The organism is Streptomyces sp. NPDC056061 (assembly GCF_042266885.1).
Taxonomy (GTDB): Bacteria; Actinomycetota; Actinomycetes; order Streptomycetales; family Streptomycetaceae; genus Streptomyces.
This window is the reverse complement of the sequence record NZ_JBHJWQ010000039.1, coordinates 5,028-55,444: the sequence shown is the minus strand read 5'-3', so window position 1 is coordinate 55,444 and position 50,417 is coordinate 5,028. Positions and strand designations below refer to the sequence as shown.

Here is a 50,417-nt window from a genome sequence, read left to right as displayed (position 1 = left end):
CCCGCCGCCCGCCGCCCGCCGCCCGCCGCCCGCCGCCCGCCGCCCGCCGCCCGCCGCCCGCCGCCACTGTTGACGCGATCCATGAAACAAGTCAATAGTATTTGTATCTTTGACTCTTTTGATTCGACGCCCCGTCAGATCCGGTGCGCACAAGGGGTTCGGGGCGGCGAGGAGGACCGAGAGGGACCGGACCCGCACGGGCCCGGCACACGGACAGGAGGGCGCACCATGGGCCGGTACAGCCGTCTGCACGAGATCCGCCGGATGGATCCCGTACGCGATTGCGCCGAGATCCTCCGGCTGATCTCTCAGTACGAGTTCCCCTGGGACTACCGGCAGGGTGTGGGCGTGGCGTTCCTCCGCGACTACGGCGTCCCCCGGATCTCCGTACTTCTCGATCGCACCCAGGAGTTCGAGCGCTCCGGCCAGAAGCGGTACGACGACACGGTGCTCCTCGGGTACGAGATGGTGGCGGACGGCTTCGACTCGGAGCGGGGACGGGCCGCGGCCCGTCATCTCAACCGGATCCACGGGAAGTACCGCATCCCGAACGAGGACTTCCTCTACGTCCTCGCGACCACGGTCGTCGGCCCGAAGCGCTGGATCGACCGGTTCGGCTGGCGTCCGCTGTGCACGCAGGAGGTCCGGGCGCTGGTGGAGGTGGGCCGGAGGACGGCGGCGATGATGGGCATCGAGGGGGCTCCCGACACCTACGAGGAGTTCGAGCGGCTCCTCGACGCGTACGAGGCCCGGATGTTCGCGTACGACCCTGCCAACCGACGGGTCGCTAACGCCACGTTCCGGATCATGGCGAACTGGTATCCGCGTCCGCTGCGTCCGCTGGTGGCGCGGTTCTCGCTCGCCGTGCTGGACGAGCCCCTGCTCGGGGCGCTCGGCTTCCGGCCGCAGCCGCGCTGGGCACGGCGGTCTGCCGCGGGGGCCCTGCGGCTGCGCGCGCGGTGCGTACGCAGCCTGCCGGCCCGGCCGGACTGGCTGCCCTCGCGCCCGCAGCCCCGTTCGTACCCGTTCGGCTGGCGGCTCGACGACCTCGGTCCGCACTGGGCGCGCGGCCGCCCCCTGGAGCCCCTGCCCGACGAGCGGGAGGGGCACCACGCCCCCGGCGCCCGCTGACCCGGGCACCGGGGGCGTGCCGGGGGTCTGTCAGCATGTGGCTCGGGGAGGCGGGGCGAGCGTCCTGACCGGCGACCGTCGGCCGTTCCCCCTCAGGTACCCCTCTCCCTGTCACCGGAGGCTGCCGTGACCCGGCTCCATGTACGTACCGGCATCGACCCCGACGAGCCGGACGTGCCCGTCGTGACGCTCGTCGTCGACCCCGGGGGATCGCCGGGCGAACGCGCCGTCGCCCGGCTCGGCAACTGCTGCTACGAGGGCGACGGCGTGTTCTTCCTGTCGCAGACCGATGGCTGGGGCGAGCACACCCTCGCCCACGACCGCCTGGTGGTCGACATCGCCGTGTACCCGGTCGTGCTGGAACGGAACGGGGTGGACACCGCGGCCTTCCCCGGCCGCTCGGCGGTCGATCCGGAGGCGGCGCTGGTGCTGCGGGCGGAGACGACGGTGGACCCGGAGGTGTTCGCGCGGGCGGATTCCGCGACCGTCGTGTTCGTCGCGGGCCCGGACCAGGAGCTCGACGACGTGCTCGGCCGCGACGACGACTGGCCGATGCTTCTCGCATCGCCGCCCGCACCGTGAGCGGGCTCGTCGGCGGACGACCCGGCCGGTCCGCCCCTCGCCCGCCTGCCGGGCCCGGGGACGGAGCACCGTGTGATCGGCGGGTTCCGGCTGCGGTCGGGGCCGAAAGGGGCTACTCCCCCGCCGCGAGCAGCGGCACCAGATAGCGACGTGCGAACTCCCGCAACTGCGCGTCGTCGTCGAGCTCGAAACAGCTGACGGGATTGAGCAGGAAGGAGACCGTGATCCGCACCATCAGCTCGGCGACCGGCGTCGGATCGCTCACCGGCCGGCCCTCCGCGCGCCGGGCGTGACGGAGCCGGTCGGCAAGGTACTCACGGATGGCGAGGAGGGCGGGGCCGCTCTCCAGCGTCAGGAAGGGAAGCATCGTCTCGGGTTCGAGTCGCAGCAGGCCGCCGATGAGCGGGTGTTCGCGAATGTGCCCGAGGACTGTCGCGAAACCCTCGACGAGCCGATCCTCCGTCGTGGGCAGTGCAGCCACCGCGTCGTCCACTTCCACGACGAAGCGCCGGTATTCCCGCAACAGACAGGCCGAGACCAGGCTGTCCTTGTTGCCGATCCGCCGGTACACGGTGACCCGTGAGACCTTGGCGCGCTTGGCGACGTCGTCCACGGTCGACCGGCGCAGGCCGAAGGTCATGAACTGTTCGCGTGCGGCGTCGAGGATCTGCTCGTTCAGCGCGTCCGCCGCCGGTGTCTCGCTGAGCGCCCGGGCCAGCAGCGTCTCGTTCGTGCCCCGTGCCGCCATCGGCCCTCCCGTCGCGCCGGTTCCGTCACACCCTAGGGGCCGGCCGCTGCACGGCGCCCCGCTCGCAGGCCCGCAGGACACGACCTACGCGTAGTCGTACACCGTCACCGCTATGCCGCGGCCGGCCAGGCGCTTCTCTATCAGCGGCTCGATCCTGTCCCATGTGCCGCCCGCCAGTCCGCAACCGATCCGCGGCATGTGGACGGAGGCTCCCAGCGCCTCGGCCCGGTCGGCCACGGCCGCCAGGGCCGTGTCGATCGCCTCGTAGCGCACCGGTACTCCCTTGCTGCCCCTGCGCATCCCGCGCTGGCCCACCATGTTCGCCACCCAGACGTGCGGGCTCACCTGCACGAACTGCGTCGCCCCCAGGGCGAAGTCGTTGCCCGCGCGCTCCCGGTGCCAGCGGCGGTAGGCCGCCTCCGGTTCGGGCCAGCGACGCGAGACTGCCAACACGAACCCCTTGCCCCAGCCGCCCAGGTCGTTGCAGACGTGCGCGATCACCTTCACGCCCTTGCCCTGCGGGGCGGTGGCGTCCCCCTGCACATACGTGATTTCCGGCATGCCACCAGCCTAGGGGGTGTCCCGTGATCCCCCGGCGGGCCCCCACCGGCGGTGCGGCCCGGTATCACCGGTGCCCGCCGTCGCCCCCGCCCGCCACCGGCGGAACGGAACGGGCGGGACCGTGCCCGGATGCCGCCGAGCACTTTCACCACAGTGGTGAGACAGCAATACTGTTGTGTCCGAGGGGTGCAGCCGCGGCAGTTCGCCGCTGGGCCGGAACGCAAGGAGCAGACATGGCGACCGGGGCCGAGGACGCGACGACGCTCACCGTGGACGAACTGGCGGCCCGCGCCGGTGTCACCGTGCGCACCGTGCGCTTCTACAGCACCCGCGGCCTGCTGCCGCCCCCGGCGATCGGTCCGCGACGGGTCGGGCACTACGGGCCGGAGCACCTGTCCCGGCTCGCGCTCATCGAGGAGCTCCAGCACCAGGGCATGACGCTGGCGGCGATCGAACGCTACCTGGAACAACTGCCGCCGGACCTCAGCGCGCAGGACCTGGCGATCCACCGGGCGCTGGTGGCGTCCTGGGCGCCGGACGCGACGGAGGACACCACCCGGGCGGAGCTGGAACGGCGGGCGGGCCGGGCCCTTGCCGAACAGGACATCGCGCGGCTGGCGGCGCTGGGGGTGCTGGAACGCGCGGAGCCGGTCGAGGGCAGCTACCGGGTGGACCCGGGGCTGCTGCGGCTCGGGGTCGAGTTGCTCGGTGTGCCGATCGCGCACGAGACGATCCTGGCCGCACGGACGGTGCTGCTGGAGCACTCCCGGTCCGCCGCGCAGGAGCTCACCCGGCTGTTCCGGGACGAGGTGTGGGGCCCGTACCGCGAGCGGGAGCCGGACCCGGAACACGTGGCGGCGATGAAGTCACTGTCGGCCCACATGCAGCCGATGGTGCTCCAGGCACTGGTGACCGCGTTCCAGCGGTCGTTGCGGCACGAGCTGCGGGCCGCGTTCACCGAGGAGTGAACGCGGCCCGCACGCCGGCCTACGGCCTCAGTCGTGGAACGTCTCGCCCCGCTCGGCCTTCTCCACGAGCAGCGCGGGCGGCAGGAACCGGTCGCCGTACCGTTCGGCGAGTTCCCGGGCACGGGCCACGAAGCCGGGCAGGCCGCCCTCGTAGCCGTTGATGTACTGGAGCACGCCGCCGGTCCACGGCGGGAAGCCGATGCCCATGATGGAGCCGATGTTGGCGTCGGCGACGGAGGTGAGGACGTTCTCCTCCAGGCAGCGGACGCTGTCCAGTGCCTCGGAGAACAGCATCCGCTCCTTCATGTCGGCGAACGGGACCCCGGATTCCGGCTCGCTGTCCCGGCCGCGCGCGGCCCCGCCGCCGGTGCTGCCGAAGTGCTCGCGCAGACCGGGCCACAGACGGGTGCGCCTGCCCTCCTCGTCGTACTCGTAGAAGCCCCCGCCGCCGCTGCGCCCGGTACGGCCGAACTCGTCGACCATCCGGTCGATGACCGCGTCCGCCGGGTGTTCGGGCCAGGTGCCCCCGGCCGCCTCGACGGCCCGCCTCGTCTCGTTGCGGATCTTGCGGGGCAGGGTGAGGGTCAGCTCGTCCATCAGGGACAGCACCTTGGCCGGGTATCCGGCCTGGGCCGCGGCCTGCTCGATCGAGGCCGGCTCGACGCCCTCGCCGACCATGGCGACGCCCTCGTTGATGAACTGGCCGATGACGCGCGAGGTGAAGAAGCCGCGGGAGTCGTTGACGACGACCGGGGTCTTCCTGATCCGCCGCACCAGGTCGAAGGCACGGGCCAGCGCCTCGTCGCCGGTCCGCTCGCCCTTGATGATCTCGACCAGCGGCATCTTGTCCACCGGTGAGAAGAAGTGCAGGCCGATGAAGTCGGCGGGGCGCGAGACGCCCTCGGCGAGGACGGTGATGGGCAGAGTGGAGGTGTTGGAGCACAGCAGGGCGTCCGGGGCGACGACGTCCTGGATCTCCTGGAACACCTTGTGCTTGAGCGCGGTGTCCTCGAAGACGGCCTCGATGACGGCGTCGCAGCCGGCCAGGTCGGCGACGTCGGCGGTCGGGGTGATGCGGCCCAGCAGCTCCTCGCGGCGGGCCTCGGTGGTACGGCCCCGGGACAGCGCCTTGTCGAGGAGCTTCTCGCTGTACGCCTTGCCCTTGGCGGCGGCCTCGGCGGAGACGTCCTTGAGGACGACGTCGATACCCGCGCGGGCGCAGGAGTACGCGATGCCCGCGCCCATCATCCCGGCACCGAGCACGGCGACCCTGCGGACCGGGCGCTCCTCGATGCCGCGGGGGCGGCCGGCGCCGGAGTTGACGGCCTGGAGGTCGAAGAAGAAGGCCTGGATCATGTTCTTCGCCACCTGGCCGGTGACCAGCTCGGTGAAGTAGCGGGCCTCGATGGTCAGCGCGGTCTCGAAGTCGACCTGCGAGCCCTCGACGGCGGCGGCCAGGATGTTGCGCGGGGCAGGCATCGGGGCGCCGGCGATCTGCTTCTTCAGACTGGCCGGGAACGCGGGGAGGTTCGCGGCGAACTTCGGGTTGGAGGGGGTGCCGCCGGGGATCCTGTACCCCTTGACGTCCCAGGGCTGCCAGGACTCCGGGTGGGCGTCGATGAAGGCGCGGGCCTTGTCGAGCATCTCCTCGCGGGTCGCGGCCACCTCGTGGACCAGGCCGTTCTCCAGGGCACGCCGGGGGGTGTACTGGGTGCCCTGGAGCAGGACCTTCAGCAGCGCGTCGGCGATGCCCATCAGGCGTACGGTGCGCGTGACACCACCGCCCGCGGGCAGCAGGCCGAGGGTGACCTCGGGCAGACCGATCCGGGACCCGGGGGCGTCGAGGGCGATGCGGTGGTGGGAGGCGAGCGCGATCTCGTAACCGCCGCCGAGCGCCGCGCCGTTGATGGCGGCGACGACGGGCTTGCCGAGGGTCTCGATGCGGCGCAGCGAGTTCTTGATGGCGTTGCCGGTCTCGAATGCCTGCTGGGCGTTCTCGGGACCGACCCTGATCATGTCCTTGAGGTCTCCACCGGCGAAGAAGGTCTTCTTCGCGGAGGTGTAGACGATGCCGCGGATGGAGTCCTTCTCGGCCTCCGCCCGGTCGGCGACGGCGGCGATGGAGTCCTTGAACGCCTGGTTCATGGTGTTGGCGGACTGGTCCGGGTCGTCCAGCACCAGGGTGACGATGCCGGTGTTGTCCTGTTCCCAGCGGATGGTCGTGCTCTCGGTCATTGCTCTTCTTCTCCGTAAGAGAGGGGCCGGCGGTGGGCGGCGTGGGTCGAGGAGCGGGGCGGGGTGCGTGGATCGCGTGCCGGTGGCGGAGCCGCGGTGCGCGACGACGACGCCGGGCGCGTGCTCCGGCCCCGCGATGCCACGCCACCTGTTGCGGGCCCCTCACGGGTGGCCGGGGGACGGTCAGAGACGCTCGACGACGGTGGCGATGCCCATGCCGCCGCCGACGCAGAGGGTGGCGAGGCCGTACCGGAGGTCGCGGCGCTCCAGCTCGTCGATGAGGGTGCCGAGGATCATCGCGCCGGTGGCACCGAGCGGGTGGCCCATCGCGATGGCGCCGCCGTTGACGTTGATCTTGTCGAGGGAGAGGCCCATGTCCCTGGCGAAGCGGAGCACGACGCCCGCGAACGCCTCGTTGATCTCGACGAGGTCGATGTCGCCGATGGCGAGTCCGGCCTTGGCGAGCGCCTTGCGGGTGGCGGGCGCGGGGCCGGTCAGCATGATGGTCGGCTCGGACCCGGAGACGGCGGCGGAGACGATCCGGGCGCGGGGCGTGAGCCCGTGGCGTTCGCCGACCTCCTTGTTGCCGATGGCGACGAGCGCCGCGCCATCCACGATGCCGGAGGAGTTGCCCGCGTGGTGGACGTGGTCGATCTTCTCGACCCAGTGGTACTTCTGCAGCGCGACGGCGTCGAAGCCCCCCATCTCGCCGATCGTGGCGAAGGACGGCTTGAGCGCGGCGAGCGTGTCGGCGGTGGTGCCGGGACGCATGTGCTCGTCGTGGTCCAGGACGACGAGGCCGTTGCGGTCCTTGACGGGGACGACGGAGCGGGCGAAGCGGCCTTCCTTCCACGCCTCGGCGGCGCGTTCCTGGGAGAGCGCGGCGAATTCGTCGACGTCGCGGCGGGAGAAGCCCTCGATGGTGGCGATCAGGTCGGCGCCGATGCCCTGCGGGGCGAAGCCGGTCTGGAAGCTGGTCATCGGGTCCATCGCCCAGGCGCCGCCGTCGGACCCCATCGGGACGCGGGACATCGACTCGACGCCGCCCGCGAGGACCAGGTCCTCCCAGCCCGAGCGGACCTTGGCGGCGGCGAGGTTGACGGCCTCCAGGCCCGAGGCGCAGAAGCGGTTCTCCTGGACCCCTGCGACGGTGTCCGGGAGGCCGGCGGCGATGGCGGCGATGCGGGCGATGTCGGAGCCCTGGTCGCCGAGCGGGCTGACCACACCGAGGACGATGTCGTCGATGGCCGCCGGGTCCAGGCCGGGGAAGCGGCTGCGGATCTCGTGGATGAGGCCGACGACGAGGTCGATCGGCTTGGTGCCGTGCAGGGACCCATTGGCCTTGCCGCGGCCGCGCGGGGTGCGGATCGCGTCGTAGACGAACGCTTCGGTGCTCAAGTCAGCAGCCTTTCGGGGTGATGGTTCGAGGGGATCAGGCGAGCAGCGACCGGCCGATGATCTCCTTCATGATCTCGGTGGTACCGCCGTAGATGGTCTGGATGCGGCCGTCGGTGAACGCCTTCGCGACCGGGTACTCCGACATGTACCCGTATCCGCCGTGGAGTTGGAGGCAGCGGTCGGCCACGCGCTTCTGGAGTTCGGTGGCCCACCACTTGGCCATCGAGGCGTGCACGGCATCGAGGGTGCCGTCGGAGTGGTCGACGATGCAGCGGTCCAGGAAGGTGCGGGTGACGGCGCACTCGGTGGCCATCTCGGCGATCTCGAACCGGATGTGCTGGAGCTTGGCGAGCGGCTTGCCGAATGCCTCGCGCTCCTTGACGTACCGCGTGGTGATCTCCAGCAGGTGCTCGGCGGCGGCGATCCCGGCGACAGCTATGCCCATCCGTTCCTGCGCCAGATTGGTCATCAGATGGATGAAGGCGCCGTCGCGCTCACCGAGCAGGTTCTCCTTGGGAACGCGGACGTCGTGGAAGAAGAGTTCGGCGGTGTCCTGGGACTTCTGCCCGATCTTGTCGAGGTTGCGGCCGCGCTCGAAGCCCTCGGCGCCGCGTTCGACGACGATCAGCGAGAGGCCCTTGGCCCCGCCCTCCGGGGTGGTCTTCGCGACCACGACCACCAGGTCGGCCAGGATGCCGTTGGAGATGAACGTCTTCGATCCGTTGAGCAGCCAGTGGTCGCCCCGGTCCTCGGCGGTGGTGCGAATGGCCTGGAGGTCGGATCCGGCGCCGGGTTCGGTCATGGCGATGGCGGTGATGGTCTCGCCGCTGCAGAACCCGGGCAGCCAGCGCCGCTTCTGTTCGTCGGTGGCGAGTCCGGTGAGGTAGGGGCCGATGATGTCGTTGTGCAGTCCGAGCGCGAGTCCGGGGGTGCCGGCCCGGGTGAACTCCTCGGCGAGCACGGCGCTGTAGCGGAAGTCCGTGTTGCCGCCGCCCCCGTACTCCTCGGGCACGGCGAGGCCGAGGAGTCCCTGCCGTCCGGCCGCCAGCCATGCCTCGCGGGAGACGATGCCGTCCCGCTCCCACTGCTCGTAATACGGCAGGACCTCCTTGTCGAGGAAGGTGCGGACGGTCGCGCGGAACGCGTCGTGTTCTTCGGTGAAGATCTGCCGCTGCACTGCGGGCCTCCTGGGGCCGGTGGTCGACGGTGGGGGTTCGGTCGGGCGGGTTCGGCTCCGACGGGTGGGGCGGCCCGTCACGACGGGCGGGTGTCCGCGTCCCGCACCAGCCCGGCGACGCCCCAGTCGGCGGCAACGGCCTCGGTGTCCGCGCCGGGCAGCGCGGGCCCGCTGCGCACGGCGACGGGGGTGGCGGAGAACCGGGGCGCGGGGGCGGGCTGGGTGAGCCCACCGTGCTCGACGAAGGTGGAACGGGCGGCGAGGTGGGGGTGCGCGGGGGCCTCGCGGAGCGAGAGGACGGGCGCCACGCAGGCGTCGGTGCCTTCGAAGACCTCGGTCCACTCGGCGCGGGTGCGGGTCCGGAATCGTGCGGCGACGTGTGCGCGCAGTTCGTCCCAGCGGGCGACGTCCCAGCGGTCCGGGGCCCGGTCGTCGATACCGAGGAGGGCGCTGAACTCGTCGTAGAACTGCTGCTCCAGCGGGCCGACCGCCATGTACTGCCCGTCGGCGGTCTCGTACGTGCCGTAGAACGGGCAGCCGCCGTCCAGGAGGTTGGAGCCCCGCCGGTCCTGCCAGCCGCCCGACGCCAGCATCGCGTGGATCATCGTCGCCAGGTGGGCGGCGCCGTCCACGATCGCCGCGTCCACGACCTGTCCGCGGCCGCCGGGCACGCGGGCGTGTTGGAGGGCGGCGAGGACGCCGACGACGAGGTAGAGCGAGCCGCCCGCGTAGTCGCCGACCAGGTTGGCCGGGACGGTGGGCGGCTCACCGGGCCCGCCGATCGTGGAGAGGGTGCCGGTGAGGGCGATGTAGGCGATGTCGTGACCGGCGCGTTCGGCGAGCGGTCCGTCCTGGCCCCAGCCGGTCATCCGCCCGTAGACGAGTCGCGGGTTGCGGGCCAGCGCGGTGTCCGGGCCGACCCCCAGGCGCTCCGCGACCCCCGGCCGGTACCCCTCGATCAGGATGTCGGCCCGCTCGGCGAGGTCGAGCACCGTGCCCGGTCCGTCCTCGGCCTTGAGATCGACGACCACGGACCGCTTGTTGCGGTTGGTGAGGTCGTACGCCGGGTCGATGCCGAGCCCAGCACCGCCCGGGCGGTCGACCCGGACGACGTCGGCGCCGAGGTCCGCCAGGAGCATCGCGGCGAACGGCCCGGGGCCGATGCCCGCCAGCTCCAGCACCCGCACGCCCGCCAGCGGGCCCTGCGGTCCGTGCTCCGTCGTTGCCATCGAGCCCCCAGCGGTATGACACAACTGATGTAACAGTGCCGATGCTAAGAATGTGCCGCGCCGCGCACAAGCCTTTGGACCGGGCAGGCGCTCGACCCCGCACCGGGATCGTCCCCCACGAAGCGGTTTTGGCCGCACACCGCCACGTGTGCCCCGCCCGGACGGCATGCCGGCACCCGGCCACCCCTGACGGAGGGCCGGACGGAGGGCGGGACTGTGCTGATTCCGCAACGGATCGGGACCGTCGACGACGTCCCCCGCACCGCGGCGGGCGGACGGCTTCGGAAGGCGGCCGGCACCGGCCACGAACCGGCACGGGGCCGCCGGGGAGGGTCGGGCCGCGCACGCCCGACCGCGGGCGGCAACACCTGGAAGAGCGTCGGCCGGGCCCGCCCGGCGCCCCGGACCGGCACGAGCGGTCGCGGCGGCGGGCCGGACACCCGCAGGGCCGGGTCAGAGTGCCCAGGCCACCAGGGTGCAGACCATCGAGACGGCCCAGACCGCGCCCGCGAGCACACCGAGGGTCATCCCCACCGCGACCCGGCGCTGGGCGAGGTAGACGGTTCCCGGTCGTGTGTACGTTCGATGCTCGGTCATGCGCACCAGTCTGCCTGTCATGATCGACGAACGACATCCGTACGCATACTCAATCGGCCCACGGTCGGGGGCGCCTACGGCGCGGGCGACGTGTCCACCGGTGGGGTCGTCGCGTCCCGCAGGACCCGTCGGCAGAGCGCGTCGGCCCTGCGGGTCGTCTCCGGCTGACGGAAGTCGCGGGCCAGCAGCAGGGTGTGGGCGCAGGCGTTGTCCAGGCCGATCCGGTGCCCGACCGAGACGAAGACGGGTTTGACCCCGTCCTGGGTGCGCAGGGCCCGGCCGACCTCCTCCTCGCCGTCGAGGAGCGGCGACCGGTCCCCCCGGCGGGGCCCCGGCTGTTCGTAGGTGAAGACGAACGGATTCTTGGCGACGCCGAACACCGGGAGTCCGGTCAGCACCCCGAGGTGGCTGGCCAGTCCGAAGCGGCGCGGGTGCGCCAGCCCGTATCCGTCGCAGATCACCACTCCGGGGTCCACCGGGAGGGATTCCAGCGCCGCCAGCACGGTCGGGATCTCCCGGAAGGCGAGGAGGCCGGGAACGTACGGGAAGGCGACCGTGCCGACGGCGGTGGCCTCGGCGACCACCTCGGACGTCGCACCGTCGAGGACCACCGCCGCCGCCACGACGACATCCCGCTCGTCGTCGTAGGCGACGTCGACCCCGGTCACCCGCCCGGTTCCCGGCGGCGGGCCCGGTTCGTCGAGCACCACCCGGGAGCGCAGGGCGTCCTGTACGGCTCGGGCCTCAACCTCGTCGGCGGGCACCTGGAAGCTTGTCATAGTGCTGCGAGTCTATGACTGGCCCGCGAAGGCCGTCGGCCTGCCGGCGGCGACAGGCCGACGACGCACCGAAGCCCCGGCGGCCGGGGCGACTTGAGAAAGTCCTGCCGAGTCCTGCCGGAGCTTCGATGCGTCCATGACGGGAGGGCGTCGGCGCATCGCCCCGCCACGTCCCACGCGCGCGCATCAGTCACCGGGTCCGTGAAAGGCCCCGGGTGAATCCCTACAGAATTTCGATGGCGGTGACCTTCGGCACGTTCGAATACTTGATATTGCTCTGCCGGGGAATCTTCACCACATCACCGTTGGCATCGTAGTACTTCACATCATTGTTCCCCGTCGAGATCTGGTCGATCCACCACCCGCCGAAGTCGGTCTTCCCGCGGTTCGCATAGCAGTCCACGCTGTCACGCCCGCTGCCGTTGTGCGACCAGATCTTCAGGAAACCCGCGTCGGGGTCGCAGGTGACGTGGTCGATGGCGGACGCCGTTCCGGCCGGCCCCGCCATGGTGAACGCGACGGCCATGGCGAGCGCCGCCGCCAAGGTGTGCGCGACGCTCCTCGTCCTTGAGATCATCATTTTCCCCTCGATTCGAAATACCGCACCGGAATGCGCTTCGCCCATACGGACGCATCAGCACTGGACGTGAATCCTACGGATCCACCCATCCGCTCCCGAGGGCCCCGCAGGGAAGTCACCTGAACGAGGTTGCCCGGGCAGGTAAACCTGAAATCGATGCATTCATGAACTGCAATTGCAGACAAAAACACTCGGATTTCATAAGCCGAACTTCCAGCCCCGATCGTTCATGCGGAGCCACCGGTCCACTGACGGTCCCTCGGCGATGCGGGCGGCGCGGATCGACGGCGTCCCGGCGGCCCGGGGTCCAAGAGCTGTCCCGCGCAGGCCGGCGCCCCATGCCGATGCCGGATCCACCGGCTCGGACGGAGCGGCATCGCCCCCCGGGGCGGCCGTGCCCGTCCCGTAGCCTGGCGATCATGTTCGTACTGGAATTGACCTACACCGCCCCCGTCGAACGCGTCGACGCACTGCTGCAGGCCCATGTCGCGTGGCTGGACCGGCAGTACGCCGCCGGGGTGTTCATCGCGTCAGGGCGCAAGAACCCGCGCGACGGCGGAGTGATCCTCGCGGTCGGCGACGACCGGGACCGTATCGAGGAGATCACGGCACAGGACCCGTTCACGGTGGAGGACGTGTGCGCCTACCGGATCACGGAGTTCATCGCGACGAAGACCGCGGAGGAACTCGCCCCGTACCGCCAGCAGTTGCCGTAGCGGGACGCATGCGGCGACCGGACCTGCCGGTCCGGTCGCCGCATGCGTTCACCGCAGGTTCCACGCTTCCGTTCGTGCCACGCGTCCGGTCTCGCCCGCCGCCCAGCAACCGCCGTCCGGGGTGCAGGCGACGGTGTCGAACGACCCCCTGTCGACCGTGTGCCAGGTACGGCCGCCGTCCCGGCTGAGGTCCGTTCCGGTCGGGCCGACCGCCAGCGCGCCCGACCGGTCGTGCGGCAGCCAGGCGACGCCCGAGCGGTATCCCGCCGGCGGGACGGACGAGCCGCGCCAGCTGCGGCCCCCGTCACCGGTCACGGCCGCGGAGTCCGGCGACGGCAGACCGGCGCGGTAGTCGCCGCCGACCGCGATGCCGTGACGGCGGTCGCGGAACGCCAGGGCGAAGACGCCGCGTGCCGGGTCGCCCGCCGGGATCGACGACTCGGCCGCACTCCAGCTCAGCCCCCGGTCCGCGGAATGCAGCACCCGCGCGGTGGCGGCGCCCCCGGTCGCCAGCCAGACGTCGCCGGGCCCGGAGGCGACCAGGCACTGCCCGCCGGCGGCGAACGACGCCTCGCCGTCCCGGGCCTCCGGCATCCCCGCGGAGGGCAGCACCCGCCAGTTCCGGCCGCCGTCGTCGGTCGAGAGGATGCGGTACTTCCCATCGACCGGATCGCTCATCGCCAGCCCGTGCCGGCGGTCGAAGAAGGCGAGGCAGTCGTAGAAGGCGCGGGCGTCGGTGTTCCGGAAGGACTCGGTCCAGGTCACTCCCCCGTCGTCGGTGCGCAGCACCCTGGACGCCTCGCCCTCGCCGATGGCGAGTGCCACCGCGTGCCGGGAGTCGAACGCCTCGATGTCGCGGAACTCCAGCCCCTCCCGCACCGCGCCGACCGGTGACACGTCGCGCCAGCGATGCCCGCCGTCGGTGGTGCGCAGCACCGTGCCCCGGGTGCCCGCGACCCACGCGGTGCGACGGTCGACTGCGGCCAGACCTCGGAATCGGGCGTCGGTTCCGGTGTCGGTGAGCGTCCAGACGGGGCGCTCGCCCTGGCGGTGGCGGTCCGGCGGTACCGCGTCGGCCGGTGCGGCCAGTGCTGCGGTCAATGCCGCCGCGCAGAGCCCCCATGACATCAGTCGTCTCATCGTTCCCCTGGCCCTCATGGCGCCGGAAGCTAGCCGATGGGCCCGCGCCTCGTCCAGGGTTCCCTGCCGCGGAAAACGGTGGCCACCCGGTGCGGTGGCGTGCGGTGACCGAACTCACGCGGCCCGGCTGTGCACGCAAGGGGGAATTCCGTCGTCTTGCCCGGTGCCCGGATCCCATCGCCCGGCCGAGAAGGGGAGCAGGTCGTGTCCACCGTCATCGAGCAGTCCGTGCAGGCCCGCATGGTCGCGTCCGCACCACGGATGGAGACCCTTCCGGCCACGTTGCAGTACGACCGCAGCGATCCGTTCGCCGTGCGCATGGCGTTCCCGGCGAAGGCGACGCTGGAGGGCACCGATGTGTCCTGGGAGTTCTCCCGCGAGCTGCTCGCGGCGGGAGTGGACGGGGCCGCCGGTGTCGGGGACGTGCGCATCCGGCCGTACGGGTACGACCGCACGGTCCTGGAGTTCCACGCCTTCGAGGGGGTCGCGATGGTCCATGTGCGGACGGCGGAGCTGCGGCTGTTCCTCGAACGCGCGCAGGAACTCGTCCCGGTCGGCGACGAGCACCGGTTCCTGGACCTCGACCGGAGTCTGTCCGATCTGTTCGGCGACGGCTGACCGGCCCGCTCGCCGGTGCCCGTCCGGTCCACCCGGCGGGGGCCGCCGGCCCTCTGAGCGGCTCACCGGGACGGCGGGGCCGGGTCGGCACGTGGCCGGAGACGGGTTCGCGCTTTCAGCGGTGGAGTAACGCCCATGTCTTGCAGCCGCCGGAGGGGGTCAGCGCCGGGGCCAGCCCCCAGTCCCCGCCGTGGGTGGCGACGGCGGCAGCGAGCAACCACATGCTCTCGCTGCGGCGTTCGCGACATCTCTCGGACCTCTCGGCCGAGCCGTGGGTCGGATGCCGGTCGTAGAGGACGACACGCAGAGCGTCGAACTGCCAGTGGACCCGCAGCAGCATCTCCCGGTCCGGCGTGAACCGGTAGGCGGAGGCGACAAGTTCGGAGGCGGCGAGGACGGCGGGCTCCCGGAGTTCGGCGAGGCCGTGACGGTCGAGGAGGTCGCCCACGGTTCCGCGGGCGAGACCGGCACAGAAGGCGCCGCCGGGCAGTGCGAACGAGTAACTGAGGTTGTCCACCACCGGCGGTCGGGGTCCGGCCGATTCCGGAGCCGGAGCCAATTCCGGAGCCGATTCCGGAGCCGGAAGGCAACGCAGTACGCCCTTCATCAAGATGCTCACATTTCCGGTCATCGTAGCGATGATCACACAACGGCGCAGTCGCCCCGTGTGAAATTTGTACTACTGACCGTAGCGCAGCACGGAGCACAGTGCTACCACTTGCCCGGTTCCGGTAATTTCGTTCGATCCTCCCCGCGGAAGGACCTCCGTCATGCCACCCAGAACCACCCCGACCGCCCGTCAGCAACGCCTCGGCTCCGAACTGCGCAAGCTGCGCCAGCAGTCGGGGATGACGGTCCGGCAGGCCGCCGCGCTGCTCGGTGTCGACCGCACCCGCATCCCGCACATCGAATCGGGACGGTTCGGCATCAGCGCCGAACGGGTCCGCACCCTCGCCTTCAACTACGGCTGCCCGGACACCGGCCTGGTCGAACAGCTCGCCGCGATGGCCCGGGAACGGACCGGAGGCTGGTGGGAGGAACATCGCGGGCTGCTGCCCCCGGGCCTGCTCGACATCGCGGAACTCGAACACCACGCGGACGAGTTGATCACCTCGACCATCACGCACATCCCGGGCCTGCTGCAGACCGACGCACATGCGCGGGCGGTCTTCGACATGGCGAATCCGCGGCTGCCAGGACCCGACCGGCGAGCCAGACTCGCCCTGCGGATGCGCCGCCAGGAGGTGCTGCGGCGGAGCCGGCCGCCGCGGTACGAGGCGGTGATCCACGAGGCGGCCCTGCGCATGCGGTTCGGCGGCCCGAAGGTGGCCGCGGAGCAGCTGGACCACATCGTCGACCAGTCCGCGCGGGACCGGATCACGGTCCGGGTCGTCCCGTTCGCCGCCGGCGGCTTCCCCGGCTCCGGGCAGTCGTTCACCTACGCGGGCGCCGCCGTACCTCAGCTCGACACCGTGCAGCTCGATTCCGCGCACGGCTCGACACTGCTCGACTCCGACATGCAACTGCGCAGATACCAGGGGCTGCTGGAGCAACTGAGGGCACTCGCGCTCCCGGTGCGCGAGTCGTACGACGTCATCCGATCCATGGCCCACGACCTCCGAGAGGACCAGTCATGACCGACATCCACTGGGACGACGCCTTCTGCAGCGAGGGCGCCAATTGCTTCCGCTTCGGACTCGACGAGGAGGGCCGGGCCTACATCGGCTCCACCGCCGACGCCTCCGTCCACGTCAGCGACTCCGTGGAGGCGCTGCGGGCCCTGATCTCGGCGGTGAAGTCCGGCGCGGCGGACCATCTGCTCTGACCGTCCGGACCACCCGTCCCCCGCCCCCGTTCGCGTGCACTCCGAGTACGCCGACACCTCCGAGCGTCCGCAGACGGGGGCCCTTCCCGGCCCCGGCCGGAAGCCCGAACACTCGATCAATCCGGACAGAAGATGTCTGGTATCGCGATTAGCTTCGCCCGCATGGATCGCAACACGGACCACGACATCGTCATCACCGGGGCCCGCGCGAACAACCTGCGCGATGTCTCCCTCACCCTTCCCAAGGGGCGGATCACCGTCTTCACCGGAGTGTCCGGATCGGGCAAGTCCTCGATCGTCTTCGACACCGTCGCCGTCGAGTCCCAGCGGCAGCTGAACGAGACCTTCACCTCCTTCGTCCGGAACCGGTTGCCGAAGTACGAACGGCCCCGCGTCGACTCCGTCGACGACCTCTCCGTGGCGATCGTGGTGGACCAGAAACCGCTCGGCGGCAACGCCAGGTCCACCGTCGGCACCATGACCGACATCTGGTCGGTGATCCGGGTGCTGTTCTCCCGCCACGGAACGCCGAGCGCCGGCCCGGCCACCGCGTATTCGTTCAACGATCCCGCCGGCATGTGTCCGGAGTGCGACGGCGTGGGGCGTACGGTCCGCCTGGACCTCGACCGGGCCCTGGACGTCACCAAGTCGCTCAACGACGGCGCACTGCTGCTGCCGGGGCTCTCCGTGGGCAGTTGGGAGTGGCAGCTCTACGCCGGATCGGGACGCTTCGACAACGACAAGCCGCTCGCGGATTTCACCGAGGAGGAGCTCCGGCTGCTGCTGCACGGCGGGGGTTTCACGGTACGGCTCGACCTGAAGTCGACCTCTGCGGACATGCGGTTCGAGGGGATCGTCGAACGGTTCACCCGGCTCCACCTGAACCGCGACACGGAGGGACTTTCCGAGCGGCGCCGCGAATCCACCCGGCGATTCACCACCGAGTCGGTGTGCGCCTCCTGCGACGGCGCCAGGCTGAACCCGGCGGCGCTCGCCACCCGGATCGACGGACTCTCCATCGCCGACTACGCGCGGATGGAGGTCGGCGACCTGGTGAAGGTCCTTGCCGCGATCGACGATCCGGTGGCCGGCCCGGTGGCTTCGGCCGCCCGCGAGCGGCTGGAACGCCTGGTGGGCATCGGTCTCGGCTACCTCAGCCTGGACCGGGAGACCACCACGCTGTCGGGCGGCGAGGGACAGCGGCTCAAGTTGGTCCGGCAACTGGGCAGTTCGCTGACCGGTCTGACGTTCGTCCTCGACGAGCCGAGCGTGGGCCTGCATCCGCGCGACGTCGGCAGGCTGAACGATCTGCTGGTGCGGCTGCGCGACCGCGGCAACACCGTCCTCGTCGTCGAGCACGACCCGGATGTGATGGCCGTCGCGGACCACGTCGTCGACATGGGCCCGGGTTCGGGCGCCGACGGCGGACGCGTCGTCTTCGAGGGGCCGGTGGAGCGACTGCGCCGGGCGGACACCGTGACCGGTCGGTGCCTGCGCCGCCGCACCGGGCTCAAGGAGTCCGTCCGGACCCCCACCGGGTGGATGCCGGTGACGGCCGCGTCCCTGCACAACCTCAAGGACGTGTACACGGCGTTTCCCGAAGGCGTCCTGACGGTGGTGACGGGAGTGGCCGGATCCGGCAAGTCGACGCTGGTCTCCGAGGTGTTCACCCGGGCCCACCCGGAGGCGGTCGTCGTCGACCAAGGGGCGATCACCGCCTCGTCCCGGTCCACCCCGGCCTCGTACCTCGGCGCGCTGGACCCCATCCGCAAGGCGTTCGCCCGGGAGAACCAGGTGGATGCGGGCCTGTTCAGCTTCAACTCATCCGGCGCGTGCGGGAATTGTGCGGGGCGCGGCTCCGTCTCCACCGACCTCGCATTCATGGATCCGGTGACCACCACCTGCCGGGTCTGCGAGGGACGACGCTTCCACGGCGACGTGCTGCGGCACCGGGTCGGCGGCGCCTCCATCGCCGATGTCCTGGAGATGACGGCGGCCCGGGCGGCTCAGCTCTTCGACGACCCGGTCCTGCTGCGCAGGCTGCGCACGCTCGACGACGTCGGCCTGACGTACCTGCCGCTCGGCCGACCGCTCAGCACGCTCTCCGGGGGCGAGCGGCAGCGCATCAAACTCGCCACCCGGCTGCACCGGACCGGCGATGTGTACGTCCTGGACGAGCCGACGACCGGGCTGCACATGGCGGACACCGCCGCACTCGTCGACCTGCTGGACCGGCTCGTCGACACCGGCAACAGCGTGATCTGCGTGGAGCACAACCTTGATGTGCTCAAACGCGCGGACTGGGTGATCGACCTCGGCCCGGAGGGCGGCCGGAACGGCGGAGAGGTCGTCTTCGAGGGCACTCCGGCGGCGCTGCTCGGCCATCGCTCCTCGTTCACCGCCGAACATCTCCGCCGCGACCTGCGCGACTGACGTCGCCCGGCCGACGGCGCGGGGCGGTCCGCCGGGGGCCGGAGTTGGCGACAGGCTTACTGCCGCTTTAACCTACGGTCTCGTAACCTACGCCTTCGTAGGTAACTCTCCCGTCCCCAGGAGTCCCCCGTGACGATCACCGCTCCCCACCTCGGCAGTTCCCAGGCGTGGACCGACGCTCAGCTGTTGTACGCCCTGGAAGAGGTGGTGGAGAACGAACTCAATCGGCATCTCAAGGTCGCCAAGGACTGGATGCCGCACGAGTACGTGCCCTTCTCCGACGGCCGGAACTTCCCGGGCGTCTTCGAGGACGGCGAGGAGTGGCGGGCCGATCAGTCCAAGGTCACCGACATCGGCAAGATCGCGTTGGTCGTGAATCTGCTGACGGAGGACAACCTCCCCAGCTACCACCACGAGATCGCCTCGCTCTTCGGCCGTGACGGGGCCTGGGGCACCTGGGTGCACCGCTGGACGGCCGAGGAGGGCCGGCACGGCATCGTGATGCGCGACTACCTGCTCACCTCGCGCGCCGTCGACCCGGACAAGCTGGAGCAGTTCCGGATGGCACACATGGCGGAGGGCTTCGAGTCCGACAACCGCCACTCGATGCTGCACTCCGTGGCGTACGTCGCCTTCCAGGAGCTGGCCACCCGTGTCTCGCACCGCAACACCGGCCACCAGTCCGGTGACCCGGTCTGCGACCGGATGCTCGCCCGCATCGCGACGGACGAGAACCTGCACATGGTCTTCTACCGCAACCTGCTCGGTGCGGCCTTCGAACTCGCTCCCGACCTGACGATGCAGGCCGTGAGGGACGTCGTCGTCAACTTCCGGATGCCCGGTCACGGGATGCCCGGCTTCGAGCGGGCCGCCGCGCAGATGGCGATCGGCGAGATCTACAACATGCGCATCCACCACGACGACGTGATCCAGCCGGTGCTGCGTTTCCTGAAGGTGCTGCACATCGACGGCCTGGGCCCCGACGGACTGCGGGCCCAGGAGGAACTGGGTCTGTACATGAGCGGCCTGCACAGCGAGGCGTCGAAGTTCGACGAGAAGCTCGCCGCCCGCAAGGCCCGGATGGCCGCGCGCGCCCGGGCCTGACGCGCGTCCGTCCGACGGATCGGACAGTGCGCCGCCCGCTCTCCCGCTCGCCGCCCGGGTGCGGTCCGATCCCCCGACGGACCGCACCCGGGCGGGGCGGATGCGGTCAGGCCCGCCTGCGTTCGTCTCTGCGCAGCCGCTCCCGCTCCTTCTCGGAGAGCCCGCCCCACACGCCGAACCGCTCGTCGTTGGCGAGGGCGTACTCCAGGCAGGCCACGCGTCCCTCGCAGGCGTTGCAGAGCTGCTTGGCCTCACGCGTGGAACTGCCGGGGGCCGGAAAGAAGAACTCGGGTCCCGCCTGCGCGCACAGCGCCGTCTCCTGCCAGGCGAGTGCGGGGTCGGCCGCGGTGTTGATCAGCATGGCGCCCACGGTGCCCGGTCGCGATAAACAACCGATCAACGCCTCATCAATGCGGCGCGCCGATGTCCGGGCCCTTATTTGTCCCGGGGTTTGCTTTCCGGTGCCCATCTGCTCCGATGCCGCGGGACGGATCGTACGCCGGTCGGGGTGCCCGCCGGCCCCGCCGGTGTGCGATGTGGCCGATTCCCGCCCGTCGCCCCGACCTCCGTACGGGGCGACGGACCTGGTTCAGCTTCGCACGCCCAGCGCCGGGAGCACCGTCTCGGCGATCCGGTACGCCTCCTCCAGCAGCGGGTTGCCGGAGAGGATGAAGGTGTCGACGCCCAGTTCCTCGAACTCCCCGGCCATCAGCCGCTTCACGATCGACCAGTACTCGGCGCTCAGCGCGTACCGCTCGTCGTGCCCCACGTGGAGTCCGTATTCGCTCAGGGACGCGGTGGAGCCGTTGACGACGTTGAATCGGAGCCGGCCTCCGAAGAGGTTGTCGAAGCTGAGGGCCATCTTGGCGAGCAGGGTGGGCGAAACGAGACCGGGGTGGACGGCCGGCAGTGGCTTGAACCGGGTGCCGGTGGAGGCGGCGAGCGCGCTGCCGAGCGGCCAGACGTCGTACAGGTCGGTGGCGAGCAGCGCGCCGCTGTAGCCGAGGCGCTCGACGGTGCCCGTGAGTTGGGCGAGGTAGCCGAGGTCGACGGGTCGTCGTCCCTCGGGTTCCCGGGGATAGGCGCCTTCGCGCGGAATGATGTACCAGAGGACTTCGGTCGCCATGGCGTCAGACCGCCCTGTCCGCACGGGCGTCCGCGAGGGCGTGGGCGACGGTGACCGGCCGGTCGATGGAGCCGATGCGGTGGAAGATGTCGGCCGCCTGCTGCTGCTCTGCGACGAACGCCTCGCTGACGGGTTCGATCCGCCAGGGCAGGGCGCGCAGTGCGGTCTCCCAGTCGTCCGCCGACCCGCCGAGATCGGCGGCGGCGATCTCGGCCGCCCGTCGGGGATGCGGATCTCCACCGTGCCGCGGGAGCCGGGGCCCGCACTGCCGCCGTCGGCCCGGGAGGTGCCGCAGGCGGTGAGGGCGATCAGGGCGGTGGCCGTGAGGAGGGCGGGGGCGAGCGTTGTGCGCAGGGTGCGGGTGGGAGGCATGGTGTCGGGGGTCCTCGTGGCTCAGGGGGTGACGGGGTGGTGCCCGTGCCGGGTGGCGGCGAGTGCGGTGGCGCGACGCAGTGGTTCGGGGTCGGCCCAGGCCGTGACGTCGACGGGTTCCCTCCGATCTCGCCCGCCGCCTCGGGCTCCCGGTCTCCACCGCGCACCGGCTGGCCCGCACCCTGCTCGGCGCGGGCTTCCTGGAGCAGGACGCCCACACCTCGCGCTACCGGCTCGGTCCGGCGGTGACCGAACTGGGCCGGATCTCGTACCACCGGCGCGGGCTGCACCTGGCCGCGCCGGAGCTCGCCGATCTCGCAGAGCGCACCGGCGCCACCGCGGACCTGCCGCTGCGCAGCGGTCCGCACGCGGTGATCGTGGCCGGTGGTTCGGTCACCCCGAGAACGGGGCTGCGCAGGCCGCTGCACTCCACCGCGCTCGGCAAGGTGCTGCTGGCCTGGGCACGGCCGGGCGAGGGCGGGCCCGCCTCCCTCCCCCCGCTGCCCGCGTTCACCGACCGGACGATCGTCGACCCGGGCGCGCCGGCGGACGAGTTGGCGAGGGTCCGGGCCGCGGCGTACGCGCTGAACGACGGCGAGTCGGCGTACGGGGTACGGACGCTGGCGGTCCCGGTGCTGGACGGGGCCGGGTACGCGCGGTTCGCGCTCGCCGTACGGGCCACGCCGTCGCTGATCCCGGACGCGCGCATCGAGTGGTTCCTGGCGCAGGCCCGGTCCTGCGCGCGGGCACTGGAGGTGCTGCTGCTGTCCCCCGCGGAGCGCCGCCCGCCCGCCGACTGAGCACGGTCGTCGTCGGGGGCGGCTGGCGGGGACCTGGGCCGGGGTGCTGTCGGTGCCGCGTGGCACGATATGAAGCGCTCGGGGCGGGTGCCGGGCAGGACGACGGCCCGGGCCGCGCGGACAGAGGAACGTGGATGACAGACGCCGGAGCGGACCGGGACGCGGCCCCCACGGGGAAGGCCGCCCGGGAACTGCTGGGACGGGCCGACCGGTTGCTGGAATCGGCTCGTGCCGTGCTGGCCGATCATGCCCGCGCCGTCGACGCCGTGCGCACGGCACTGATGCCGCTGCTCGACGCCCTCGTGCGCCACGAGCTGTCGGCCATCCCGGTGTCCCGGCTGCGGGACGTGACCGAGGGCAGGCTGCGGCTCGGCGCCGTGGAACAGGCGGGCTTCACGACCGTCGGCCAGGTGCACGGGGCGAACCGGTACGAACTCCGCCAGATCCCCGGCGTCGGCACGCAGACCGCCGACCAGGCGCTGGCCGCGGCCGGTCAGATCGCGCACGCCGTCCGGGACACGGTCGCGGTGCGGATAGACGTGGACGCCCCGGACGACTCCACGACCGCGCTGCTCACCGCGCTGCACCGGCTGGTGGAGGCCGGACCCGACGTGCGCCGGGCGGTGGACGCGGCCGGTGCACTGATCACCCGGCTGGAACCCCTGCTGACGGCCGCCGGCCCCGCGCGGGGCCGGATGCGCCTGCTGTTCGCCCGGCGGCAGGCCCGTACCGGGGCGCTGGAGGCCGTCGCCTCGGTGCGGGAGACCGTCGACGAGGCGACGGCGCGCGGACTCGCCCTGCTGTTCGGGCAGGTGTCGGCGGATCTGCTGCGGGAGGCGGATTCGGACGTCGCGACGTGGGTCGACTTCGAACTGCGGTCCGCCGAGTACTACAGCCTGCTCGCGGAGCTGTCCGGCACCGGGCCGGACCGGGACGCGGCCGAGGGGTTCATCCCGTCGGGAATCGCCGACCGGGTGCGCGATCTGCGGCTCGACGACGCGCGGCTGCGGGTGTCGTTGCGCGGCTACCAGTCGTTCGGGGCCCGGTTCGCGCTCGCGCAGAAGCGGGTGATCCTCGGCGACGAGATGGGGCTCGGCAAGACCGTCCAGGCCATCGCCGCGCTCGCGCACCTCGCGGAGCGCGGCGAGACGCACTTCCTGGTGGTCTGCCCGGCGAGCGTGCTGATCAACTGGGCCCGCGAGGTGCGGGCCCGCTCCACCCTGCGGGCGCTACCGGTGCACGGCCCCGAGCGGCAGGGTGCCTTCGCCGAGTGGCGGGAATCCGGCGGGGTCGCGGTCACCACGTACGACGCCCTGCACACCCTGCCGGCCGCCCGGGACTGCGGGCTGAGGCCCGGCATGCTGGTGGTCGACGAGGCCCACTACGTCAAGAATCCGCAGACCCGTCGCGCCCAGGCGGTGTCCGGCTGGACGCAGTGCACCGAGCGGGTGCTGTTCCTGACCGGTACGCCGATGGAGAACCGCGTCGAGGAATTCCGCAGCCTCGTCCGTCACCTCCAGCCGGAACTGGCCCCCTCGGTCCGCACCACCCACGGGGCCGCCGGTTCGCACGCGTTCCGCAGGGCTGTCGCCCCGGCCTATCTGCGGCGCAACCAGGAGGACGTGCTGACCGAGCTCCCGGCCCTGGTGCAGGTCGACGAGTGGGAGGAGTTCAGCGAGGACGACCTCGACGCCTACCGCGAGGCCGTCGCCTCCGGGCAGTTCATGCGGATGCGCCGGGCCGCGTACGCCCGCCCGGCCGCGTCCGCGAAGCTGAACCGCCTGCGCGAGCTGGTCGCCGAGGCGGCGGAGAACGGCCTCAAGGTGGTGGTCTTCTCGTACTTCCGCGAGGTGTTGAGCACGGTCGGGCAGGCCCTGGGTCCCGACGTGTTCGGCCCCGTCGCGGGGAGCGTCCCGGCGGCCCGGCGCCAGGAGGTCGTCGACGGTTTCGCCGCCACCGACGGCCACGCCGTCCTGCTGAGCCAGATCCAGGCCGGCGGTGTCGGGCTCAACATGCAGGCTGCGTCCGTCGTCATCATCTGCGAGCCGCAGATCAAGCCGACGATGGAGCACCAGGCGGTGGCCCGTGCCCACCGGATGGGGCAGATACGGACCGTCCGGGTGCACCGGCTCCTGGCGACCGACAGCGTCGACGAGCGGATGCTGGACATCCTGGCCCGCAAGGAGCGGCTGTTCGACCTGTACGCGCGACGCAGCGATGTCGCCGAGACGACGCCGGACGCCGTGGACGTGTCGGACGGGGCGCTCGCCCGGCGCATCGTCGAGGAGGAGCAGCTGCGCCTCTCGGCGGACACGGCCGGGACGGTTGACACACCCGGAGCACCCGCGGCGACCGGGACGGATGACACACCCGAAGCACCCGCGGCAACCGGGACGACCGTAGCCGTCGATACCTCCGATGCCGCCGGAACCGTGCCGGAGGGCTGATCCGGTCAGGAGCCGTGTGCCGCGCCGTCATGGGCGGCGGTGCCCGTGGCGGCCGGGGCGGGGGCCTCCTTTCCGGAAGCTCCCTTGCCGGAACCCTCCTTGCCGGGTGGGGTTTTGCCCGGTGCGGCCGTCGCGTGGGCCGCCGGGTCGTGCGGGTCATAACCCGGTACCGTGCCGTCCGGCTTGGCCACCAGCAGCAGACCGGCCATCCCCATGTCGGAATGGCTCTGCACATGGCAGTGGTACATCCACGCGCCCGCCCCCACGTGCTCACCGGCGACGACCTGGAAGCCGAAGGAGTCCGCCGGGCCGACGATCTTCGTGTCGATCACGCGGCTCGGATCGTCCGGCCCTGCGAGCAGGCCGGTCCGGTTGTCCGCCCAGCGATGACCGTGGATGTGGAACGTGTGGTAGTACTCGCCGTGAGTGATCATCACGACTTCGAGCCGGTCGCCGACGGTGGCATGGAAGTCGGGTGCCCGGTGCGCCGGCGCGTTGTTGACCGTCATGTCGTTGAAGACGATCGTGATCGTCCGGTCCGGCAGGATGTCGCCCCTGCGCCGGACGATCAGGGGACCGTACAGGCCCTTGCGGATGCCACCGGTGCCGTGGTCCGTGCCGACGACGTGGTCGTGGTAGTGCCAGTAGCCCGCGCTGCCGGGCTGCCAGGTGCCGTCCTTCCGCCTGCCGGGGGCATGGGTGCGCCAGGTGTAGGTCCGGGTGGCACCCGGTTCGACCATGCTCCGGTTCAGCCGGGTGCCGTCGCTCGCGATGTCGTAGTCGACGCCGTGTGCGTGCAGGCCGACCGGCACGTCCATGGTGTTCTCGAACTCGATGTGCAGGGTGTCGCCCTCGTTGAGCTCGATGAGCGGACCGGGGATCGACGCCTTGCCCTTCTCCGGCCCGTACCCCATCCGGCCGTCCGCCAGCTTCTCGGCGTACAGCTTGAGGTGCCGGACCAGCCCTCCGGCCGGGGCGGTCCTCGGCGGGAGCTCCGCCGAACTGGCTTCGATCGCACCGAGCGACAACGATGTCACCCCGGTTGCGGCAGCCACTCCGCCGCCCACCAGGAACCTCCGGTTGAAACTCCTTCTGTCCATGACGAACTCCCTACTGCGCCGAGGAATGTACGGAGACGGTGGCGAGCGTTCCGGCACGCCGGGGCGGTCCCGGAGGGGTCTCGGGGCGCGGGGGGGACCACCCGACCGAGGATTCGACCCGGTCGCGAGGACCGCGGAGACTACGGAGATTACGGCGCGAACGGCAGCTTCAGGGGCTTGCGGGGTTGGCGGGGCGCGGCTGCCGCCCGGACGGCCCACACCGTAGCGGGCACCTCTCCGTTTATCCACACCATGGACAAAGTTCGTTTCATCGCTGTCATAGCTATTGGCGAGTCGGGAAAAGGGGTCTAGCTTCATCCGCTGTTGCAGCGACCACAGAGGGTGGGTGACCACATGCAGCACGCACCACATCACAGGTCCGGATCGCGACGCGGACTTGCGGCGGCCCTGGCGGCCGGCGCATTGACGGCTTCTCTGCTCGGCGGCAACGCGGCCGACGCCAGCTCCCGTCCGGGAGCGCCGCACGGATCGGCGACAACGTTGTCCCTTCCGTCGCCGCCGGGTGGCGCCGACGTGAAGGTGCTGGTGTTCCACGCCTCCGCCGGCGAGGAGTCCCCGACCGTCGACGCCGGAATCGCGGCGATCGAGCGGATCGGTCTCACCGGGCCGGAGAGCGGCAGGTTCCGGACCGTCGCCACCGACGACCCGGCCGTCTTCACCAACGGCAAACGGCTCGGCACGTTCAACGCCGTGGTCTTCCTGACCGGGGGCGGCGATGTGCTCGATCCCGAGCAGGAGGCCGGGCTGGAGGCGTACATGGAGGCCGGCGGCGGATTCCTGGGCATCCACGACGCGGCGCGCACCGAGCCGTACTCGGACTGGTTCACCGGCCTGGTCGGGGCCCGCCCGGCGGCCGACAGCCCGGCCTCCGTGCAGCGCGCGACGGTCGAGATCGGCGACCGGCTGCACCCGGCGACCAAGAACCTGCCACTGGAGTGGAAGCGCCCGGACAGGTGGCTGAACTGGACGAAGAACCCGTCCGGCGACGTGCACACGGTGGCGCGCGTCCGGGAGCTCACCTACAAGCCGGGCGCGAGTGCCAACGGCTGGGACCATCCGGTCTCCTGGTGCCGGGACTACGACGGCGGGCGCTCCTTCTACACGGCGATGGGCGGCACGGTCGACAGCTTCTCCGAGACCGACTTCCGCGACCATCTGCGCGGCGCGCTGCACTGGACGACCCGCATCTCGCAGGCCGACTGCAAGGCCACCATCACCTCCCACTACCGGGCCGAGCGGGTCACCCGGCCCAACCGGCCGGGCCTGAACGACCAGATCGGTGAACCGCACGGCCTGGTCGTGGCCCCGGACGGCCGGGTGCTGTACATCGGGCGCGGCGGTACGGACAGCAGCGTCCCGGTCGTCACCGACTGGAACGACCCGGACGTCGGCAAGGGCAAGGGGCAGATCCACGTCTACGACCCGGAGACGAAGAAGGTCACGCTCGCCGGGGAACTGACGGTCTTCGGCAACAAGGGCGGCGGCGACGAACTGATCAAGGTCGAGGAGGGGCTGCTCGGGATCGAGTTGGACCCGGACTTCGAGCGGAACGGCTGGGTGTACCTGCACTACACGCCGCACGCGAAGATCGACCGCGACAAACAGATGGCCGTCCGTCAGGTCTCCCGCTTCACCCTCGACCCGTCCACGAACGAGCTCGACCTCTCCTCCGAGAAGGTGCTGCTGCACTGGCCGGTCCAGATCCACAGCTGCTGCCACGCGGGCGGCGGCATGGCCTGGGACTCCGGGGGCAACCTCTACATCGCGACCGGGGACAACAACTCCTCCGGATTCAGCGGCGGTTACTCCGGGAACAACCCGCAGCCGAACCACAAGGGCGTATCGTTCGCCGATGCCCGGCGCACCGCGGGAAACACGAACAACCTCAACGGGAAGATCCTGCGGATCCACCCCGAGGACGACGGGACGTACACGCTCCCCGAGGGCAATCTCTTCACCGGGAAGGAACCCGACGAGGGCGGCGGCAGGACGCGCGGCGAGATCTATGTGATGGGGGTGCGCAACCCGGCCCGGATCTCGGTCGACAAGGCGACCGACACGCTCTACGCGGGGTGGGTCGGCCCCGACGCGGGCGCGCCGTCCACCACGTGGGGACCGGCCAAGTACGACACGTTCGCCGCGATCACGAGGGCGGGCAACCACGGCTGGCCGTACTGCATGGGCAACAAGCAGCCCTACCGGGACCGCAACCTGCCGGATCCGGCCCGGCCGCTCGGCTGGTACGACTGCGACCACCCCAGGAACGAGTCCCCGAACAACGACGGCCTGGTGAACCTGCCGCCCGTCACGTCCAACACCATCTGGTACTCGCCGCAGGGCGGCGGGGTGGACTACCCGCGCGACGCGAACGGCGTCCCGAGCTACGAGCCGGAGGAGCAGGAGGAACTGCTGCCCTGGCTCAGGGGCGGCGGCCAGGCCACGATGAACGGGCCGGTGTACCGGTACGACGCGGCGAGCACGAGCGCCGACAAGTGGCCCGCCTATTGGGACGGCAAGTGGTTCGTCGGCGACTTCTACGACGACACCCAGCCGCGGCACGCCGTGCTGACGGATCCGAGGACCGTCGGCGAGGGAGGGCTGCCCACGCACGCCGAGTCCCTGCGGAAGATCGTCCCGGTCGGGGCGGACGGCATCCGCAACCTGATGGACTGGAAGTTCGCCCCGGACGGTTCGCTGTACGTCCTGGACTACGGGCGCGGTTTCTTCACCTCCGACTCCAAGTCCGCGTTGTGGCGGGTGACCTATCAGGGCGGCGGGCCGACCCCGGCCGCCGGGGACCTGGCGAGGAAGGCGGCTGTGCGATGAGACACCGTTCGATCTTCTCGCGGCGGCGCTCGCGGCCGGTGCGGCTGTGGCTCGCGCTGCTCGGTGCGTTCCTGATGGTGCTGGGGCTGACCTCGACGGCCGCGTACGGCCGCACCGCGGACGCGTCCGCCGACGCTGCCGAGCAGGTCCTCACCTGGACGGCGGGCGACCCCATCGACCGCTACCTGTCCGCCCCGAGGACGGCGGTGGCCGGCAGGACCACCATCGTCTTCGAGAACAGCGAGGCCACCGGCAACACGACGGGGATGCCGCACACGCTGACCTTCAGCGTCTCGGACCCCGAGTTCAACGACGACGTGACACTGAACATCCTGGCCAACCCGGGCGACGACCAGGGCGGCAGGCACACCGTCGAGGTCACGCTCTCCCCCGGCCGGTACTTCTACCACTGCACCATGCCCGGACACGAGGCGATGCAGGGCATCCTCACCGTGGCCGAGGACGGCGGCGGCGAGGACACGTCCGCCCCGATCACCTCGGCCAAGGTCGACGGGGACAGGAACGCCGACGGCGCGTACATCGGTCAGGCCACGGTCACCGTCTCGGCGACCGACGACGGCTCGGGCGTCGACACCGTCGAGTACGCCACCGGGCCGGACGGCGCCTGGCAGCCGTACACCGCGGCGGTCGTGGTGAACGAGGTCGGGGCGCACACCGTCCGCTACCGCGCCACCGACAAGGCGGGCAACACGGCCGCCGAGAAGTCCGTCGAGTTCGCGGTCGCCGCACCGCCGACGGACGACACCGCGCCGCCGGAGACCTCGGCGACCGTGTCGGGCGAGAAGGACGACCAGGGGCGGTACCTGGGCATGGCGACGGTCACCGTGACCGCCTCCGACACCGGGTCCGGCGTCAACACCATCGAGTACGCCACCGGGGCGGACGGCGCCTGGCAGCCGTACACCGCCCCCGTGATGGTGCACGAGACGGGCACCATCACGGTGCGCTACCGGGCCACCGACCGGGCGGGCAACACGGCCGCCGAGAAGTCCGTGGAGTTCACCGTCGTCGAACCGCCGACCCGGGACAGGACACCTCCGCGGACCACGGCGAAGGTCGAGGGCGACAAGAACTCCGACAACGCCTACATCACCAGCGCCCGGGTGACCGTCACCGCGACCGACACCGAGTCCGGGGTGGACCGGGTCGAGTACTCGCTGGACGGGGGCCCGTACCTCGCCTACACCGCCACCGTGATCGTCGACCGCGTCGGGCACCACACCCTCGACCACCGGGCGACGGACAGGGCGGGCAACACCTCCGAGGCGGAGCGGGTGTCGTTCACCATCGCACGGAGCGGCGGTGTCCCGGCGCCGAACTGCCCGGAGTTCGACGAACGGCTCACCGTCGTCGTCGGCACGGTCGACAGCGGCGTGCCCAACCGCGTCACCGGCAACCGCTGCACCGTCAACGAGCTGATCGAGGACGAGAAGGACTGGTCGTCGCACGCGCTGTTCCTCAAGCACGTCGACGGGGTCCTCGACAGGCTGCTGGCGGCGGGGGTGATCGACGCCCGCGAACGTCGGGCCATCAACCGGGCGGCCAAGGAGTCCGGCATCGGTACGCCGGGCCGGGTCGACGGATACACGAAGCTCTTCGACGGCACCCCCGCGTCGTTCGCCAAGTGGCAACAGGTCGGCGGCGGGGCGTTCGGACTGAACGCCGACGGCACCCTCACCAGCTCCAGCACGGTGGACGGCATGGGAATGCTGTGGTTCCCGGGACGGCAGTACGGCGACTTCTCGCTGAAACTCCAGTGGCGGGACGACGCCCCCGGCACGGGCAACGCCAACAGCGGGGTGTTCGTCCGCTTCCCGGACGTCCACGACAACCCGGAGGAGCCGCGCCCGGAATGGGTCGCCATCACGTACGGCCATGAGGTGCAGATCCTGGACCGGCCGGACGGCGACATCTACAAGACGGGTTCGGTCTACGGCTTCGACCGGGTGGGACTCGCGGGCGCCGGGGTCACCCCGAAGGGCACCTGGAACGACTACGAGATCAGGGTGGTGGACCAGCACTATTCGGTCCACCGCAACGGTGTCCTGATCAACGAGTTCGACAACGACCGCGGGCAACTGTTCGAACCGCCGCGGGCGGGCGATCCGGGCACCGACGGACGCCGGTACGCCTCCGGCTACATCGGGCTCCAGGTCCACAGCGCCTCGGACGTGATCTCGTACCGCGACATCCGGATCAAGGAGCTGTAGGGCTCCCGGGCCCGAACCGGCCGGTACCCGCCGGGCGCGGCGCGTCCGTCCCCGGGTACCGCGTCCGGTCCGGGCCGGTCGCGGTCGCGTGCCGGGGCGTGCGTCCGCGGCCACCGGTGCTCCGGTGGCGCCGCCACCGGAGCACCGTGCAGACCGCGGGGTGCCGGGCGTTGTGCGGTGCGGCGGGCGCCGGGCCGGAGGGGCTCACGCGACACCGTCCTCCTCGCGCCGGGCCCGGCTCGGCTGGACCCGTTTCGGCTCTCCGGGCATCTTGGGGTATTCCGGCGGGTACGGCAGGTCGCCGAGGCCGCGGTCCCGCTCGTCCCGGTCGGCCAGTTCCAGCAGTCCGTCGAGCCGAAAGGCGTGCTCGTCCATGTCCGCGTGGACGTCGCCGAGCTCCGCGTAGCGCTTCGGCATGGTCCGGATGTCGAAGTCGCGTGGTTCGGCGTCGTCGATCTCGTCCCAGCGCAGCGGCGCGGAGACCGGGGCGTGCGGAAACGGGCGCACGGAGTACGCGGAGGCGATCGTGCGGTCGCGGGCGGTCTGGTTGAAGTCGACGAAGATCCGCTCCCCACGCTCCTCCTTCCACCAGGCGGTGGTCACCCGGTCCGGCATCCGCCGTTCCAGCTCGCGCCCTGCGGCGATGGCGGCGCGCCGGACCTCGGTGAAGGTCCGGCGCGGCTCGATGGGGACGAAGACGTGGATGCCCCGGCCGCCGGAGGTCTTGGGCCAGCCGCGCAGGCCGTGGTCGTCGAGGACGGACCGCAGTTCATGGGCGGCCCGCACCGCGTCGGCGTAGTCGGTCCCGGGCTGCGGGTCGAGGTCGATGCGCAGTTCGTCCGGGTGTTCGGTGTCGGCGCCGCGGACCGGCCAGGGGTGGAAGGTGAGCGTGCCGAGGTTGGCGGCCCAGAGGACGGCGGCCGGTTCGGTCGGACAGATCTCGTCGGCGGTGCGGCCGCTGGGAAAGGCGATCCGGGCGGTGGGGATCCAGTCGGGAAGGTTCTTCGGGGCCCGCTTCTGGTAGAAGAACTCGCCCTCGACACCGTCCACGAAGCGCTGAAGCGTGGTCGGCCGGTCGCGCAGGGCGCGGGTGATCCCGGGGCCCACGGCGAGGAAGTACTCGGCAACGTCCCGCTTCGTGTATCCCGGTTCCGGGAAGTAGATCTTGTCCGGACTGGACAGCCGCACGGCCCGTCCACCGGCCTCCAGCTCCACCGCTCTGCCCGCTGCGCCCATGACGGTCACGGTAGGCCGGGCTCACCAATGCCGCATATCGGGAGAAGTGTGCCGCCCCTCGGGTGAGAATCGGGGCATGGACCTGCCGGTGATGCCCCCCGTGAAGCCGATGCTCGCGAAATCCGTCGCGAAGATCCCGCCGGGTATGCAGTACGAGGCGAAGTGGGACGGCTTCCGGGCGATCGTGCACCGCGACGGCGACGAGGTGGTGATCGGCAGCCGCACCGGGAAGCCGCTCACCCGCTACTTTCCCGAGCTGGTCACGGCGGTCCGGGAGAATCTGCCGCCGCGCTGCGTGGTCGACGGCGAGATCGTGGTCGCGTACGGGGACCGGCTGGACTTCGACCGGCTCGGCGAGCGCATCCACCCGGCCGACTCGCGGGTGCGACTGCTCGCCGAACGAACCCCGGCCAGCCTGATCGTCTTCGACATCCTGGCGGTGGGCGACGAGTCGCTGCTCCCGCTGCGCCAGTCCGAGCGGCGGACCGTGCTGGAGGCCGCCCTCTCCGCCGCCTCGCCCCCCGTGCACCTGGCCCCGGTGACCACGGACCCCGCGGTCGCCGAGGAGTGGTTCCGGCGGTACGAGGGCGCGGGTCTCGACGGGGTGGTGGCCAAACCGCTCGACCTGCCGTACCGCCCCGACACGCGGGTGATGTACAAGATCAAGCACGAGCGGACCGCCGACTGCGTGGTGGCGGGGTACCGCTTCCACCGCAGCGGTCCGGTGGTCGGCTCGTTGCTGCTCGGCCTGTACGACGCCGGGGGCGTGCTCCAGCACGTGGGGGTCTGTGCGGCCTTCTCGATGAAACGCCGTGAGGAACTTGTCGCGGAGCTGGAACCGTCGCGCGTCGACTCCGCCGAGCACCCCTGGGCGGCGTGGTCGGACGCCGAGGCCCACGAACGCGCCCGGCTGCCCGGTGCGCCGAGCCGCTGGTCGGGGAAGAAGGACATGTCCTGGGTTCCGCTGCGTCCGGAGCGGGTCTGCGAGGTGGCCTACGACCACATGGAGGGCGACCGCTTCCGCCACACCACCCGGTTCCGCCGGTGGCGGCCGGACCGCACCCCGGACAGCTGCACCTACGCGCAGTTGGAGGAAGTGGTGCGGTACGACCTGGCCGACGTGCTGTCAGGCGGCTGACGCCGAACCGGAGGGGGTGGCGCACGGGTCCTCGCTCCCGCTCGGATCCGGTGACGGGGACCCGGTCGGCTCCGCCGTGCCGGTCGGGTCAGGGGAGGCGGAATCCGTCGGGCAGCCGGTGCCCGGACCGGGCTCCGAGGCACCGGGGTCGGGGGTCGTGCCGGGGTCCGGGGATGCGGACCCGCTGCCGGTGGGGTCGGGCGAACCGCCCGGGCCGGTGGGGTCCGGGGAGCCGGTCGGATGCGGTGGACCGGTCGGCGAGCCGGACGGCCCCGGCGACGCCGACGGCGAGGGGCCGGGCGAGCCGCTGGGCTGCGGGCCGATGACGATGTCGCCGCCCGGGGTGCCGGGACCGCCGACCGGGCGGGTCGGCCTGTTGGGTCCGCCCGCGCCGGGACTCCTGGGGACGACGCCCTTGCCGTCGGCCACCGGGTGCACACCCTTGCGGTAGAACCCCAGCCAGGACAGCACCGTGCGCAGGTAGGTGTCCGAGTGGTTGTACGCGAGGACCGCCCGGTCCAGGTCGGCCTTCACGGTCAGATCGCGGTGGCCGGCGCAGAGGTAGTGCCCGGCGGCGAGGGCGGCGTCGTACACGTTGTCCGGGTCTCGGCGGCCGTCGCCGTTGCCGTCCTGGCCCCAGTGGGCCCAGGTGGACGGGATGAACTGCATCGGACCCACCGCCCGGTCGTACGTCCGGTCCCCGTCGTACACGCCGTCGTCGGTGTCCGGGATCCGGGCGAAGCCCGCGCCGTCGAGCACCGGTCCGAGGATCGGGGCGAGTGTCGTGCCGCGGACGTCGACCCGTCCCCCGGCGGCGTGCCCCGACTCGACCTTGCCGATCGCCGCCAGCAACTGCCAGGGCAGCCGGCATCCGGGATCGGTGCGGCCCAGCGCGCTCTGCGCCGCGCGGTAGGCGGCGAGCACCGTGGTGGGGATGCCCGCCTCGGCCCAGGTCCGGGCGGCGGCCGGGCTCTGCCTCGCACCCGGTTTCGGCGGCGTCGGCGGGCTCGGCGGTGGCAGCTCGGTGTGGTAGGAGTCGTCGTTGGGCACCTGCGACCACACGACCTCGTCGGACTCCCGACGCTCCTTCGGGGCCGGTTCGTGGTGGGCCGCGACAGGTGCCTGGGACGCGGTGAGCGCGGCCATCGCGGCCACCGCGGCCGCGGTGCCGCCGATCCTGCGACGCGTGGTGCCGGTGAACCTCATACGTGCTCCCCTCATCCCTCGGATCACTGGTCCCGGCTGGTCCCGCCGGGCCTCCCGGCTCACCGGGCGAACGTGTCGATGGCGGAGATCCGCCAGGTGCCGTCGCGGCGAACGGCGTCCACGGCGAACATGGCCGCCGCGTAGCTCGTCTCGTCCGACGTGCCGGTACGGGTGTTGCTCTGGTCGGCGTAGATGAGCAGCCGGGCGCGGTCGCCGTCGAGGAGCTCGACGCCGCTGTCGGTGACGGTCGTGGTCAGGACGAGTTTCTGCTTCTGCCCCTGGGCCCGGACCTGGGCGAGCATGTCCCGGTGCTGCTGAACGGCCTTGCCGACCAGGTGGGTCCTGGCCGCCTGCTCGGACTTGGCGGTGGCGGCGTAGTTGTACGAGAAGACCGCGCCGACCGCCTCCGAGATCTGGCCCTTCACCTCGCTGGTGCGGCCGATGTCGGTGAGTGCGGCGTTGTGCCGGGCCGGTTCGTCGCGCAGGCTCGCCGCCGAGCCGAAGGCCAGGGCGGCGAAGGCGCCGAGCAGTACCGTGAGGACGCAGAGGACGGCGGGAAGGCCGACGGGCAGGCGGAGGCGGGTCCGCTCCTTCTTCTTCCGCTCCTCCTCGTCCGGTTCCTCCTTCTCGCCGGCCGCGTCCCGCGTTCCCGACGCGGACGCGGCGGCGTGGTCCGAGTCGGCGGCTTCCTCGGTCGCCTCGACGGGCGCGACGGGCGCCGAGCCGGGCTCGGCACCGGATGCGTCCGGCTCCGCGGGCCCGCGCGGCGGGGCGGTGGCGACGCCGCGCTCCGCGGCGACGGCGGCCAGGCGCCGGCGGCGGTTGACGAGGTGACGGGTCGTCGACATGTCCGGTGGTCCTCTCGGTGACGGGGTGGGAAGCCGGTGGCATCAGCCGGCGGTGTTGCCGACCGGTGCCTGACCGAGGGCGCTGAGCTTCCACCCCTCGGACGTGCGGGTGAGCTGCCCGAGCATCCGGCTCTCCTTCACCGCGGGACCGGACTTCGGCGCGGTGACGGTGATGCGCAGTGCCACCATCACCGATGCCCTGCCGGCCCGTTCGTCGAGTTCGGTGACCGCACCCGAGAGCACCTTGGCGGTGCTCGCGGTCCTCGCCTCCTGGATCTGCTTCTCGAACCCGCTCCGCCCGTCGACGAGTTGCTTGTGCAGTTCGCCGGTGGTGGAGTCCTCCCAGTTGTCCAGCCCCTGTTGCAGCTTCCGGTGGTCGAGGGTGTTCATGTTCTGTACCGCCTGCTCGCCCGCCGCCAGCGCGTCGTCCCGGGTCTGCGCGTAGGACGCCGATGCGTCGTGCGCCGCCCCGTACCAGGACCAGCCGCCCCAGACCGCGGCGGCGGCCGCCGCGACGGTGAGTGCGATCGCCACCGCCACCAGTGGGTTGTGCCTCGTCCGTACCCGTGCCATTGCTGTCTCTCCCCTGCCGGCCGAACCGGTCCGAGCGGTGGATCCCGCGGTGTCCGTGTCGGTCACTGTGTGGTGGTGGTCATCTGGCGGCGATGTCGACGATCTTCCAGTGCCCGCCCCGCAGTTCGGCGGTGACGGAAAGCTGGGCGGCTGCCGTGGTGGCCGCCCCGCCCCGCCGCTCGTAGACCTGGTCCAGGAAAACCAGCAGGTGGGCGCTGGTGCCGGAGAGCCGGGTGACCCCGGCGCGCACGACGTGCGTGGTGAGCGTCAGCTTCTGGTCCCCGGCCTGCTTCTCGACCTGGCCGAACAGCGCCGCGTACTGCTGGAGCGCCTGCCCCCCGAGCAGTTGCTTCGCCGACTCCTTGGTCGCCGCGGTGTCCTGCGGCCCGTACGTGAAGATCTTGCCGAGCGCGTTGCTGACGTCGCCCACGACACCGTTGGTCGCCGGGGTGTCGGTCAGCGCGAGGTTGGCGGTGGCCGGTGTGTCCCTCAACTGCCGTCCCGCGACGAAGAGTCCGGCCCCCGCCGCCACCAGCGCGATCGTCAGCAGCACCACGGCGCCCGTGAGGACGCGGTGCCGGACGGTCCGGGCCGCGTCCCCGGCCCCCGTGTCCGCCGTCGTCGACCGCTCCGGGGCGTCCGTTCCCGTCGCCCCGCCCCCCGCCCCGCCCGTGCCCGGTCCGTCCGGCGCCGCTTCGCCCCGCTCCTCCTCCCGGCGCGGGTCCGTCGCCTCCTCGGCCGGGGTTCCGGTCCGTTCGCCGGTGCTCACCATCGCCGTCCTCCCCCGTTCCTCATGCGGCACCGACCGGGATCGCGGTGAGCGCCTTGATCTTCCAGCCGTCCCCGGTCCGGGCGAGCGTGGCCTCGAAGCGCTTGCGTTCGGTGCCCGACCGGCCGGTGCGCTCGGTGATCCGGACGTCCACGGTCGCGATCATCTCGGCGGTGCCGGCCCGGTCGTCGAGCGCGGTGAGCGCCGCGTCCGTGACGGTGCCGCGCGCCGTGCTGCCCGCCCTGCGAAGGTCCTCGGCGTCCTTCTTCCTGGTGCGTGCGAGCTGGTCGTGCAGGGGTCCGGTGGACACGTCGAGCCACTGCCGCAGCCCCGCGTCCACGCTCGTGGCGTCCTTGCCGTCCAGACTGTTCAGCCGGGCCAGATGGTGCCGGCCCGCCGCGAGCGCGGCATCGCGGCTCCTGGCATACGCGAGTGTGTCGTCGCCGCGCGCCTGTGCGTACGACCAGCCGCCGAGCGCACAGATCAGTGCGGCGACGAGGACGGCCGCCCAGCCGACCGGGCCGCGGGTGCGCGCGCTCATCGGCCGGCCCCCAGTCCGAGCAGCCCGGCCATGCCGCGCGGGGCGGGTGCCGGGTCGCCCGCGGCGCCGAGCGCGCCGGGGAGCGTGCCGCCGGTGTCGGTACCGAGGCGCAGCGACCCGGGTTCGGCGGGCGCGGGCACCGGCCCGCCCTTCGGCGCGTTCGCGCTGCCGCGCACGTTGATGCCGGTGCCGGGCGACGAGGCGCAACGCGCCCCGGTGTTGACCGCGGGGCCCGCCGACGTGTCGAGTCCGTTGCGGTAGGTGGTGCCGCCGTATCCGGCGGTGCAGGGCAGTGGTTCGAAGAAGGTGACGGACATGCCGAACCGGGCGCCGTCCTCGTCCACCGCGCTGGCGCCGGCCGCCGCCACCGCGGGGAGTTTCACCAGGAGTTCCTCCATGCCGCGCTGCCGGGTCACGGCGACCTCCGCGGTGGTCAGCAGGTTCGCGACGACGACGCCGAACTCGGGGTCGAGGTCGCGCAGCAGGCCGCTGATCTGGTCGGTGGCGTCGGGTGCCGCGGCGATCAGCTTGCGCAGGTCCGTGTCCGACCCCTTGAGCTGGGCCGCCAGCTCCTCGGCCCCGGAGGCGAAGCCCTTGAGTGCCTCGCCCTGTTCGGCCTGGGTGCGCAGCACGATCTGACCGTCGGCCATCAGTCTGGTGTTGGTGGGCAGGGCGTCGTCGGCGGCCCGCACGAAGTCGGTGCCGGTGTCCAGGAGCACCTGGAGGTCCTCTCCTCTTCCGGTGAACGCGGTGCCGAACTCGTCGACCACGGTCCGCAGCGATTCCGGGTCGACCGACTTGGCGAGGTCGTCGACGCTGGTGAGGACGTTGGTCACGGGGGCCGGGACGGTGGTGTCGGTCTGGTCGATGACCGAACCGTTCGCCAGATAGGGGCCGTCGGTGCGGTTCGGCCGCAGGTCGACGTACTGCTCACCGACCGCGGACAGGCTGGCCACGACGGCCTTCAGGCCGTCCGGGATGGGCGGCGCGGACTTGTTGATGCGCAGTTCGGCCTCGACGCCGTCGTCGGTGAGTTCGATGGGCCCCACCCGGCCGACGGAGACGCCCCGATAGGTGACGTCGGAGTGGGTGAACAGGCCGCCGGTCCTGGGCAGCTGGACCTTGACGGTGTAGTAGTCGCGCAGGCCCACGTAGTGTCCGAGGTCGGCGTACCGGACTCCCAGGTAGCCGAGCACCAGCACCGCGATGACCAGGAACGCGATGTTCTTCAGCCTGATGGCGAGGGTGATCACCGGTTGCTCCCCTCCGAGGGCGACGGTCGCTCCGAGGACGACGGCCCGTCCGTCGGCGGGGCCGGGGGCGTGCCCGGTGCGTTTCCCGGGGTCGTGGCGTGCGGTGTCCGGGAGGCCGTCGCCGGGGTCGTGATCGCGGGGAGCGGCAGCGGCAGTCCCGGGTCGGCCGACGGCACGGACACGGCTCTCGACGCGGGCGCGGTCGTCGCGTCGGGGTCGAAGGCCGGGATGATCTGCGTGCCGGGTGCCGCCGTCATGTCCAGGTACACGTTGAGGTAGTCGCCCTTCACGCCGCGCAGCACCTCGTCCGTGAACGGGTAGGTGAGCAGCACCTGGAGGGAGTCGGGCAGGTCGTTCCCGGAGTCGGCGAGCGCCTTGAGCGTGGGGGCGATGGCCTTCAGGTCGGCGATGGTGTCGGCCTTGCTCCGGTCGATGGTGTCGACGGCGACGGTGGACAGGGTGTCGAGGGCGCGCAGCATGGTCAGCAGCGAACCGCGTTGTTTCTCCAGGACCTTCATGCCGGGGCTGAGATCGGTGAGGACCTTGCCCACCTGCTGCTTGCGGGAGGCGAGTGTGGCCGAAAGCCGGTTGACCCCGTCGAGTGCCTCGGTGATGTCCTTGCGGTGTCCGTCGAGGTCGGTGACGAGGGTGTCGACCCGGCCGAGCATCGACCGGATCTCGGGTTCGTTCCCGGCCATCGCCTTGTTGAGTTCGGTGGTGATGGTCTTCAGCTGGTTGATGCCGCCGCCGTTGAGGAGCATCGACAGGGCCCCGAAGACCTCTTCGACCTCGGGGTTGCGATTGGTGCGGGTGAGCGGGATCCGGTCGCCGTCGGCGAGGGTCCCCCGGGCGGTGCCGCGTGCGGGTGGCGAGAGCTGGATGTACTTCTCGCCGAGCAGGCTGGACTGTTCCAGGTGGGCGTAGGCGTTCGCGGGCAGGTCGACGTCGCCGTCGACCTTCATGGTGACCCTGGCCTGCCAGCTGTCCGGGGCGAGGGTGATCCTGGTGACGCGGCCCACGGCGACGTCGTTGACCTTCACCGACGACTGGGGGGCGAGGCTGAGGACGTCCCCGAAGTCGGCGGTGATCTCGTAGGGGTGGTCGCCGAGGTCCGCGCCGCCGGGCAGCGGCAGCTCCTCGATGCCGGAGAACTGCGGGGCCGCACAGCCGGTGAGGACGAGGGCGCAGCAGGCGCCGAGCGCGGCCAGGGTGGTGGCACCGGTGGTCGCGGACGTCACGGGTCTGCGGGGTTTCCTGCTCATCGGCCCGTCCCCTTCCTTCCGTTGCCCTTGGCCGCTTCGGCCTTCTCGGGTGTGCCGTAGACCGTGCCCACCTCGGGGAACGGCAGCGCGGGCAGGGCCCGTCGGCGTTCGGCGTCCACCGGGGCGAGTCCCTGGAGTCCGGCGGACGGGAGGATGGGGCCGCCCATGCTCAGTTCGTTGAGGTCGGTGCGGCCGTTGAGCGTGCGGTTCCTCGGGTCGTAGGCGTTCAGCACGTTGCCCGCCGAGAGCGGGAGCGTGTCGAGGGATTCGGCGAGGGAGGCCCGCTGGTCGACGAGAGTCTGCGTGAGCGGGACCAGTGCGTCCACGTTCTTCTTGAGCGCGGAGCGGTTGTGCTGGATGAAGGTCTTGACCTGGCCGAGTGCGGTGCCCAGTTCCTTGAGTGCGGCGCCGAGGTTCTTCTTGTCGTCGGCGAGGAAGCCGGTAACGGAGTTCAGTTGTTGTTCCGCGGCCCGTACGTTGCCGTCGTTGTCCTTCAGCATGGTGGTGAACGTCTGGAGGTAGGACAGCGTGTCGAAGAGGTCGCCGCTGCTCTTGTCGAGGGTCTTCGTCGCCTTGCCGAACTGCTCGATGGAGTCCCCGATGTCCTTGCCGTTCCCCTTGAGGTTCTTCGCCCCGGTGTCGAGGAGCCCGGCGAAGGCGCCCTGCGCGTTGGCGCCGTCCGGGCCGAGCGCGCCGGCGAGTTCGGTGATGGACGCGTAGAGCTGGTCGACCTCCACCGGGGTGGCGTTGTCCGCGGCCGGGAGCTCGGCGCCGTCGGCGAGGACGGCTCCACCGGTGTAGGCCGGGGCGAGCTGGACGTACCTGTCGGCGACCAGGCTGGGGGCGACGACGACGGCGTGTGCGTCCTCGGGGACCTTGACGCCCTTGTCGACGCGCAGGACGACCCCGACCACCTTGCCGCGCGGCTTCACCGATTCGACGGTGCCGACCTTCACGCCGAGGATGCGCAGGTCGGATCCCGCGTAGATGCCGGTCGCCCGGTCGAAGTAGGCGGTGACGGTGGTGGTGCCCTCGTCGTCCAGGGCCATCACGCCGGTCGTGGCGGCGACGGCCACGACGGCGAGGCCGGCCCCGATGCCGACGATGCGTGTCAGTCTCATCTCAGTGGCCGCCTTTTTGCTTGGGAGGCATGCATCCGGTGGCCGGTGGGGTGTCGGCGGGCAGGTAGTTCCTCGGGACGACGCCGCAGACGTAGTTGTCGATCCAGCGGCCGTTGCCGAGTGTGTTGCCGACGAGCCGGTTGTAGGAACCGGCGAGCGAGAGCACCTTGTCGAGGCTCTTGCGGTTCTTGTTCAGGACCGCGGTGACCCGGCCCAGCGCGTCGAGGGTCGGCTTCAGCTGCTTGTCGTTGTCGGCGACGAGACCGGTGAGCTGGGTGCCCAGGTCGCGGGTGCCGGTGAGCAGCAGGTGGATGGAGTCGCGGCGGGCCCGGATCTCGCCGAGGAGCAGGTTGCCGTCCTCCAGCAGGGTCTCGAAGCTGCTCTTCTTGTTCGCCAGGGTCCGGGTCAGCTGCTTGCTGCCCTTGAGGAGAGTGGCGAGCTGCGCATCGCGCTCGGAGACGGTCCGGGAGAGCGCGGAGAGCCCCTTCGCGGCGCTTTTCACGTTCGGCGGGGAGTCCTTGAAGGTGGCGGAGATCGTCTCGAAGCTCTCGGCGAGCCGTGCGGTGTCGATCTCCCCGATGGTCTCGCCCAGTCCGTCGAACGCCTGGGTGACGTCGTAGGGGGACGTGGTGCGGTCGGCCGTGATGCGTGCGTGCGGGTCCTGCGGCCCGGTGCCCAGCGGGTCGACCGCGAGGTACTTCTCGCCCAGGAGCGTCTTGATGGCGATGCCCGCGGTGCTGGAGTTGCCGATCCAGGCGTCCTTCACCCGGAAGCTGACCTTGACCTTGGCGCCGTCGAGGGCGACCCCGGTGACCTGGCCCACCTTCACCCCGGCGATCCGGACCTCGTCGCCCTCGGTGAGCCCGGCGGACTCGGTGAAGTCCGCGCTGTAGGTGGTGCCGCCGCCGATGAAGGGAAGCGAATCGGCCCGGTAGGCGGCGAATCCGAGGAGGCCGAGGACGATCAGGCCGACGATGCCGACGGCGACGGGATTGCGTTCCCGTACGGGGGTGATCCTCATGACAGGCACCTCGGCTGGGTGATCGCGATGCCGGTGGGCGGGGGGCTGCCGTCGCTGGTCGTCACGCCGTGGACCTTCGCCTCGCAGAGATACAGGTTGAGCCACGAGCCGTACGAGGTGATGCGGCTGATGGCCGCCATCTTGGCGGGTGTCTTCCGCAGGAAGTTCTCGATCTTCGGGGAATTGTCGGCCAGCCGGTCGGAGAGGCGGCCGAGCTGCTCGATGTCGTCCTTGAGCGGTTTGCGTCCGTCGTCGAGGAGGCCGGCGGTGACGGTGGTCAGGGCGCCCATCGCGGTGACCGCCTGCCCGAGCGGCTTGCGGTCCGCGGAGAAGCCGGTGACGAGCTTCTGCAGGGTGACGACCAGGTCGTTGAAGCCCGCCTCCCGGTCGTTGACGGTCTTCAGGACGGTGTTGAGGTTCTTGATCACCTCACCGATCACCTTGTCCTTCGCGGCGACGGTGCCGGTCAGCGAGCCGACGTGCTGGAGGATGCTGTCGACGGTGCCGCCCTCGCCCTGGAGCACCTGGACGATGGACCCGGCCAGCTTGTTGACGTCCGGCGGGGAGAGCCCCTCGAACAGCGGCTGGAAGCCGTTGAAGAGCTGGGTGAGGTCGAGCGCCGGTGTGGTGCGGGAGACCGGGATGGTGGCACCCACGGCGAAGGTCTCGCCGACCGGTCCGGCTCCCCGGTCCAGGTCGATGTACCGCTGGCCGACCATGTTGAGGTACTTGATCGACGCGGTCACCGATGCCGGGAGGCTGTGTCCCCTCCGGACGGTGAACCCGACCTCCGCGAGCCGCCGGTCGGCGACCTCGATGGATTCGACCTGCCCGACCTTGACCCCGGCGATCCGGATGCTGTCGCCGACGACGAGTCCGGTGACGTCGGTGAACCGCGCCTTGTAGGAACGGGTCTCTCCGACACCGGTGTTGGCGATGGACAGGGCCAGCACGGTGGTGGCCAGGGTCGTCACCAGGATGAAGACGATCGATTTCGCGAGCGGCCCCGCGAGCGAGCGGCGCTTCACTTGAGCTTCACCTCCGCGCCGCGGAAGGCCGGGCCGATGAGCACACTGCTCCACTCGGGCAGGCTCTGCGGCTGGACCTTCAGCGAGGGAGCGACCAGCTCGTTGACGAGCCGGCTCTCCTGGGGGGAGTTGGGCATGCCGAGCGACGCGTCGGCCGCCGGGACCTCCTGGGGCGCGCGGGGCGCGGAGCCGGCCGGTGTGCTCCGGTCCGTCGCGCGGACGTCGGCGGTCGGCACGGTGTTGCCGACATAGGGCAGCGAGTAGCAGTGCGGTCCGCCGGTCGCGTTGTACACCGGGGTGTCCCTGCCCGCCACGTACCTGCCCCTGGAGGGCACGGTCCTCAGCGTGACGTGCAGTCCCGGCCGGTCCGTGCCCTTGCCGAGCGCCTTGTCCATGGCCGGGACGAAGGCGGCGATGGTGCGCAGGGTGCAGGGGAATTCGGAGGAGTACGTGGCGAGGGTCTCCAGGGTCGGCCGGCTCGTCGCGGAGAGCCTGATGAGGTTGTCCTTGTTCTTCCGCAGGAAGGCGGTGACGTCCTGGGCCGAGGCGGTCGTCGATCCGTAGAGGTCGGCGAGTCCGGCCTGCTGTTCGGCGAGGGTGCCGCTGGTGGTGGTGAGGTCGGTGAGGGCGTCGAGGATGTCCGGGGCCGCGTCGGCGTACACGGCGCTGACCCTGACGAGCTCCTTGATGTCCGCGTTGAGCTTGGGCAGTTGGGGGTTGAGCTCCTTCAGGTGCGCGTCGAGCGTGACGAGGGTCTCGCCGAGTTTCTCGCCGCGGCCCTGGAGCGCCTGGGAGACGGCGGTGAGGGTGGCGGAGAGCTTCTGCGGCTGGACGGCGGTGAGCAGGGGCAGGACGTTGTCGAGAACCTGCTCCAGTTCGATGGCGTTGCTGGAACGGTCCTGCGGGATCTCGTCGCCCGCCTTCAGGGATCGGGCCGAGGGGACCTCTGGCGGCACGAGGGCCACGAAACGCTCGCCGAAGAGGGTGGTGGGCAGCATCTGGGCGGTGACGTCCGCCGGGATGCTCCCGAGCTTGTCGGGCCGGATGGCGAGGGTCAGACGGGCTCCGCCGTCGTCCGCCTCGATGGCCCGGACCTGTCCGACGACGACACCGCGCAGCTTCACGTCGGCGTTGTCGTGCATCTCGTTGCCGACGGTTCCGGTGCGCACGATCACGGTGGCGTCGTGGGTGAAGTCCTTGTTGTACACCGCGACCGAGGTCCCCACGAGCGCGACGGGCACGAGCAGGAAGCCGACTCCCGCGAGCCGGCGGCGGATCGTCCGTGTCTGCGTCATCCGGCCACCTTCACGGTCGTCGTGGCGCCCCAGATGGCGAGCGAGAGGAAGAAGTCGGTGACGCTGATCAGCACGATGGCGTTGCGCACCGAGCGGCCCACGGCGATGCCGACCCCGGCGGGCCCGCCCTCGGCACGGAAGCCGTAGTAGCAGTGGGCGAGGATCACCATCACGCTGAAGACGAGCACCTTGAGCACGGACAGCAGGACGTCGTCCGGCGAGAGGAAGAGATTGAAGTAGTGGTCGTAGGTGCCCTCGGACTGTCCGTTGAACAGGACGGTGACGTAGCGGGACGCCACGTAGGAGGAGAGCAGCCCGATCGCGTAGAGCGGGACGATCGCGACCACTCCGGCGATGACCCGGGTCGTGACGAGGTACGGCATGGACCGCACCCCCATCGCCTCCAGCGCGTCCACCTCCTCGTTGATCCGCATCGCTCCGAGCTGGGCGGTGAACCCGGCGCCGACGGTGGCGGAGAGTGCGAGTCCGGCGACCAGCGGGGCGATCTCGCGGGTGTTGAAGTAGGCGGAGATGAAGCCGGTGAAGGCGGAGGTGCCGATCTGGTTGAGGGCGGCGTAGCCCTGGAGGCCGACGACCGTGCCCGTGAAGAGGGTCATCGCGATCATCACGCCGATGGTTCCGCCGACGACCCCGAGCCCCCCGCTGCCGAAGGCGACTTCGGCGAGGAGCCGCTGCACCTCCTTGAGGTAGCGTCGCAGGGTGCGCGGGATCCAGATCAACGCGCGCATGTAGAAAACGAGTTGGTCGCCGGAGCGATCCAGCCAGCCGAGCATGGACATCATCTCTCAGCTCCCCTTCGCGGGGACGATCTGGAGATAGATCGCCGTGAGGATCATGTTCACGAAGAACAGCAGCATGAACGTGATGACGACGGCCTGGTTCACCGCGTCGCCGACGCCCTTGGGGCCGCCGCGCGGGTTCAGTCCGCGGTGGGCGGCGACGATGCCCGCGATGAAGCCGAAGATCAGTGCCTTGACCTCGCTGATGTAGAGGTCGGGCAGCTGGGCGAGGGCGGAGAAGCTGGCCAGGTACGCGCCGGGAGTGCCGTGCTGCATGATCACGTTGAAGAAGTAGCCGCCGAGGGTGCCGACGACGGAGACCAGTCCGTTGAGCAGGACCGCGACGAACATGGTGGCCAGCACCCTCGGTACCACGAGGCGCTGGACGGGCGAGACGCCCATGACCTCCATCGCGTCGAGCTCCTCGCGGATCTTCCGCGATCCGAGGTCGGCACAGATCGCGGAGCCGCCCGCGCCGGAGATGAGCAGGGCCACGATGAGCGGGCTCGCCTGCTGGATGACTGCGAGGACGCTGGCGCCGCCGGTGAACGACTGGGCGCCGAGCTGCTGGGTGAGCGAGCCGACCTGGAGGGCGATGACCGCGCCGAACGGGATGGAGACGAGGGCGGCGGGCAGGATGGTGACGCTGGCGATGAACCAGAACTGCTCGATGAACTCCCGTACCTGGAAGGGCCGTCGGAAGACCGCACGGGTCACGGACAGGGCGAGTGCGAACAGTTTCCCGGTCTCGCGCAGCGGCGCGAGCAGCCGGGTCGGCTCGCGGCGCGCCCCGGCCCCCTTCGTCGGCGTCGCGTCGGTGGCGGCCGGTTCGGGGGGCCGCACCGGAATCTCTGCGGTCACGGTCGCGCACCGCCGGTGGCCGGGGTGTAGCTGTTCATGATGGCGGTCCGGGCGGCCTCCGGCAGCTGCCCCATCATGCCCAGGACGCGCTCGCGGCGGCGCAGGGCGGCCTGACGGAGCGGCATGCCGGCCGAGGGTTCCAGCTGCGGTACGACGGTGCGCGGCCCGGTGACGAGGGTGCGCCCGGCCCCTGCCGCCGTCAGCTGCTCGGCGGCGAGGGTGGCGGCGTCCTTCTCCTCGGACATGCCGATGGGGCCCTCCCGGCGTCCCGCGAGGAATTGGGCGACGACCGGCTCGTCGCTGGTGAGCAGCACCTCGCGCGGGCCGAACGTGACGAGGTTGCGGCAGAACAGCATTCCCATGTTGTCGGGGACCGTGGCGGCGATGTCGAGGTTGTGGGTGACGATCAGCATCGTCGCGTCGATCTGCGCGTTCAGGTCGATGAGGAGCTGGGAGAGATAGGCGGTGCGGACCGGGTCCAGCCCGGAGTCCGGCTCGTCGCAGAGGATGATCTGCGGGTCCAGCACGAGGGCGCGGGCCAGACCGGCGCGCTTGCGCATGCCGCCGGAGATCTCGCCGGGCAGTTTCCCCTCGGAACCCAGCAGGCCGACGATGTCGATCCGTTCCATGACGATGCGCCGGATCTCGGATTCCTTCTTGCGGGTGTGCTCGCGCAGCGGGAAGGCGATGTTGTCGAACAGCGACATCGAGCCGAAGAGGGCGCCGTCCTGGAACATGAGCCCGAACAGCTTGCGGGTCTCCATGATGTCCCGCTCGGGGCTGTTCACCATGTCGACGCCGTCGATCAGGACACGTCCGTGCTCCGGCTTCAGAAGTCCGATGATGGACTTGAGGAAGACGGTCTTTCCGGTGCCGGACGGGCCGAGCATGACGCTCACCTCGCCCGCGGGAAGTGTGAGAGACACATCCTGCCAAATGTTCTGCTTGCCGAAAGACTTGGTAAGGCCTTCGACGACTACTTCGATTCCCATCCCACCTCCTGCATGCACTCACGAAGTGACAGAAGTGCACCGAAGGGCGCACGTTAAGTTCACCGGGACCGCCGGGACAACCCCTTGAACAGCCATTTCCACAAGATCCGGATTGTTTGTCACGCGATGACAAACTCCCGTGCGGATCTTGTCGGGACATGCGCACTCGCAGCGGCCGGCACGGGCCGAATCCAGGTACTCCGCAGGACCTCGGCAGCGGGTCCGGAACGGCACCACCGCACCTCGCGGAGTCCGGACCGACGGCGCTCCGGGCAGCGAAATCCCCGCGTACAGGTCATGACGAGGACTCCTTTCCCGAAGAGGGGCAACCGCCGGACAGAGCTGCCGGGTTGCTTGCGAGGGCGACGTTACGGCCGGGTAATCTGGCCGGGCAATACCGGTTCTCCAAGTTTTCACGGGCACCCGGCGTCCCCCGGCTTTCTGCGCACCGAATGAGCAGGAACGCGGGAGAAATTATCTCCGTATGACAAGGAGCGAGGCCCGGAAGAACAGCGCGCCGACACCGTGCGCCTTGTCCACCGGACCGCCCGGACCGGCGGAAACGAACAAACGACAGCACCCCCTCCGTATCGGCCGGTCTTCTCGGAGATGGCCGGTTCCGTCGTCGAATGTTGCGCACCCGGTGACAAGCCGTCCGCGCGGCGCGCTCATCACGGGACGAGAAGCCGGTTTCGACGGAACAATCTCAATCGGCGGGATTGTGCTGCTGTGTTTCCCGCCAGTAACCTCACGGCGCGGTGAACGGGGAGTCCGTTCCGGCATTGCTCCCCCCTGCTCCGGTACCCGTGCCGCACGCCGATGACCTGTGCACCCGAAACGCGTGCGACCGCGACGACGCCCGCTCCGGTGCGTCACGGAGAGCTCCGCCGCGTCGCAGAAGGCTCCGGCGCGTCACAGGAAGACCGAGCACATCCGCCCGCCTGCCGCCCGATGGCGGCTGCTTGAAAAGGGGACGACATGAGATCCGGTTCGAAACGGGCACGCCTGGGGCTGCTGGCCTCGTTCACCGCGCTCGCCGCCTTCACGTCCGTGGGTTCGGCCACCGCCGCCACCCAGCTCAACGGCAACTGGTCGCCGTTCGGCCGGTGTCCGGTGGACAATCCCGCCATGCTCGCCGCCGACGGGAGCGACAACACCGCGGTCTGCGTCTCCTCGCACTCGGCGAGCGGCTCCATCAAGCTCGGCAACAGCGTCGTCCCGGTGGGTGCCAGCGACCTCCAGGTCGGCGTGATCACACATCCCGGCGGCGGGTCGACGGTGGTCTCGCCCGCCGGTGGCGCCCTGGTGGCCGACTCCGCGCAGATCCCCGGCGGGCTGCTCGGGCTGATGTGTCCCAACGACATTCCGGTGATCACCGGAATCTGCAACCAGATCACGAACGCTTCCCTGAACCGGGTCACCGCCACCATCGAGTCGGTCGACAACCCCAGCGACTTCCAGCTGATGGCGGGCGTCACCACGGGGAAGCCGATCATCACGCTGCCGGTACGGATTCATCTGGAGAACCCGTTCCTCGGCAACACGTGCTACATCGGCTCCGCCTCGGACCCGATCCTGCTCCGCCCCCGGAACCTGACCCGGCCCACCGCCGGGACCCAGCAGTTCGACGGCGACGGCACCCCCAACCCGGCCGGTGTCATGGGCCGCATCAGCCTCCTCGGCGCCGATCAGACCGACACCGCGTACACGGTCCCGGGGGCCACCGGCTGCGGCCTGGGCCTGCTCAACTGGGCGGTGAACCTGAAGACCGGGCTCCCGTCCGCCTCGGGCAACAACAACGTGGTCCTGAACGACGCCCAGACCTATGTGGCGACGATCAACAACCCGAGCGACGTCGCCCCCGACGCGGGCAAGCTGATGTCCCAGTACTGGCACTCGGCGGCCCGGTAGCCGCCGCGCGTGACCGGCAGTCGAGGGGGCCGTCCGGCCGGACGGCCCCCTCGATCCGTTCCGGGACGCCCCCACAGTCGTCCCGGGTCCGCCGCCGGCCGCGGACCGCGGCCGGCACGCGCGCACGGCGCCGGTCAGCGGACGGGCGGCTCCTGGCCGGGCAGCGTCGGCATGGTCGGCGGACAGAAGGTGCTGCTGTCCGAGGGGACGCAGGTCATCCCCTGGTTCATCGCGATGACGTTCCCCGGGCCGGAGATGGCCGCCGTGAACAGGTTGTCCAGGTCCTCGCCGCCGGTCCCGCAGCCGGAGAACGCGGGGATGTCGACCGTCCCGTTCATGGGGCCTCCGCCGAAGACGTTGACGTACTTCGGGAAGTCGCCGTTCAGCACCACCTTGAACGGCTTCTCGGTGCGGCAGTCGGGGCCCACGTCCAACGGGGTCCCGTTGACCTTCACGTCATGCATCCGCAGCGACTGGGTGAACGAGGCCGTGGCGAAGTACTTCTTCTCGGCACCCATGCCGATGTTGCCGGTCGAGATCGTGAGCGGCCCGTTCTCGAACTCCACCTTCGCGGACACCGGTTGGAACCCGAACGTCAGGAAGGTGGAATCGGCGTCCGGCAGATCGAGGTTCCCCAGTGAGTCGAGCCGCAGGTAGTAGCCGCCCTTCGCGTTCGCCGCGCGCTGCCCCCGGTGCACGTTCGCCAGCACACTGATCAGTCCGGGATTCTTGGCCGGGTCGTTGACGATCAACGCGCCGTTCAGCTTGTACACATTGGCGAGTCCGACCGCGTAGGCGCAGCCGAACGTTCCGCCGCCGGGGATGTCGACCTCCAGGACCGGGTCCCCGTCCGGCGGCTTCGGCGCGTCGCCCCAGTCGGCCGTTCCCTCGGGCGGCTCGACCGGACACGGGTCCTCGCCCGCCGCCAGGGCCTTCCCGGGCTCCACGGCGATTCCGTCACCGGTCTTCGCGGCCGGGTCGGCGGGCCCGTCGGTGCCCGCGGTCCGCGACGGCCGGGGATCGGGGGCGTCGTGCGAGACGGGCACGGTCGCGAGTTCCCGGTCGGTGTCCGCGCCCGGTTCGCAGGTGACCCGCATGCCGGAGTCCGGTGCGGCCTCCCGTCCTCCGTCCGTGACGGCGCGCAGTTCGACGGTGAGACGGCCCGCGGTGAAGGTGGCGTCGCCCTCGGCCGGCAGTGTCACCGAGGGAACGGCCCCCGTGTGCACCAGGCTCATGTCCCCGTCGGCGGGCACCTCGGAGTTCGGGGCGGCCAGATTCGTCCACCGCGCGGTGGCCGAGCGATCCTTCTGCCCGACCTCCACGTCGAGCGTCGCCGTGCTCGCGACCACCTCCGTGCCGGTCGGCACCAGCGCCTCCACGTCCGCCCGCGAAAGCCGCACGTCGACCGTCACCGGACCGGATTCCAGCGGTGTCCCGGCGGTTCCCGATTCCGGGAAGTCCGTGGTGACCCCGACCGTGACCCGGCCGGTCCGGCCCGGCAGGGCGCAGTCGTAGTCCACGGCCACCGCGGCGCCCCCCTCCTCGGCCGCGGACCCGGACCCGGACAGCAGTCCTGCAAGGAGCGTGACGGTGGCGACCGATGCCAGGCGCACCGAGCGCCTGCCGTCGGTGACCATGGGCTTCACATTCATTCTGGCGCCGTCCTCCCCGATGCGGGGTGTCGAGTTGACCGTTGCTGTGCCGTCGCGGGCGCCGGTCCGATGGGCCCGCGACCGTCGTGCCGGGGAGGCCGTGAACGGCCGCTCGGGTTGGGGGGGGGGCCCCGGGCCCCCCCCCCCCCCCCCCCCCGGTGGTGAG

43 protein-coding genes and 3 pseudogenes are annotated in these 50,417 nt (G+C 71.1%); 15 read left to right on the top strand and 31 right to left on the bottom strand.

Annotated elements, in window-relative coordinates:
• Positions 1-228 precede the first annotated feature (228 nt).
• Complete coding sequence (locus ACFC79_RS34045) at positions 229-1,131, top strand: oxygenase MpaB family protein (RefSeq protein ID WP_376248501.1); 903 nt, start codon at positions 229-231, stop codon at positions 1,129-1,131.
• A gap of 126 nt (positions 1,132-1,257) precedes the next feature.
• On the top strand, positions 1,258-1,713 hold the full coding sequence (locus ACFC79_RS34040; RefSeq protein WP_376248499.1) for a hypothetical protein: 456 nt from the start codon (positions 1,258-1,260) through the stop codon (positions 1,711-1,713).
• Positions 1,714-1,825: 112 nt separating this feature from the next.
• On the opposite strand, the gene ACFC79_RS34035 is transcribed toward ACFC79_RS34040, so the two are convergent.
• Both ACFC79_RS34035 and ACFC79_RS34030 read right to left on the bottom strand, forming a co-directional pair.
• Complete coding sequence (locus ACFC79_RS34035) at positions 1,826-2,461, bottom strand: TetR/AcrR family transcriptional regulator (RefSeq protein ID WP_376248496.1); 636 nt, start codon at positions 2,459-2,461, stop codon at positions 1,826-1,828.
• Positions 2,462-2,545: 84 nt separating this feature from the next.
• The gene (locus ACFC79_RS34030; protein ID WP_376248494.1) at positions 2,546-3,022 is read right to left on the bottom strand and encodes a macro domain-containing protein; all 477 of its coding nucleotides are present in this window, start codon (positions 3,020-3,022) and stop codon (positions 2,546-2,548) included.
• A 233-nt stretch (positions 3,023-3,255) separates the two neighbouring features.
• Between ACFC79_RS34030 and ACFC79_RS34025 the strand changes: the two genes are divergently transcribed.
• Positions 3,256-3,990: a MerR family transcriptional regulator gene (locus ACFC79_RS34025; RefSeq protein ID WP_376248491.1), complete on the top strand. Its 735-nt coding sequence runs from the start codon at positions 3,256-3,258 to the stop codon at positions 3,988-3,990.
• Positions 3,991-4,017: 27 nt separating this feature from the next.
• Here ACFC79_RS34025 and ACFC79_RS34020 read toward each other — a convergent pair whose 3' ends face one another.
• The 7 genes from ACFC79_RS34020 to ACFC79_RS33990 all read right to left on the bottom strand — a co-directional run bounded on the left by ACFC79_RS34020 (position 4,018) and on the right by ACFC79_RS33990 (position 11,982).
• A complete protein-coding gene (locus tag ACFC79_RS34020) occupies positions 4,018-6,225 on the bottom strand; it encodes a 3-hydroxyacyl-CoA dehydrogenase NAD-binding domain-containing protein (protein WP_376248489.1) in 2,208 nt (735 codons plus the stop codon).
• Between the two features lie 183 nt (positions 6,226-6,408).
• On the bottom strand, positions 6,409-7,623 hold the full coding sequence (locus ACFC79_RS34015; protein ID WP_376248487.1) for an acetyl-CoA C-acetyltransferase: 1,215 nt from the start codon (positions 7,621-7,623) through the stop codon (positions 6,409-6,411).
• A 34-nt stretch (positions 7,624-7,657) separates the two neighbouring features.
• Complete coding sequence (locus ACFC79_RS34010; protein ID WP_376248484.1) at positions 7,658-8,800, bottom strand: acyl-CoA dehydrogenase family protein; 1,143 nt, start codon at positions 8,798-8,800, stop codon at positions 7,658-7,660.
• A 77-nt stretch (positions 8,801-8,877) separates the two neighbouring features.
• The gene (locus tag ACFC79_RS34005; RefSeq protein ID WP_376248482.1) at positions 8,878-10,029 is read right to left on the bottom strand and encodes a CaiB/BaiF CoA transferase family protein; all 1,152 of its coding nucleotides are present in this window, start codon (positions 10,027-10,029) and stop codon (positions 8,878-8,880) included.
• Between the two features lie 453 nt (positions 10,030-10,482).
• A complete protein-coding gene (gene mmpA / locus ACFC79_RS34000; RefSeq protein WP_376248480.1) occupies positions 10,483-10,626 on the bottom strand; it encodes a morphogenic membrane protein MmpA in 144 nt (47 codons plus the stop codon).
• A 74-nt stretch (positions 10,627-10,700) separates the two neighbouring features.
• Positions 10,701-11,405 carry an endonuclease V gene (locus ACFC79_RS33995; protein WP_376248477.1) on the bottom strand — a complete coding sequence of 235 codons (705 nt, stop codon included), beginning with the start codon at positions 11,403-11,405 and terminating at the stop codon, positions 10,701-10,703.
• A 223-nt stretch (positions 11,406-11,628) separates the two neighbouring features.
• On the bottom strand, positions 11,629-11,982 hold the full coding sequence (locus tag ACFC79_RS33990) for a beta/gamma crystallin domain-containing protein (RefSeq protein WP_376248505.1): 354 nt from the start codon (positions 11,980-11,982) through the stop codon (positions 11,629-11,631).
• A 422-nt stretch (positions 11,983-12,404) separates the two neighbouring features.
• Here ACFC79_RS33990 and ACFC79_RS33985 point away from each other — a divergent pair, with 422 nt between their 5' ends.
• Positions 12,405-12,701 carry a YciI family protein gene (locus ACFC79_RS33985; RefSeq protein WP_376248474.1) on the top strand — a complete coding sequence of 99 codons (297 nt, stop codon included), beginning with the start codon at positions 12,405-12,407 and terminating at the stop codon, positions 12,699-12,701.
• Between the two features lie 48 nt (positions 12,702-12,749).
• Here ACFC79_RS33985 and ACFC79_RS33980 read toward each other — a convergent pair whose 3' ends face one another.
• Entirely contained in the window at positions 12,750-13,829 is a 1,080-nt protein-coding gene (locus ACFC79_RS33980; protein WP_376248471.1) for a WD40/YVTN/BNR-like repeat-containing protein, read from the bottom strand.
• A 216-nt stretch (positions 13,830-14,045) separates the two neighbouring features.
• Between ACFC79_RS33980 and ACFC79_RS33975 the strand changes: the two genes are divergently transcribed.
• A complete protein-coding gene (locus ACFC79_RS33975) occupies positions 14,046-14,459 on the top strand; it encodes an SsgA family sporulation/cell division regulator (RefSeq protein WP_376248468.1) in 414 nt (137 codons plus the stop codon).
• Positions 14,460-14,574: 115 nt separating this feature from the next.
• On the opposite strand, the gene ACFC79_RS33970 is transcribed toward ACFC79_RS33975, so the two are convergent.
• A complete protein-coding gene (locus tag ACFC79_RS33970; RefSeq protein ID WP_376248466.1) occupies positions 14,575-14,979 on the bottom strand; it encodes an ATP-binding protein in 405 nt (134 codons plus the stop codon).
• 250 nt (positions 14,980-15,229) lie between these two features.
• Between ACFC79_RS33970 and ACFC79_RS33965 the strand changes: the two genes are divergently transcribed.
• The 4 genes from ACFC79_RS33965 (at position 15,230) to ACFC79_RS33950 (ending at position 19,821) form a co-directional block, all read left to right on the top strand.
• Positions 15,230-16,096, top strand: a complete 867-nt coding sequence (locus ACFC79_RS33965) for a helix-turn-helix domain-containing protein (RefSeq protein WP_376248463.1) — start codon at positions 15,230-15,232, stop codon at positions 16,094-16,096.
• The gene (locus tag ACFC79_RS33960) at positions 16,093-16,284 is read left to right on the top strand and encodes a hypothetical protein (protein WP_376248461.1); all 192 of its coding nucleotides are present in this window, start codon (positions 16,093-16,095) and stop codon (positions 16,282-16,284) included. The genes ACFC79_RS33965 and ACFC79_RS33960 overlap by 4 nt, the downstream gene beginning before the upstream one ends.
• A gap of 162 nt (positions 16,285-16,446) precedes the next feature.
• The gene (locus ACFC79_RS33955) at positions 16,447-18,717 is read left to right on the top strand and encodes an ATP-binding cassette domain-containing protein (protein ID WP_376248458.1); all 2,271 of its coding nucleotides are present in this window, start codon (positions 16,447-16,449) and stop codon (positions 18,715-18,717) included.
• A gap of 129 nt (positions 18,718-18,846) precedes the next feature.
• Positions 18,847-19,821, top strand: coding sequence for an acyl-ACP desaturase (locus ACFC79_RS33950; protein ID WP_376248455.1), 975 nt, complete (start codon positions 18,847-18,849; stop codon positions 19,819-19,821).
• 106 nt (positions 19,822-19,927) lie between these two features.
• Here the strand turns inward: ACFC79_RS33950 and ACFC79_RS33945 are convergent, their stop codons facing one another.
• From ACFC79_RS33945 to ACFC79_RS33935, 3 genes and pseudogenes are all read right to left on the bottom strand, one after another.
• Positions 19,928-20,182 (bottom strand): WhiB family transcriptional regulator, encoded by a 255-nt coding sequence (locus ACFC79_RS33945; RefSeq protein WP_376248452.1) that lies wholly within the window; start codon positions 20,180-20,182, stop codon positions 19,928-19,930.
• A 336-nt stretch (positions 20,183-20,518) separates the two neighbouring features.
• Positions 20,519-20,947, bottom strand: a pseudogene (locus tag ACFC79_RS33940) (LLM class flavin-dependent oxidoreductase); the annotation flags it as partial.
• A gap of 4 nt (positions 20,948-20,951) precedes the next feature.
• Positions 20,952-21,176 (bottom strand): annotated as a pseudogene (locus tag ACFC79_RS33935) (sulfonate ABC transporter substrate-binding protein); the annotation flags it as partial.
• Positions 21,177-21,441: 265 nt separating this feature from the next.
• Here ACFC79_RS33935 and ACFC79_RS33930 point away from each other — a divergent pair.
• Both ACFC79_RS33930 and ACFC79_RS33925 read left to right on the top strand, forming a co-directional pair.
• A pseudogene (locus ACFC79_RS33930) lies at positions 21,442-22,119 on the top strand (IclR family transcriptional regulator); the annotation flags it as partial.
• A gap of 134 nt (positions 22,120-22,253) precedes the next feature.
• A complete protein-coding gene (locus ACFC79_RS33925) occupies positions 22,254-24,566 on the top strand; it encodes a DEAD/DEAH box helicase (protein ID WP_376248450.1) in 2,313 nt (770 codons plus the stop codon).
• Positions 24,567-24,571: 5 nt separating this feature from the next.
• On the opposite strand, the gene ACFC79_RS33920 is transcribed toward ACFC79_RS33925, so the two are convergent.
• Positions 24,572-25,666, bottom strand: a complete 1,095-nt coding sequence (locus tag ACFC79_RS33920; protein WP_376248447.1) for a multicopper oxidase domain-containing protein — start codon at positions 25,664-25,666, stop codon at positions 24,572-24,574.
• Between the two features lie 354 nt (positions 25,667-26,020).
• On the opposite strand from ACFC79_RS33920, the gene ACFC79_RS33915 reads away from it, so the two are divergent.
• Together ACFC79_RS33915 and ACFC79_RS33910 are read left to right on the top strand one after the other, a co-directional pair.
• Positions 26,021-28,513, top strand: a complete 2,493-nt coding sequence (locus ACFC79_RS33915; protein WP_376248444.1) for a ThuA domain-containing protein — start codon at positions 26,021-26,023, stop codon at positions 28,511-28,513.
• Complete coding sequence (locus tag ACFC79_RS33910) at positions 28,510-30,744, top strand: OmpL47-type beta-barrel domain-containing protein (protein WP_376248442.1); 2,235 nt, start codon at positions 28,510-28,512, stop codon at positions 30,742-30,744. The genes ACFC79_RS33915 and ACFC79_RS33910 overlap by 4 nt, the downstream gene beginning before the upstream one ends.
• A 204-nt stretch (positions 30,745-30,948) precedes the next feature.
• Here the strand turns inward: ACFC79_RS33910 and ligD are convergent, their stop codons facing one another.
• A complete protein-coding gene (gene ligD / locus ACFC79_RS33905; RefSeq protein WP_376248504.1) occupies positions 30,949-31,959 on the bottom strand; it encodes a non-homologous end-joining DNA ligase in 1,011 nt (336 codons plus the stop codon).
• Between the two features lie 97 nt (positions 31,960-32,056).
• On the opposite strand from ligD, the gene ACFC79_RS33900 reads away from it, so the two are divergent.
• Positions 32,057-33,118 (top strand): ATP-dependent DNA ligase, encoded by a 1,062-nt coding sequence (locus ACFC79_RS33900; protein WP_376248439.1) that lies wholly within the window; start codon positions 32,057-32,059, stop codon positions 33,116-33,118.
• Here ACFC79_RS33900 and ACFC79_RS33895 read toward each other — a convergent pair.
• From ACFC79_RS33895 to ACFC79_RS33830, 14 genes are all read right to left on the bottom strand, one after another.
• Positions 33,107-34,324, bottom strand: a complete 1,218-nt coding sequence (locus ACFC79_RS33895; RefSeq protein ID WP_376248436.1) for a lytic murein transglycosylase — start codon at positions 34,322-34,324, stop codon at positions 33,107-33,109. The genes ACFC79_RS33900 and ACFC79_RS33895 overlap by 12 nt on opposite strands.
• 59 nt (positions 34,325-34,383) lie before the next feature.
• Positions 34,384-35,172 (bottom strand): hypothetical protein, encoded by a 789-nt coding sequence (locus tag ACFC79_RS33890; RefSeq protein ID WP_376248433.1) that lies wholly within the window; start codon positions 35,170-35,172, stop codon positions 34,384-34,386.
• 42 nt (positions 35,173-35,214) lie between these two features.
• Positions 35,215-35,745 carry a hypothetical protein gene (locus ACFC79_RS33885; protein WP_376248432.1) on the bottom strand — a complete coding sequence of 177 codons (531 nt, stop codon included), beginning with the start codon at positions 35,743-35,745 and terminating at the stop codon, positions 35,215-35,217.
• A gap of 79 nt (positions 35,746-35,824) precedes the next feature.
• Positions 35,825-36,517, bottom strand: a complete 693-nt coding sequence (locus ACFC79_RS33880; protein ID WP_376248429.1) for a hypothetical protein — start codon at positions 36,515-36,517, stop codon at positions 35,825-35,827.
• A gap of 19 nt (positions 36,518-36,536) precedes the next feature.
• Positions 36,537-37,055: a hypothetical protein gene (locus tag ACFC79_RS33875; RefSeq protein WP_376248426.1), complete on the bottom strand. Its 519-nt coding sequence runs from the start codon at positions 37,053-37,055 to the stop codon at positions 36,537-36,539.
• On the bottom strand, positions 37,052-38,308 hold the full coding sequence (locus ACFC79_RS33870; protein WP_376248423.1) for an MCE family protein: 1,257 nt from the start codon (positions 38,306-38,308) through the stop codon (positions 37,052-37,054). The genes ACFC79_RS33875 and ACFC79_RS33870 overlap by 4 nt, the downstream gene beginning before the upstream one ends.
• Positions 38,305-39,570, bottom strand: a complete 1,266-nt coding sequence (locus tag ACFC79_RS33865) for an MCE family protein (RefSeq protein WP_376248420.1) — start codon at positions 39,568-39,570, stop codon at positions 38,305-38,307. Before ACFC79_RS33865 ends, ACFC79_RS33870 begins: the two co-directional genes overlap by 4 nt.
• On the bottom strand, positions 39,567-40,691 hold the full coding sequence (locus ACFC79_RS33860; protein ID WP_376248417.1) for an MCE family protein: 1,125 nt from the start codon (positions 40,689-40,691) through the stop codon (positions 39,567-39,569). Before ACFC79_RS33860 ends, ACFC79_RS33865 begins: the two co-directional genes overlap by 4 nt.
• 1 nt (position 40,692) lies before the next feature.
• Positions 40,693-41,712, bottom strand: coding sequence for an MCE family protein (locus tag ACFC79_RS33855; protein WP_376248414.1), 1,020 nt, complete (start codon positions 41,710-41,712; stop codon positions 40,693-40,695).
• Complete coding sequence (locus tag ACFC79_RS33850; RefSeq protein WP_376248411.1) at positions 41,709-42,740, bottom strand: MCE family protein; 1,032 nt, start codon at positions 42,738-42,740, stop codon at positions 41,709-41,711. The genes ACFC79_RS33855 and ACFC79_RS33850 overlap by 4 nt, the downstream gene beginning before the upstream one ends.
• Complete coding sequence (locus tag ACFC79_RS33845) at positions 42,737-44,035, bottom strand: MCE family protein (protein ID WP_376248408.1); 1,299 nt, start codon at positions 44,033-44,035, stop codon at positions 42,737-42,739. The genes ACFC79_RS33850 and ACFC79_RS33845 overlap by 4 nt, the downstream gene beginning before the upstream one ends.
• Positions 44,032-44,838, bottom strand: a complete 807-nt coding sequence (locus ACFC79_RS33840) for an MlaE family ABC transporter permease (RefSeq protein WP_376248405.1) — start codon at positions 44,836-44,838, stop codon at positions 44,032-44,034. Before ACFC79_RS33840 ends, ACFC79_RS33845 begins: the two co-directional genes overlap by 4 nt.
• Before the next feature lie 3 nt (positions 44,839-44,841).
• The gene (locus ACFC79_RS33835; RefSeq protein ID WP_376248403.1) at positions 44,842-45,696 is read right to left on the bottom strand and encodes an MlaE family ABC transporter permease; all 855 of its coding nucleotides are present in this window, start codon (positions 45,694-45,696) and stop codon (positions 44,842-44,844) included.
• The gene (locus tag ACFC79_RS33830) at positions 45,693-46,688 is read right to left on the bottom strand and encodes an ABC transporter ATP-binding protein (protein ID WP_376248400.1); all 996 of its coding nucleotides are present in this window, start codon (positions 46,686-46,688) and stop codon (positions 45,693-45,695) included. The genes ACFC79_RS33835 and ACFC79_RS33830 overlap by 4 nt, the downstream gene beginning before the upstream one ends.
• A gap of 978 nt (positions 46,689-47,666) precedes the next feature.
• On the opposite strand from ACFC79_RS33830, the gene ACFC79_RS33825 reads away from it, so the two are divergent.
• Positions 47,667-48,599: a hypothetical protein gene (locus ACFC79_RS33825; RefSeq protein WP_376248397.1), complete on the top strand. Its 933-nt coding sequence runs from the start codon at positions 47,667-47,669 to the stop codon at positions 48,597-48,599.
• 134 nt (positions 48,600-48,733) lie between these two features.
• On the opposite strand, the gene ACFC79_RS33820 is transcribed toward ACFC79_RS33825, so the two are convergent.
• Positions 48,734-50,251: a DUF6801 domain-containing protein gene (locus ACFC79_RS33820; protein WP_376248394.1), complete on the bottom strand. Its 1,518-nt coding sequence runs from the start codon at positions 50,249-50,251 to the stop codon at positions 48,734-48,736.
• Between the last annotated feature and the right edge of the window lie 166 nt (positions 50,252-50,417).

Excerpts from the sequence above, each read along its gene's own strand:
- ACFC79_RS33915 (WP_376248444.1), top strand. The coding sequence starts at position 26,021 with ATGCAGCACGCACCACATCACAGGTCCGGATCGCGACGCGGACTTGCG.
- ACFC79_RS33880 (WP_376248429.1), bottom strand. The coding sequence starts at position 36,517 with ATGGTGAGCACCGGCGAACGGACCGGAACCCCGGCCGAGGAGGCGACG.
- ACFC79_RS33860 (WP_376248417.1), bottom strand. The coding sequence starts at position 40,691 with ATGAGACTGACACGCATCGTCGGCATCGGGGCCGGCCTCGCCGTCGTG.
- ACFC79_RS33945 (WP_376248452.1), bottom strand. The coding sequence starts at position 20,182 with ATGCTGATCAACACCGCGGCCGACCCCGCACTCGCCTGGCAGGAGACG.
- ACFC79_RS34030 (WP_376248494.1), bottom strand. The coding sequence starts at position 3,022 with ATGCCGGAAATCACGTATGTGCAGGGGGACGCCACCGCCCCGCAGGGC.
- ACFC79_RS33900 (WP_376248439.1), top strand. The coding sequence starts at position 32,057 with ATGGACCTGCCGGTGATGCCCCCCGTGAAGCCGATGCTCGCGAAATCC.
- ACFC79_RS33840 (WP_376248405.1), bottom strand. The coding sequence starts at position 44,838 with ATGATGTCCATGCTCGGCTGGCTGGATCGCTCCGGCGACCAACTCGTT.
- ACFC79_RS33990 (WP_376248505.1), bottom strand. The coding sequence starts at position 11,982 with ATGATCTCAAGGACGAGGAGCGTCGCGCACACCTTGGCGGCGGCGCTC.
- ACFC79_RS33885 (WP_376248432.1), bottom strand. The coding sequence starts at position 35,745 with ATGGCACGGGTACGGACGAGGCACAACCCACTGGTGGCGGTGGCGATC.
- ACFC79_RS33955 (WP_376248458.1), top strand. The coding sequence starts at position 16,447 with ATGGATCGCAACACGGACCACGACATCGTCATCACCGGGGCCCGCGCG.
- ACFC79_RS33825 (WP_376248397.1), top strand. The coding sequence starts at position 47,667 with ATGAGATCCGGTTCGAAACGGGCACGCCTGGGGCTGCTGGCCTCGTTC.
- ACFC79_RS33985 (WP_376248474.1), top strand. The coding sequence starts at position 12,405 with ATGTTCGTACTGGAATTGACCTACACCGCCCCCGTCGAACGCGTCGAC.
- ACFC79_RS33920 (WP_376248447.1), bottom strand. The coding sequence starts at position 25,666 with ATGGACAGAAGGAGTTTCAACCGGAGGTTCCTGGTGGGCGGCGGAGTG.
- ACFC79_RS33960 (WP_376248461.1), top strand. The coding sequence starts at position 16,093 with ATGACCGACATCCACTGGGACGACGCCTTCTGCAGCGAGGGCGCCAAT.
- ACFC79_RS33875 (WP_376248426.1), bottom strand. The coding sequence starts at position 37,055 with ATGAGCGCGCGCACCCGCGGCCCGGTCGGCTGGGCGGCCGTCCTCGTC.
- ACFC79_RS33980 (WP_376248471.1), bottom strand. The coding sequence starts at position 13,829 with ATGTCATGGGGGCTCTGCGCGGCGGCATTGACCGCAGCACTGGCCGCA.
- ACFC79_RS33830 (WP_376248400.1), bottom strand. The coding sequence starts at position 46,688 with ATGGGAATCGAAGTAGTCGTCGAAGGCCTTACCAAGTCTTTCGGCAAG.
- mmpA (WP_376248480.1), bottom strand. The coding sequence starts at position 10,626 with ATGACCGAGCATCGAACGTACACACGACCGGGAACCGTCTACCTCGCC.
- ACFC79_RS34005 (WP_376248482.1), bottom strand. The coding sequence starts at position 10,029 with ATGGCAACGACGGAGCACGGACCGCAGGGCCCGCTGGCGGGCGTGCGG.
- ACFC79_RS33925 (WP_376248450.1), top strand. The coding sequence starts at position 22,254 with ATGACAGACGCCGGAGCGGACCGGGACGCGGCCCCCACGGGGAAGGCC.
- ACFC79_RS33820 (WP_376248394.1), bottom strand. The coding sequence starts at position 50,251 with ATGAATGTGAAGCCCATGGTCACCGACGGCAGGCGCTCGGTGCGCCTG.
- ACFC79_RS33910 (WP_376248442.1), top strand. The coding sequence starts at position 28,510 with ATGAGACACCGTTCGATCTTCTCGCGGCGGCGCTCGCGGCCGGTGCGG.
- ACFC79_RS33865 (WP_376248420.1), bottom strand. The coding sequence starts at position 39,570 with ATGAGCAGGAAACCCCGCAGACCCGTGACGTCCGCGACCACCGGTGCC.
- ACFC79_RS33890 (WP_376248433.1), bottom strand. The coding sequence starts at position 35,172 with ATGTCGACGACCCGTCACCTCGTCAACCGCCGCCGGCGCCTGGCCGCC.
- ACFC79_RS34020 (WP_376248489.1), bottom strand. The coding sequence starts at position 6,225 with ATGACCGAGAGCACGACCATCCGCTGGGAACAGGACAACACCGGCATC.
- ACFC79_RS34045 (WP_376248501.1), top strand. The coding sequence starts at position 229 with ATGGGCCGGTACAGCCGTCTGCACGAGATCCGCCGGATGGATCCCGTA.
- ACFC79_RS33965 (WP_376248463.1), top strand. The coding sequence starts at position 15,230 with ATGCCACCCAGAACCACCCCGACCGCCCGTCAGCAACGCCTCGGCTCC.
- ACFC79_RS34035 (WP_376248496.1), bottom strand. The coding sequence starts at position 2,461 with ATGGCGGCACGGGGCACGAACGAGACGCTGCTGGCCCGGGCGCTCAGC.
- ACFC79_RS33845 (WP_376248408.1), bottom strand. The coding sequence starts at position 44,035 with ATGACGCAGACACGGACGATCCGCCGCCGGCTCGCGGGAGTCGGCTTC.
- ACFC79_RS33995 (WP_376248477.1), bottom strand. The coding sequence starts at position 11,405 with ATGACAAGCTTCCAGGTGCCCGCCGACGAGGTTGAGGCCCGAGCCGTA.
- ACFC79_RS33895 (WP_376248436.1), bottom strand. The coding sequence starts at position 34,324 with ATGAGGTTCACCGGCACCACGCGTCGCAGGATCGGCGGCACCGCGGCC.
- ACFC79_RS33855 (WP_376248414.1), bottom strand. The coding sequence starts at position 41,712 with ATGAGGATCACCCCCGTACGGGAACGCAATCCCGTCGCCGTCGGCATC.
- ACFC79_RS34025 (WP_376248491.1), top strand. The coding sequence starts at position 3,256 with ATGGCGACCGGGGCCGAGGACGCGACGACGCTCACCGTGGACGAACTG.